The organism is Sulfitobacter aquimarinus (genome assembly GCF_040149565.1).
GTDB lineage: Bacteria > Pseudomonadota > Alphaproteobacteria > Rhodobacterales > Rhodobacteraceae > Sulfitobacter > Sulfitobacter aquimarinus.
The window spans coordinates 1-56,953 of record NZ_JBEFLO010000004.1 but is presented as its reverse complement, the minus strand read 5'-3'; the positions used below and the strand labels follow the sequence as shown (position 1 = coordinate 56,953).

General features: G+C 57.5%; 50 protein-coding genes, 2 tRNA genes, 1 other RNA gene and 1 pseudogene (1 of these 54 cut by a window edge). 26 read left to right on the top strand and 28 right to left on the bottom strand.

Annotated features, from left to right (window positions below; translation table 11 throughout):
- Positions 1–723, bottom strand: partial view of a DUF2182 domain-containing protein gene (locus ABMC88_RS09705; RefSeq protein ID WP_349576681.1) — the 5' portion only. Its footprint begins 60 nt before the window's first position; 723 of the gene's 783 nt are visible here — the first part of the coding sequence; the start codon lies at positions 721–723; its stop codon lies off the left edge, out of view.
- Between the two features lie 88 nt (positions 724–811).
- Between ABMC88_RS09705 and ABMC88_RS09700 the strand changes: the two genes are divergently transcribed.
- The gene (locus tag ABMC88_RS09700) at positions 812–1,534 is read left to right on the top strand and encodes a FadR/GntR family transcriptional regulator (RefSeq protein ID WP_349576680.1); all 723 of its coding nucleotides are present in this window, start codon (positions 812–814) and stop codon (positions 1,532–1,534) included.
- 273 nt (positions 1,535–1,807) lie between these two features.
- Here ABMC88_RS09700 and ABMC88_RS09695 read toward each other — a convergent pair whose 3' ends face one another.
- On the bottom strand, positions 1,808–2,236 hold the full coding sequence (locus tag ABMC88_RS09695; RefSeq protein ID WP_349576679.1) for a L,D-transpeptidase: 429 nt from the start codon (positions 2,234–2,236) through the stop codon (positions 1,808–1,810).
- A gap of 259 nt (positions 2,237–2,495) precedes the next feature.
- On the opposite strand from ABMC88_RS09695, the gene ssrA reads away from it, so the two are divergent.
- The 8 genes from ssrA (at position 2,496) to ABMC88_RS09655 (ending at position 7,704) form a co-directional block, all read left to right on the top strand.
- Positions 2,496–2,846, top strand: a transfer-messenger RNA (tmRNA) gene (gene ssrA / locus ABMC88_RS09690).
- A gap of 128 nt (positions 2,847–2,974) precedes the next feature.
- Positions 2,975–3,790 carry a chromate resistance protein ChrB domain-containing protein gene (locus ABMC88_RS09685; protein ID WP_349576678.1) on the top strand — a complete coding sequence of 272 codons (816 nt, stop codon included), beginning with the start codon at positions 2,975–2,977 and terminating at the stop codon, positions 3,788–3,790.
- The gene (gene chrA, locus ABMC88_RS09680; protein ID WP_349576677.1) at positions 3,787–5,031 is read left to right on the top strand and encodes a chromate efflux transporter; all 1,245 of its coding nucleotides are present in this window, start codon (positions 3,787–3,789) and stop codon (positions 5,029–5,031) included. The genes ABMC88_RS09685 and chrA overlap by 4 nt, the downstream gene beginning before the upstream one ends.
- A gap of 69 nt (positions 5,032–5,100) precedes the next feature.
- Entirely contained in the window at positions 5,101–5,607 is a 507-nt protein-coding gene (locus tag ABMC88_RS09675) for an SspB family protein (RefSeq protein ID WP_349576676.1), read from the top strand.
- Positions 5,608–5,672: 65 nt separating this feature from the next.
- Entirely contained in the window at positions 5,673–7,064 is a 1,392-nt protein-coding gene (gene fumC, locus ABMC88_RS09670) for a class II fumarate hydratase (protein WP_349576675.1), read from the top strand.
- The gene (locus ABMC88_RS09665; protein ID WP_349576674.1) at positions 7,061–7,237 is read left to right on the top strand and encodes a DUF4169 family protein; all 177 of its coding nucleotides are present in this window, start codon (positions 7,061–7,063) and stop codon (positions 7,235–7,237) included. Before fumC ends, ABMC88_RS09665 begins: the two co-directional genes overlap by 4 nt.
- A complete protein-coding gene (locus tag ABMC88_RS09660) occupies positions 7,234–7,458 on the top strand; it encodes a ribbon-helix-helix domain-containing protein (RefSeq protein ID WP_349576673.1) in 225 nt (74 codons plus the stop codon). Before ABMC88_RS09665 ends, ABMC88_RS09660 begins: the two co-directional genes overlap by 4 nt.
- Positions 7,459–7,476: 18 nt before the next feature.
- Positions 7,477–7,704 (top strand): N-(5'-phosphoribosyl)anthranilate isomerase, encoded by a 228-nt coding sequence (locus tag ABMC88_RS09655; RefSeq protein ID WP_349576672.1) that lies wholly within the window; start codon positions 7,477–7,479, stop codon positions 7,702–7,704.
- A 50-nt stretch (positions 7,705–7,754) separates the two neighbouring features.
- Here the strand turns inward: ABMC88_RS09655 and ABMC88_RS09650 are convergent, their stop codons facing one another.
- The 4 genes from ABMC88_RS09650 to ABMC88_RS09635 form a co-directional block, all read right to left on the bottom strand.
- Positions 7,755–8,648: a fructose bisphosphate aldolase gene (locus ABMC88_RS09650; protein WP_349576671.1), complete on the bottom strand. Its 894-nt coding sequence runs from the start codon at positions 8,646–8,648 to the stop codon at positions 7,755–7,757.
- Between the two features lie 101 nt (positions 8,649–8,749).
- Positions 8,750–10,102, bottom strand: coding sequence for a cytochrome P450 (locus ABMC88_RS09645; RefSeq protein ID WP_349576670.1), 1,353 nt, complete (start codon positions 10,100–10,102; stop codon positions 8,750–8,752).
- Positions 10,099–11,331 (bottom strand): hypothetical protein, encoded by a 1,233-nt coding sequence (locus ABMC88_RS09640; protein WP_349576669.1) that lies wholly within the window; start codon positions 11,329–11,331, stop codon positions 10,099–10,101. The genes ABMC88_RS09645 and ABMC88_RS09640 overlap by 4 nt, the downstream gene beginning before the upstream one ends.
- Before the next feature lie 71 nt (positions 11,332–11,402).
- On the bottom strand, positions 11,403–12,155 hold the full coding sequence (locus ABMC88_RS09635; RefSeq protein ID WP_349576668.1) for a cytochrome c biogenesis CcdA family protein: 753 nt from the start codon (positions 12,153–12,155) through the stop codon (positions 11,403–11,405).
- Positions 12,156–12,227: 72 nt separating this feature from the next.
- Between ABMC88_RS09635 and ABMC88_RS09630 the strand changes: the two genes are divergently transcribed.
- The gene (locus tag ABMC88_RS09630) at positions 12,228–12,473 is read left to right on the top strand and encodes a sulfurtransferase TusA family protein (RefSeq protein WP_349576667.1); all 246 of its coding nucleotides are present in this window, start codon (positions 12,228–12,230) and stop codon (positions 12,471–12,473) included.
- Positions 12,474–12,544: 71 nt separating this feature from the next.
- Here ABMC88_RS09630 and ABMC88_RS09625 read toward each other — a convergent pair whose 3' ends face one another.
- Positions 12,545–15,340 carry an Rne/Rng family ribonuclease gene (locus tag ABMC88_RS09625; protein ID WP_349576666.1) on the bottom strand — a complete coding sequence of 932 codons (2,796 nt, stop codon included), beginning with the start codon at positions 15,338–15,340 and terminating at the stop codon, positions 12,545–12,547.
- Between the two features lie 575 nt (positions 15,341–15,915).
- On the opposite strand from ABMC88_RS09625, the gene ABMC88_RS09620 reads away from it, so the two are divergent.
- Entirely contained in the window at positions 15,916–16,209 is a 294-nt protein-coding gene (locus tag ABMC88_RS09620; protein WP_349576665.1) for a hypothetical protein, read from the top strand.
- Between the two features lie 56 nt (positions 16,210–16,265).
- Here the strand turns inward: ABMC88_RS09620 and ABMC88_RS09615 are convergent, their stop codons facing one another.
- From ABMC88_RS09615 to purC, 5 genes are read right to left on the bottom strand one after another with little or no spacing between them, the layout of a single operon-like run.
- The gene (locus ABMC88_RS09615; RefSeq protein ID WP_349576664.1) at positions 16,266–17,600 is read right to left on the bottom strand and encodes a sigma-54-dependent transcriptional regulator; all 1,335 of its coding nucleotides are present in this window, start codon (positions 17,598–17,600) and stop codon (positions 16,266–16,268) included.
- A gap of 4 nt (positions 17,601–17,604) precedes the next feature.
- Positions 17,605–19,374 carry a sensor histidine kinase gene (locus tag ABMC88_RS09610; RefSeq protein WP_349576663.1) on the bottom strand — a complete coding sequence of 590 codons (1,770 nt, stop codon included), beginning with the start codon at positions 19,372–19,374 and terminating at the stop codon, positions 17,605–17,607.
- A gap of 35 nt (positions 19,375–19,409) precedes the next feature.
- Positions 19,410–20,078, bottom strand: coding sequence for a phosphoribosylformylglycinamidine synthase subunit PurQ (purQ, locus tag ABMC88_RS09605; RefSeq protein WP_349576662.1), 669 nt, complete (start codon positions 20,076–20,078; stop codon positions 19,410–19,412).
- Entirely contained in the window at positions 20,078–20,308 is a 231-nt protein-coding gene (gene purS, locus ABMC88_RS09600; protein ID WP_349576661.1) for a phosphoribosylformylglycinamidine synthase subunit PurS, read from the bottom strand. The genes purQ and purS overlap by 1 nt, the downstream gene beginning before the upstream one ends.
- 52 nt (positions 20,309–20,360) lie before the next feature.
- Positions 20,361–21,122, bottom strand: coding sequence for a phosphoribosylaminoimidazolesuccinocarboxamide synthase (gene purC, locus ABMC88_RS09595; protein ID WP_349576660.1), 762 nt, complete (start codon positions 21,120–21,122; stop codon positions 20,361–20,363).
- A 210-nt stretch (positions 21,123–21,332) separates the two neighbouring features.
- On the opposite strand from purC, the gene bmt reads away from it, so the two are divergent.
- The 4 genes from bmt to ABMC88_RS09575 all read left to right on the top strand — a co-directional run bounded on the left by bmt (position 21,333) and on the right by ABMC88_RS09575 (position 24,113).
- On the top strand, positions 21,333–22,343 hold the full coding sequence (gene bmt, locus ABMC88_RS09590; RefSeq protein WP_349576659.1) for a betaine--homocysteine S-methyltransferase: 1,011 nt from the start codon (positions 21,333–21,335) through the stop codon (positions 22,341–22,343).
- Between the two features lie 182 nt (positions 22,344–22,525).
- Complete coding sequence (locus tag ABMC88_RS09585) at positions 22,526–23,224, top strand: corrinoid protein (RefSeq protein ID WP_349576658.1); 699 nt, start codon at positions 22,526–22,528, stop codon at positions 23,222–23,224.
- A 101-nt stretch (positions 23,225–23,325) separates the two neighbouring features.
- Positions 23,326–23,481 carry a hypothetical protein gene (locus ABMC88_RS09580; protein WP_349576657.1) on the top strand — a complete coding sequence of 52 codons (156 nt, stop codon included), beginning with the start codon at positions 23,326–23,328 and terminating at the stop codon, positions 23,479–23,481.
- Entirely contained in the window at positions 23,478–24,113 is a 636-nt protein-coding gene (locus ABMC88_RS09575) for a DUF1638 domain-containing protein (RefSeq protein ID WP_349576656.1), read from the top strand. The genes ABMC88_RS09580 and ABMC88_RS09575 overlap by 4 nt, the downstream gene beginning before the upstream one ends.
- 58 nt (positions 24,114–24,171) lie before the next feature.
- Here the strand turns inward: ABMC88_RS09575 and ABMC88_RS09570 are convergent, their stop codons facing one another.
- Positions 24,172–24,582, bottom strand: coding sequence for a SufE family protein (locus tag ABMC88_RS09570; RefSeq protein WP_349576655.1), 411 nt, complete (start codon positions 24,580–24,582; stop codon positions 24,172–24,174).
- Between the two features lie 133 nt (positions 24,583–24,715).
- Here ABMC88_RS09570 and ABMC88_RS09565 point away from each other — a divergent pair, with 133 nt between their 5' ends.
- Complete coding sequence (locus ABMC88_RS09565; protein ID WP_349576654.1) at positions 24,716–25,240, top strand: hypothetical protein; 525 nt, start codon at positions 24,716–24,718, stop codon at positions 25,238–25,240.
- A gap of 52 nt (positions 25,241–25,292) precedes the next feature.
- Here ABMC88_RS09565 and rnd read toward each other — a convergent pair whose 3' ends face one another.
- From rnd to purM, 3 genes are read right to left on the bottom strand one after another with little or no spacing between them, the layout of a single operon-like run.
- On the bottom strand, positions 25,293–26,450 hold the full coding sequence (gene rnd, locus ABMC88_RS09560) for a ribonuclease D (RefSeq protein ID WP_349576653.1): 1,158 nt from the start codon (positions 26,448–26,450) through the stop codon (positions 25,293–25,295).
- 56 nt (positions 26,451–26,506) lie between these two features.
- Positions 26,507–27,103: a phosphoribosylglycinamide formyltransferase gene (purN, locus tag ABMC88_RS09555; protein ID WP_349576652.1), complete on the bottom strand. Its 597-nt coding sequence runs from the start codon at positions 27,101–27,103 to the stop codon at positions 26,507–26,509.
- A complete protein-coding gene (gene purM / locus ABMC88_RS09550; RefSeq protein ID WP_349576651.1) occupies positions 27,103–28,149 on the bottom strand; it encodes a phosphoribosylformylglycinamidine cyclo-ligase in 1,047 nt (348 codons plus the stop codon). Before purM ends, purN begins: the two co-directional genes overlap by 1 nt.
- 177 nt (positions 28,150–28,326) lie before the next feature.
- Here purM and ABMC88_RS09545 point away from each other — a divergent pair.
- Positions 28,327–28,403: transfer RNA gene (locus ABMC88_RS09545), tRNA-Ile, on the top strand.
- A gap of 138 nt (positions 28,404–28,541) precedes the next feature.
- On the opposite strand, the gene ABMC88_RS09540 is transcribed toward ABMC88_RS09545, so the two are convergent.
- From ABMC88_RS09540 to ABMC88_RS09530, 3 genes are all read right to left on the bottom strand, one after another.
- On the bottom strand, positions 28,542–29,780 hold the full coding sequence (locus ABMC88_RS09540; RefSeq protein ID WP_349576650.1) for an OmpA family protein: 1,239 nt from the start codon (positions 29,778–29,780) through the stop codon (positions 28,542–28,544).
- Positions 29,781–30,059: 279 nt separating this feature from the next.
- Complete coding sequence (locus tag ABMC88_RS09535; RefSeq protein ID WP_349576649.1) at positions 30,060–30,542, bottom strand: PaaI family thioesterase; 483 nt, start codon at positions 30,540–30,542, stop codon at positions 30,060–30,062.
- A gap of 49 nt (positions 30,543–30,591) precedes the next feature.
- Positions 30,592–31,914, bottom strand: a complete 1,323-nt coding sequence (locus ABMC88_RS09530; protein ID WP_349576648.1) for an ATP-binding protein — start codon at positions 31,912–31,914, stop codon at positions 30,592–30,594.
- Positions 31,915–31,957: 43 nt separating this feature from the next.
- Here ABMC88_RS09530 and ABMC88_RS09525 point away from each other — a divergent pair, with 43 nt between their 5' ends.
- The 6 genes from ABMC88_RS09525 to ABMC88_RS09500 all read left to right on the top strand — a co-directional run bounded on the left by ABMC88_RS09525 (position 31,958) and on the right by ABMC88_RS09500 (position 41,427).
- Complete coding sequence (locus tag ABMC88_RS09525; RefSeq protein WP_349576647.1) at positions 31,958–32,878, top strand: MBL fold metallo-hydrolase; 921 nt, start codon at positions 31,958–31,960, stop codon at positions 32,876–32,878.
- A gap of 69 nt (positions 32,879–32,947) precedes the next feature.
- A tRNA-Asn gene (locus ABMC88_RS09520) sits at positions 32,948–33,022 on the top strand.
- 116 nt (positions 33,023–33,138) lie between these two features.
- Positions 33,139–34,836: a tyrosine-type recombinase/integrase gene (locus ABMC88_RS09515; protein WP_349576646.1), complete on the top strand. Its 1,698-nt coding sequence runs from the start codon at positions 33,139–33,141 to the stop codon at positions 34,834–34,836.
- Between the two features lie 271 nt (positions 34,837–35,107).
- Positions 35,108–37,663, top strand: coding sequence for an NB-ARC domain-containing protein (locus ABMC88_RS09510; protein ID WP_349576645.1), 2,556 nt, complete (start codon positions 35,108–35,110; stop codon positions 37,661–37,663).
- A 307-nt stretch (positions 37,664–37,970) separates the two neighbouring features.
- Positions 37,971–39,092, top strand: a complete 1,122-nt coding sequence (locus ABMC88_RS09505; protein WP_349576644.1) for a plasmid recombination protein — start codon at positions 37,971–37,973, stop codon at positions 39,090–39,092.
- Positions 39,093–39,429: 337 nt separating this feature from the next.
- On the top strand, positions 39,430–41,427 hold the full coding sequence (locus ABMC88_RS09500) for a hypothetical protein (RefSeq protein ID WP_349576643.1): 1,998 nt from the start codon (positions 39,430–39,432) through the stop codon (positions 41,425–41,427).
- Between the two features lie 164 nt (positions 41,428–41,591).
- Here the strand turns inward: ABMC88_RS09500 and ABMC88_RS09495 are convergent, their stop codons facing one another.
- The 9 genes from ABMC88_RS09495 to ABMC88_RS09455 all read right to left on the bottom strand — a co-directional run bounded on the left by ABMC88_RS09495 (position 41,592) and on the right by ABMC88_RS09455 (position 53,880).
- Positions 41,592–43,370, bottom strand: coding sequence for an ABC transporter ATP-binding protein (locus tag ABMC88_RS09495; RefSeq protein WP_349576642.1), 1,779 nt, complete (start codon positions 43,368–43,370; stop codon positions 41,592–41,594).
- Positions 43,367–44,314: an acetamidase/formamidase family protein gene (locus ABMC88_RS09490; RefSeq protein WP_349576641.1), complete on the bottom strand. Its 948-nt coding sequence runs from the start codon at positions 44,312–44,314 to the stop codon at positions 43,367–43,369. The genes ABMC88_RS09495 and ABMC88_RS09490 overlap by 4 nt, the downstream gene beginning before the upstream one ends.
- Complete coding sequence (locus ABMC88_RS09485) at positions 44,304–45,944, bottom strand: ABC transporter substrate-binding protein (protein ID WP_349576640.1); 1,641 nt, start codon at positions 45,942–45,944, stop codon at positions 44,304–44,306. Before ABMC88_RS09485 ends, ABMC88_RS09490 begins: the two co-directional genes overlap by 11 nt.
- A 29-nt stretch (positions 45,945–45,973) precedes the next feature.
- Positions 45,974–46,894, bottom strand: a complete 921-nt coding sequence (locus ABMC88_RS09480) for an ABC transporter permease (RefSeq protein WP_349576639.1) — start codon at positions 46,892–46,894, stop codon at positions 45,974–45,976.
- Positions 46,894–47,778 carry an ABC transporter permease gene (locus tag ABMC88_RS09475; RefSeq protein ID WP_349576638.1) on the bottom strand — a complete coding sequence of 295 codons (885 nt, stop codon included), beginning with the start codon at positions 47,776–47,778 and terminating at the stop codon, positions 46,894–46,896. The genes ABMC88_RS09480 and ABMC88_RS09475 overlap by 1 nt, the downstream gene beginning before the upstream one ends.
- Positions 47,765–48,364, bottom strand: a complete 600-nt coding sequence (locus ABMC88_RS09470; RefSeq protein WP_349576637.1) for an ANTAR domain-containing response regulator — start codon at positions 48,362–48,364, stop codon at positions 47,765–47,767. Before ABMC88_RS09470 ends, ABMC88_RS09475 begins: the two co-directional genes overlap by 14 nt.
- Positions 48,361–49,440, bottom strand: coding sequence for a transporter substrate-binding protein (locus tag ABMC88_RS09465; RefSeq protein ID WP_349576636.1), 1,080 nt, complete (start codon positions 49,438–49,440; stop codon positions 48,361–48,363). Before ABMC88_RS09465 ends, ABMC88_RS09470 begins: the two co-directional genes overlap by 4 nt.
- A 676-nt stretch (positions 49,441–50,116) precedes the next feature.
- Complete coding sequence (locus tag ABMC88_RS09460; protein WP_349576635.1) at positions 50,117–52,423, bottom strand: hypothetical protein; 2,307 nt, start codon at positions 52,421–52,423, stop codon at positions 50,117–50,119.
- Positions 52,420–53,880, bottom strand: coding sequence for a hypothetical protein (locus ABMC88_RS09455; RefSeq protein ID WP_349576634.1), 1,461 nt, complete (start codon positions 53,878–53,880; stop codon positions 52,420–52,422). The genes ABMC88_RS09460 and ABMC88_RS09455 overlap by 4 nt, the downstream gene beginning before the upstream one ends.
- A 944-nt stretch (positions 53,881–54,824) precedes the next feature.
- Between ABMC88_RS09455 and ABMC88_RS09450 the strand changes: the two genes are divergently transcribed.
- The 3 genes and pseudogenes from ABMC88_RS09450 to ABMC88_RS09440 form a co-directional block, all read left to right on the top strand.
- Positions 54,825–55,697, top strand: coding sequence for a hypothetical protein (locus tag ABMC88_RS09450; protein ID WP_349576633.1), 873 nt, complete (start codon positions 54,825–54,827; stop codon positions 55,695–55,697).
- Positions 55,684–56,061, top strand: coding sequence for a site-specific integrase (locus ABMC88_RS09445; RefSeq protein WP_349576632.1), 378 nt, complete (start codon positions 55,684–55,686; stop codon positions 56,059–56,061). The genes ABMC88_RS09450 and ABMC88_RS09445 overlap by 14 nt, the downstream gene beginning before the upstream one ends.
- 59 nt (positions 56,062–56,120) lie before the next feature.
- Positions 56,121–56,953: pseudogene (locus ABMC88_RS09440) on the top strand (IS3 family transposase); the annotation flags it as partial.

The window sequence follows — 56,953 nt, the reverse complement described above, 5'->3', positions numbered from 1 at the left end:
TGGTTTGGTCAGGTAATGTCCGATCTGCGGCAGTTTTTCCAAGACCATAAAGAATGTCGCCAGCCCCATCCACGCAAGGTTCATCACCCCGCCTGCAAATCCCAGCGCCATAAATGCCCAGCAACAGCCCACGCAAAACGTGCCAAGGCCCAGCCCCATACGGAACCCGCCGCCAAAGCCGGTTTTCCAATGACCAAGGAAATACATGCTTGGACTGTGGCAAACGCCGTGGCACACTTCCTTGGCGCGGGTGAATTGATAAAGGCCCGCCGCCAGCAAAAGCGCCACCGCAAACCAGCGCGAAACGGCTATGCCCAGCATGTCGATCACGCCGCCAAACAACAGCGCCAGTTGCGCGCCCGCCAAAACAAGGGCAAAGCCCACCCAGACGGCGAAATACCCCAAGATCACGCCGATGAAACCTGCCCGCGTGCCATTGGCCGATGCAATCAGGTCCTCATAGGCGCGCAGCGTCGGCACCAGCGTCGGCAGCATCATCGCGGCCATCATCGCCGCCCACATCCACGCCAGCGGCCAGAATTCCGCCATCGGCATCTTCATATCCATGCGCGGATCCATCCGGCGCATCGCCTCTCCCATGGCATCGGGGCGGCCCAATACGTCCAATCCCATCGACGTGCTCATGGTGATCATCATCCACCACGACACAAGGATCAGGCCGAAAAAGCCAAGCCACAGGGATGAGCGGAGCAGATGGGGCATGAAGCGGGACTCACTGATCGTATAGATGTCGCGTTGCAAAAGCATTGTCAGACAATTACTGTTTTGCCAAATGGTAAATGTAAGACATATGCAAATTGATCCAAAAAGCGCCGCTGACCTTTCCGCGCAAATCGCCAGTGCGATCCGTGACGAGATTATCGAAGGTCGGCTTATTGTCGATGCCCGCCTGCCGTCCGAGGCAGAGCTGGCCGATCATTTCGACGTCTCCCGCCCCACTGTGCGCGAGGCGCTGAAACGGCTTGCGGCGCAATCGCTGATCCGCACACAGCGTGGCTCATCGGGCGGTGCCTTCGTCAACCGCCTCAGCTTTGCGCAGGCTTACGCGCAGCATATCACCACTTCTACGCTGTTGTTGTCGATGAACGATGTAAGCTTCGAGACAGCCTGCGAGGCGCGGTTCGCGCTGGAGCGGTCTTGCGCGCAGATGAGCGCCGAGCGGTGCAGTGCCGACAATCTGGCCGCCATGCGGGCGGAAATTCATCGCCAAAGCCAACCCGGCCTCACGGATGAGGCGTTCTGCGCCTCGGATGTGACCTTTCACCGTGCGCTGGTGGACGGGGCGGAAAACCCCGTGCTGTCCTATCAGCTTGCCGGCGCTGTCGAGGCGATGCAGCCCTTGATGAACATGATCACCTTCACCGCCCGCGACCGTGCGCGGATTGTGGCGCTGCACACGCAGATTGCCGAAGCGGTCGAGGCACGCGACGGTATGGCCGTCAGTGAAGGACTGACCGCACTTGAGGTCGAGACGCAGACATTGGGGCGCAGCCTGTTTCAGTCTAAAAAGTAATCTAATTCAACGCTCTGTGGTCCGATCTTGCAGTGATTTTCTGTAAGGACCGGAGCGTATTCAAAAGCAGGATACAGTAGCGCAGGACCAGCTAGACCGCCGTCCGCGGTAAATCTCTTTCGCCATGCTACACCCGATCTGAGGCACCCTGATGATGCGCGGGCCCTGTGTTGGGGCCGTGAAACCGCGACGGATCGCGTTTATGAAAATCGGGCAGCTTGCTCCTAGGGCAGTCGTGCGCAGGCGGGCTTGGATGCCGCCCGCGCAAAAGGATCAGTTTTGAACGATAACCTTCAGGTTCCGCGTGCCCACCTGCTGTGTCATTGCAAACAGTTTGCGCGCGTTGGAGGTGTGCAAGCGGATGCACCCTGCCGAGGCCGGACGGCCAAGACGGCTGGTCTGGTTGGTGCCGTGGATCGCGAAATTGCCGCTGTAAAAGATCGAATAAGGCATCGGCGCGTTGTTATACAGGCTCGATTTATGGTTCTTGGACAGATGTTTGCCCCGCCACTGGCCCCGTGGCGTATATTTGCCCTTGCGTGCTGTGGACACGCGCCATTTATGGATTTGCTTGCCGTCTTTATAGACCCGCATCACCTGTTCCGACACGTCAACCTTGGCAATCAGGCGGCCTGCCTCGACGGCGGCTGGTGTTGTAAATACAAATGAAAGGCAAAGCGCCGCTGCTGAAAGAATTTTCATGTTAAGTCGTCCCGCATTTTATTTTTCATTAAGCGGATAGTCGCCGGACTGCGCGTATTCTGTCAAAGGCTATGTTGCCGAAAATCGCAAAACTTAAGGTTTTCCATACCTTTGTGGCCTCCAGACCCTGCTTTGCACTCCTGTCGGCGCCTCGCACCTGCGCGAAATGGCGCCCAACTGCGGGTTGTCCTGTTTTCAACCGCGGGTCGTTCGGGAAGATTCGCGCACCGCGCAGTGCAACGTGATGAGTTGGACGCCAGCCCTTGAAATCCCGCCACGCGGCGTCTATCTGTGTGTAGTCCTTCGGGACTATGAACATAAACGCGCTCGTAATAAGCGGTTCGGACCCGGGGGCGGTACCCGGCGACTCCACCACCACATCCGTCATTTGCGGACCATGGGGTCGAAACAGGATCGACGAACGTCTAAAGGGGTTAGCTTTGTTTCGGCTGTCTGCCACCGTTATCGGCGAAAACTGTACAATTGCAAATGACAATCGTGCTCCAATGGCGATGGCCGCGTAAGCGACCGGAACTATTGAAACTTTAAGTCCTTGCGTTTAGCGACCCAAGGCGGGGTTCGCAGGTACCTGGCAACAGAAACCTGCACCTATTCCCCCTGTCCGATTGACCCGCGCTGCGTCATGTGGCACCCCTGAGTGATGGGGAGTATCCGCGAACGCCCCGTGAGGCGCCAGCCAGAGGTTCGCATGTTTTCCCTGTCCAAAGGATGCATGCCATGGCTGCCCTGAATGAAATCACTGTCCCCCAACTTTTGCGCCGCATCGGATTGCCCGACGCGCCCATGATCGTCGACATCTCGATTGATGCGGATTTTGAGGCTGATCCCTTTTTGATTCCCGGCGCGTTTCGCCACCCCCACACCGATCTTGCGGGCTTGCGCCAGCGTTTGGGCGGGCGGGCCTGCGTGATCGTGTGCCAGCGCGGCGTTAAGCTGAGCCAGGGCATGGCCGCGATGCTGCGCAATGACGGCGTGCAGGCCGAGTATTTACAGGGCGGCAACTTTGGCTGGCGCGATCACGCAGGCGCGCCGCGCGTTCCGGTAGCCGCGATGCCTTCGATAACCGACGGAGCCACCCTGTGGGTCACCCGCCACCGCCCCAAGATTGACCGCATTGCCTGCCCGTGGCTGATCCGTCGCTTTGTAGACCGCGATGCACGCGTCTTGTTCGTTTCGCCCGCCGAAGTGGCAGGTGTGGCTGATCGCTATGGCGCGACGCCTTTTGATGTCGAAGGCGTGTTCTGGTCGCATCGCAACGACCGCTGCACCTTTGATACGATGCTGGCGGAATTCGGCCTGTCGACCCCCGCGCTTGAGACGTTGGCCACTGTGGTGCGTGCCGCCGATACCAACCGTCACGACCTTGCCCCGCAAGCGGCGGGCTTGCTTGCGCTCTCGGTTGGTTTGTCGCGTCAGTACCGCTCGGACGAGGCGCAGTTGGAGGCGGGGCTGGCGATCTATGATGCGCTGTACCGCTGGGCGCGGGACGGTCAGGGTGAGGGCCACGACTGGCCTGCGGGGCGCGGGACATGAGCGCGCCTGACTGGTCGCAAATGACCCGTGTGTTCGGGCGCATTGGCCTGTTGTCCTTTGGTGGACCTGCCGCGCAGATCGCGCTGATGCACCGCGAATTGGTCGAAACCCGCGACTGGCTGAGCGAGCAGTCCTATTTGCGGGCGCTGAGCCTGTGTATGCTGCTGCCCGGGCCCGAGGCGATGCAGTTGGCCACCTATGCAGGCTGGCGGTTGCGCGGTGTGGCAGGCGGTGTGCTGGCGGGGCTTTTGTTTGTTGTCCCCGGTGCGATTGTGATTGCAGTGCTGGCCTTGCTCTATGCCAGCTATGGCCAGCTGCCCGCCGTGCAGGACGCCTTTGTCGGGATCAAGGCGGCGGTGATTGTGGTGGTCTTTCAGGCGCTGCGCAAAGTGGCGGGAAAAGCGCTCATCGGTGTCTCGGGCGCTGTGTTGGCGACGCTCGCGTTTGTGGCCCTCTTCGCTTTTGCCGTGCCGTTTCCGTTTATTATCATCGCTGCGGGGATGTTCGGGATGTGGCATGCGCCCGCGCAGGCGGACCTGTTGGAGACCACACCCGTGCAGGCGCACCCTGTGCGGACCGCTGTGGTCTGGGGCGCGCTTTGGGTGGCGCCTTTGGCGGTTGTCTGGCTGTTGGATGCGTCATTCCTGTTGGCGCTGGGGCTGTTCTTTTCAAAGCTTGCGGTTGTGACCTTTGGCGGTGCCTACGCCGTGTTGGGCTATATGACGCAAACCGTGGTCAGCGATTTGGGCTGGATCACCGCCGATCAGATGATCGACGCGCTGGGGCTGGCCGAAACCACGCCGGGGCCTTTGATCCTTGTGACTGAATTTGTGGCCCTGTTGGCGGGCCATGCGCAATCGGGGGTCGAGGGGGCGTTGCTGGCAGGGCTGATGGCGCTGTGGGTGACCTTCTGCCCGTGTTTCTTGTGGATATTCCTTGCGGGGCCGTATCTGGAGCGGCTGAGTGCGCAGCCCCGCCTTGCAGGGGCGTTGCAAGCAATCACGGCAGCCGTTGTCGGTGTGATCGCGAACCTGACCCTGTGGTTTGCGCTGCATGTCTGGTTTGCGCAGGTAGGCCATGCGGGGGGCATCGCCCTGCCCCTGCCCGTCTGGTCCAGCATTGATCCGCTGGCCCTTGCGCTGACGGCGCTGGCGGCGGTTCTTATGTTGGGCCTGCGGATGGGATTTGTCGCCGCAATGGGCATATTGGCCGTTTGTGCGCTGGTGGCTGGCATGATCTGACCGGTGGCCCTTTCATCCCGACCGGAATCACCTATGATGGCCTCAACAGTCCGAGCCAGAGGGTAAGAGATGAGCCGCACGATTGATTATGGCAACCTCATGCATGACGCCATGCGCAGCCTGATCCGCAACGTCTTGCTGGACGTGGCCGACAACGGCTTGCCCGGTGCGCACCATTTTTTCATCACCTTCGACACCGCCCACCCCGATGCCGAGCTGGCTGATTGGCTGTCGGACCGCTATCCCGACGAGATGACGGTGGTCATGCAACATTGGTATGACGGGCTCGAGGTGACAGAGGACGGGTTTTCCATCACGCTCAACTTTGGCGACGCGCCAGAGCCGCTGTATGTGCCCTATGACGCGATCCGCACCTTTGTGGACCCGTCGGTTGAATTCGGCCTGCGGTTCGAGCAGCAGGATGAAGACAGCGCTGAAGAGGCAAGCGAAGACGAGGCGACCTCCGAGGCGGATGTTGAAACGCTGCCCCAGACCCGCGAATCCGAGCTTGAAGTCGACGAAGCGCCGCCACAGGCCGCTGAAATCGTATCTCTGGACAGTTTTCGCAAAACATAAGCTGGCGCGGCGGGGTTGCAGCCGCTAAACACCCCCCGACATTATGACAGATCAGGAGCGCCCTCATGGCCGATACCCGTACCGAGACCGACAGCTTTGGCCCGTTGGAGGTCCCCTCTGACAAGTACTGGGGCGCGCAAACGCAGCGATCCATCATCAACTTCCCCATCGGCTGGGAAAAACAGCCCGTCGCGATCGTGCGCGCTTTGGGTGTGATCAAACAGGCTTGCGCCGAGGCGAATATCGCCCAAGGCGGCCTTGATGCAGAGCGCGGCAAAGCGATTGTGCAAGCGGCCTCCGAGGTCGTGGCGGGCAAGTTTGACGACAACTTCCCGCTGGTGGTCTGGCAGACGGGATCGGGCACACAGTCCAACATGAACGCAAACGAGGTCATCGCTAACCGCGCGATCGAAATCATGGGCGGCGTCATCGGCTCCAAAGACCCTGTTCACCCCAATGACCACTGCAATATGGGGCAATCATCCAACGATACCTTCCCCACGGCGATGCACATCGCCACCGCAACCACGGCGCACGAAGTCCTGCTGCCCGGTCTGCGCAAACTGCATGCGGCGCTGCAAGCGAAGGTCGAAGAATTTGACGGCATTATCAAAATCGGCCGGACCCATACCCAAGACGCGACACCGCTGACCCTGTCGCAAGAATTTTCCGGCTACACCCATCAGGTTGCCATGGGCATCAAACGGGTCGAGGACGGCCTTGGCCGTATTTACGAGCTGGCCCAAGGCGGCACAGCCGTGGGCACGGGCCTCAACACCAAGGTCGGCTGGGCCGAAACCGTGGCCGCCAACATGGCCCGCATTTCCGGCCTGCCTTTTGTTACAGCGCCCAACAAGTTCGAAGCCTTGGCGGCGCATGATGCGATGGTGGAAATTTCAGGTCATCTGAAGACTGTCGCAGCGTCCCTGTTCAAGATCGCCAATGACATCCGCCTGCTCGGCTCTGGCCCGCGCTGCGGCTTGGGCGAATTGATCCTGCCCGAGAACGAGCCAGGCTCGTCCATCATGCCGGGCAAAGTGAACCCCACGCAATGCGAAGCACTGACCCAAGTCTGCGCGCATGTGTTCGGCAATGACGCCGCTGTTGGCTTTGCCGGATCGCAAGGCCACTTCGAGTTGAACGTATATAAGCCGATGATGGCCTATAATGTGTTGCAATCCATGCAGCTTTTGGGCGATGCGGCCTCGGCCTTTACCGATAACCTTGTCGTCGACCTGAAGGCAGATGCCGACCGGATCGAGAAATTGATGCGCGAGTCGCTGATGCTGGTGACTGCACTGGCCCCCGAAATCGGCTATGACAATGCAACGAAGGTTGCAAAGACGGCGCATAAAAACGGGACCACGCTGAAGGAAGAAGCGATTGCCTTGGGCTTTGTGGATGCGGAAACCTTTGACCGTGTCGTGCGCCCTGAAAACATGATCGGGCCAAAGTGAGCACACCGATAAACCTCAACAAGGTCCGCAAGGACCGTGCGCGGGCTGATGCAAAGGCCCGCGCAGATGAGAATGCGGTGAAGTTCGGCCTGACGAAGGTACAGAAAAAGGCGGCGCAACAACAACGCGACACAGATACGCGCAGCCTCGATGGTCACAAGCGCGAGCCATGAGCGCGCGGCCCGTCAAACACTCCGTTACCCTGCACGGCCACCGCACGTCGATCTCGCTGGAGGCGCCGTTCTGGGAGGAGTTGCAGCGGATTGCACAAGAAAAATCAATGCCAATCAACGCGTTGGTGGCGCAGGTTGATGCGGAACGCGGCATGGACGCAGGGCTGGCGTCTGCGATCCGTGTCTATGTGCTGATGTCGTTAAAGGATCGTTTAACATAGTCGACCCAGGGTTCGGGGATGAGCATACCAGCCCCCCTTTCCCCCGACGCGTGGATGACACATCTGTTTAGCGCAAAAACCGCACGGCAAGGCGGTGTTGTCCGCCGCAAGCTGCGCGATGTCGAACGCTATGTTGGACGCGACGTTTTTGAGAATGAATTAAAGCGCCGCGGCTATCACGCCGTAGAGAACGCAGGGCAACTGATTGTCTTTTGCAATCAAGAGCCCATACGTGTGATTTTGTAGCCGATTTTTTCAAAAAAAATCGGAACGGAATTTTCTAAAATTCCGCCGCCTTACGCGATAGAGGCATCATAGATTTTACCGATGTTCGCGCCCAGTGCGGCCGTGAACTCATCATCGCTCATCTTCACGCTCAGACCTTCGGCCAAGGCACGGCTGAAGCTGGCGATCATCTTGTGGTTCTGGCCCAGCAGGCTGCAAGCTTCGTCTGTTGAATAGCCCCCCGACAAGGCCACAACACGCAGCACGCGCGGATGATCCGCAGCTGCGTCATACAGACCCGCGTTCGTCGGGATCGTGAGCTTGAGGATCACGTCACACCCCTCGTCCAGCTTGTCCAGATGTGTCATGATCTCTGCGGCCAGCATGTCTTCGGCCTCGGCTTTGGTGGCGCTTTTGATGTGGACCTCGGGTTCGATGATCGGAACCATACCCGCTGCAATCACTTGTTTTGCCACGTCAAACTGCTGCGCAACCACGTCGGCGATGCCTTTTGCATTCGCTTCATGCACGAGCGAGCGTTCCTTGGTGCCAAAAATACCCGCCGCATTGCCCTTGGCCAGCAGCGCGTCCAGCTCTGGCATAGGTTTGAGCATTTGCACGCCGTTTTCCATATCGGCGAGGCCCTTGTCGATCTTCAGGAACGGCACCACACCGCGATCTTCCCACAACACTTTCGCCGAAGGCTTGCCGTTGATTTCGCTGTCCATTGTCCGCTCGAACAGGATCGCGCCCAGCACTTTGTCGTCCGAAAAGGCTTCGTTTGTGATGATCCGGCTGCGCATGGCATGAACGGCGGCGTACATTTCGGCGTCGCCGTTGTAATCCGAAGGCTCAACCCCGTATGCTGCCAAGGCTGTCGGTGTGGATCCGCCAGATTGGTCCAATGCCGCGATAAAGCCGGGTGCGGTTGCGATACGGGTACGTTGTGCGTCTTTTGCGGACATATGGCTGCCTTTGTTATTCAATTCAGGGGTTACGAATGTCCTAAAGCGTTCGGCCCTATGATGCCAGTTGTTTGGAGTATGTTAACGCAAACGGCCTGAAATTAGGGATTGCGGCGTGTCAGGGTAAGACGAATGCCGTCTTTCGCCCGCACGGTCAGGTGTGCCACGGGCACGGGCGTTGGCCCTGCTGTGACGCGGAAATCTCGCAAGATCCGGCTCAGGATCAGGGGGCCTTCGATCATGGCAAAGCCTGCACCGGGGCAGACACGCGCCCCCGCGCTGAAGGGGATAAAAGCCTCGCGCGCGCAGGTTTTGCCGTTTTCGGTGTGCCAGCGGTCGGGGTCGAAGCCGTCGGGATTGTCCCACAGCCGTTCGTGTCGGTGCAGGTGCCACGGGCTGATTACCATCTGTGCGCCTTTGGCCACAGTGCGGTCGCGCATCCGCTGCGGACAGGTGTTTTCGCGCACCATCATCGGCACGGGGGGATACAGGCGCAATGTCTCACGGAACACATCACGGCTCAGCCGCAGTTTGCCCATCACGCTGAAATCGCAGGTCTGGATCGCCTGCGCCTCGGTGGCCAGCCTGTCCTGCCAGTCAGGATAGAGCGCCATCAGATAGAGCGCCCATGCAAGGGTCGAGGCACTTGTCTCATGCCCCGCCAGAAAAAAGATCGCAACCTGATCGACCATCTCCTGGGTGCTGAAGGTCTTGCCTGTTTCAGGGTCGGGGGTTGTCATGATCTTGGTCGCAAGATCGTCGGGCGCTGTGCCATCGGCAATCTGCGCGGCGCGGGTTTCGGTCAGTTGCGTGATCAGGTCGCGGATGCGGGCCGCGCTGCGCGTGGTGTCGCGACGAAACAGGCGCGGCATCCAGCGCGGCAGCGGTACAAGCGCTGCGAGGTTCAGGATAGGCTGGCTGCGCTGGTAGGTCTTGAACTCCTCGAACACATCGCGGGCCAGATGATGCTCGATCGGGAGGGAGAACAGCGTGCGAAAGATGACGTCGGCTGCGGCGTGGCTTGTCTCGGCCTCGATCTCGATCTCTTGGCCGATGTTGTGTTCCAGCCGTGCGGCCGCAGCCTCCGAGGCGTCCCACATGGCGGGAAATGTCTCGCGCAGGCGGCCCCCTTCGAAGGCGGGGTCAATGATGCGGCGCTGGCGCTTCCATGTCTCTCCGTTGGTGACAAAGACCGAGTTGCCAAGCAGCGGTTTCAGCCCTTCGTTCACGCGGGTGGATTTGGGGAAATCATCGGGCCGTTCGCGCAGCACACGCGCCACCAGATCGGGTTGGTTCAACAGATAACTGCGAAAGAATGGCGTCTTGAATTCGGCCATCCATGCGCGGTACAGGCGTGCGGGCTGCGCCGACAGGATGTCGCTGCGAAAGAGCTTGGCATACTGCCAGAGCGAGACTTTGTCAGGGCGGCTGGGGGGCTTGGGCGGCAGGGTCATGGGGCGACACCGGTGAATTTATTGACCGCTGCCGTGATCCGCGATTTGGACGCAGGGCGGTTGCGGTAACGGTCGGCCAAAGTCACAGGCCCGCCTGTGATCTGAAAATAGTCATAGTCCTTGGGCGCATCAAAGGCGCACATATACTGGAAATGCAGGCGGAAGAACCGCCAGCGCAGCGCCTGCCAGCGTGCGGGCGTCAGGCTTTGGGTGAAGGCGGCAGAGAACACCAGCGGCCAGCGTTGCCCCTCAGGCGCGACACCGCTCACGGCGACAGGATCACAGAGCGCAAAGGCGCAGCCGTCCCCCGGCGCTGTGACATCTACCCACGTCAGCGCATCCGATGTGCTAAGGTAGGCCAGATCGGCGCGCAAGCGGTGGGCATTTTCGAGAAACGAGACCATCGGCACCACCTGCCCCAAGCTGAGAAACGCCAGCGCAGGACCGCCCGCCGCGACACGCCCGTCGCGGATCAGATCGGCCAGCACAGACACGCCCAGATGCGCGCCAGACGAATGGCCGACGACCAGCACTTCATCCACATCCGCCTGCAACGCCTCGGCGATAGCATTGGCAAAATCCGAAAGACGGGCCTCCATCTGCGGGGTGTTGGCGCCCTGCGTGGCCGCGCCGTAGGCATAGTCGTGCATCAGGTAATAGGCGAAGAACTTGGCGTCCTTGGCTTTGAACCAGCGCATGAGTGCGATGAATGCGCCGATCCCCGCGGCAAAGGCTGCCAGATGTCCCGCCGTTCCGAACAGCGGGAGCAACAGCGCTTTGCCTGCCCACAAGGTGAGCGCGGCAGCCAGACAGGCAACCAGCAATTGCGCCAGCAACATCGCAACCGGATAGAGCGCCGCAATCACAGGTCCTTTGCGCAGCCGCATCAACCGCCACAGTGCGCCACTGCCGATATAGACCCAAGCCGTGCGCACAAGCTGCGCGTAAGTCCCAAGGATCGAGGTATCCATACTGTCGCGCACAATGTCGGACCAGACGAGGACCTCGACCTGCGCCGCGACCTGAGCGCCCTCTATCGTGGCATCTACATCCCAGCCATAACGCGCACCGCCCTGCCGTGCCGATAAAGCGATCTCATAGCCCGAGACCTCAGCCTGCGTGGCGGATTCCGTTCGGTAAAGCTCGCGATAGCGGCGCGGGTGGATGGGGTCATAACCGGGAATGTAGAACACGCGGCGGCGTTTTACGGTATGCTCGGGGGCAGCCATGGGTCTGCGCGGGGCCTCATTGTTGTTTGGCCCATGCTAGCGCGGGAGATGGGCCAAAGTAAGGCTTTTCCCTAGCCAAGGTTCCCTAAGGCGGGAAAGCTTTCGAGCAGCCAGAAGCTGAAGGTGGAAAACGCGCCGGTCAGCATCGCGATGCCCACAATCAACAGCAGCACGCCCATGCACCGCTCAATCGTTTTCATGTGGCGTTTCAGGCGGTTCATCACGCCTACGGCGCGGGTCATGAACATCGCGGCCAGCAAGAAGGGGATACCCAGACCCAGCGCATAGATGCCCAGCAACAGCGTCCCGCGTGTCACCGATGCCTCGGACGCGGCAAGCGACAGGATCGCGCCAAGTTGCGGGCCGATGCAGGGCGTCCAGCCAAAGGCGAAGGCAAGGCCAAGAAGGTAGGCACCAAACGACGAGCCGCCCTTGTCGCCCGCGTCCATCCGCGCTTCGCGGTCAAGGAAAGGGATGCGAAAGATACCAAGGAAGTGGATACCGAAGATGATGACCACCAAGCCCGAAATCTGGCTGAACAATATCTGGTTTTGCAGGAAAAACGCGCCGAACGCCGACGCCGTGAATCCGAGGATCAGAAAGACCGTGCTGAGCCCCATAACAAAGAACAGCGCCGCGATGATCGCACGCCGACGCGCCGAGGCTTGCGACCCCATGTCGTTCAGGCTGACCCCGCTCATATACGCGAGATAGGGCGGCACGATGGGCAGCACACAAGGCGACAGAAAGCTGACGATCCCCGCGACAAGGGCGATGGTCATGGCGGGCAGAAGGCTCGCGTCGATAAGGTCGATTCCAATCATGGGACTTGGTTATACCCTGCGTGCAGGCGCGTCACCTGCCATAGGGTCACAAGGTTGTGGACAGGCTGTAACATGCGGCCTACATCGCAGGGCATGATACATGATCTTGATGCCACGGGGCTGCTGTGCCCCCTGCCCGTTCTCAAAGCCCGCAAACGTCTGGCGGGGTTGGAGGTAGGTGCGCAATTGCGTCTGCGGGCCGATGATCCTGCGGCGGTGATTGATGTGCCGCATTTTTGTGCGCAGGCGGGGCATGTCCTGCTCGAAAGCAGTCAGGACGGCGATGTGCAAATCTATCTGATTGAAAAGACCGCGTAATCCTACCGTCAGGCAAGAAAAAAGGCAGGCGTTGCGGCCTGCCTTTTTGCGTTTTATGCGTCAGAGCCGCGTTAGCCGCGTCCCAGTGACCACCAGCCTTTTCGGCGCGGCTTGGCCGGTTCCTCGGCCACAGGCTCTGGTGCCGGTTCGGGCGTAGGTTCCGGTGCCGGCTCAGGAGCTGGCGCCTCGGCTTTTACCTCTGGTGTTGGCGTTTCTGCCTTTACCTCTGGTGCTGGTGCTTCGGCTTTTACTTCTGGCGCTGGCGTCTCGGCCTCTAGCGCGGGAGCAGGCGTTTCTGCTTCTACCTCGGCCGCCTTTTTGGTCGTGGCACGCGGTTTGCGCGGCGCACGTGGCTTGGGCGCGGCTTTTGCTTTGGTTGCGGGCTTTGCCTCGGGGTCCGCTTCCGCCTCGGCGGGGGCTTCACCCGCGGCCTCGGCTGCTGCCGCCGCTTTTTCCGCTTCGATCACCGCCTTTGTCTTGCGCGGCGCACGGGTGCGCTTTGGCTTGGGCTTTTCTTCAACTGCTTCAGTTTCAGCCGCGACTGGCGCGTCTGTCTTGGGATCGGCTGCTACAGCCTCCTCTGCCACGGCCTCTTCTTTAGGCTTGCGGCTGCGCGAGCGGCTGCGGGTCTTGGGCTTTGCGGTCTCTTCCGTCGCCTCGGCAGCGGGTGCGTCATCGGACGCGGCGGCTGTATCCGGTGCCTCGGTGGCAGCAGTCTCATCAGTCGTTGCTGCTTCCGCGCCGTTGTCGTCTGTGCTGTTCTCATCCGTGGAGGACCGACCGCCACGGCTGCGACGCCGACGACGACGCTTGCGCTTTGGCTTGGCCTCCCCGTCATCCGTGGCGGGATGCTCGGGGTTGGCCGTTTGCGCCTCGGAAGCGCGGTCGGCGGCTTCTTGAGCTTCGGCTGCGGCGGCGTCTGCCTCGTCGATTTCATCCATCAGGGACGTGTCGACGGACACGACATGCGCAGAGGTACTGACAACACGGGTGGCCGTCTTGAACTTCTCCATCGAGAAGTCGGGGCTGATAAGATGCGGGTCCCCTTCGACGCGGACGCTCATGCCATAGCGGGCTTCGATATGGGCGATATGTTCGCGTTTCTGGTTCATCAGGAAGTTGGCGATCCCGATTGGCGCTTTGATCAGCACCTCCCGCGAGCGGCGGCGGGTGCCTTCTTCCTCGATTGTGCGCAGGATCGACAGCGCAAGGTTGTCGTCCGAACGGATCAGGCCGGTGCCGTGGCACGCGTGACACGGCTGTGTCGTTGCCTCGATCATGCCGGGGCGCAGACGCTGGCGCGACATTTCCATCAAGCCAAAGCCCGAGATGCGGCCCACCTGAATGCGTGCGCGGTCGGTCTTGAGCTTGTCTTTCATCATCTTTTCAACGGCGGTGTTGTTGCGCCGCTCGTCCATGTCGATGAAGTCGATGACAATCAGGCCCGCAAGGTCGCGCAGGCGCAGCTGGCGGGCCACTTCGGCGGCGGCCTCAAGGTTGGTCTTGGTCGCGGTCTGCTCGATGCTGCCTTCTTTGGTGGCGCGGCCCGAGTTGACGTCGACGGCGACCAAAGCCTCGGTCGCGTCAATCACGATGTACCCACCCGAGGGCAGCTGTACCGTCGGGTTGAACATGCCTGCCAGATACCCTTCGACCTGATAGCGGGCGAAAAGCGGCAGTGTTTCCTCATAGCGTTTCACGTTTTTCGCATGGGACGGCATGATCATCTTCATGAAGTCCTTGGCAATGCGGTAGCCGCGCTCACCCTCGACAAAGACTTCGTCAATCTCGCGGTTATACAGGTCGCGGATCGAGCGTTTGATCAGGTCGCCTTCCTCATAAATCTTCGCGGGTGCTATGGATTTCAGCGTCAGCTCGCGGATTTGTTCCCACATGCGTTGCAGATATTCATAGTCGCGCTTGATCTCGGCTTTGGTGCGTTTGGCACCCGCCGTGCGCACGATGAGGCCGGCGCCTTGCGGAACTTCGATCTCTTGCGCGATCTCTTTCAACTTTTTGCGGTCGGCGGCGTTGGTGATCTTGCGGCTGATGCCACCGCCACGCGCGGTGTTGGGCATCAAGACACAGTAGCGGCCCGCCAGCGACAGATAGGTGGTCAGGGCAGCACCCTTGTTGCCGCGCTCTTCCTTGACGACCTGCACCAACAGGATCTGGCGCACTTTGACGACTTCTTGAATCTTATAGCGTTTTGGACGTGGCTTGCGCACGGGGCGAATGTCGTCGCTATCGTCCTCGTCTGCGACGGATTCGATCGAATCGTCCTTGGCAGAGGCGTCCGCACCGTTCTCTTCGGCCTCGTCCTCATCCGCGCTGTCGTCAGCGGTGCTGTCGTCATTGGCGTCTGGCGTCTCGACAGGTGTTTCCGGCACACGCTCCATGGGAGAGCTGGCCTCCCCTTCGGGCACTTCTGCCTCGTCGAGGTCAACAGTCTCCATCCCGTCAATCTCGGAGGAGGTCTTTGCGTCCTCGGTGACGGCCTCTTCGGCTTTTGGCTTGCGTGACCGCGAGCGGCGCTTTGGCTTTGGCTCTTCGTCGTCCTTGGCGGCCTGGGCCTTGGCATAGGCACGCTCTTCTTCCAGCAGCGCCTCACGGTCGGCTACGGGGATCTGGTAGTAGTCAGGGTGGATTTCCGAGAACGCAAGGAAGCCGTGGCGGTTTCCGCCATAATCTACAAACGCCGCCTGCAACGACGGTTCAACCCGTGTCACTTTGGCGAGGTAGATATTGCCGGCTAGCTGGCGGCGGTTCTCTGATTCAAAATCGAATTCCTCGACCTTGTTTCCGTCAACCACAACAACGCGGGTTTCCTCCGCGTGGGTGGCATCGATAAGCATCTTCTTAGGCATATTACTCTTTTGCACGGGCGCAGTCGCACGCGCCCCCCGGGGGGAGCGGCACGATGGGCCATGTGTCTTGTCAGGGCGATGGGTGACGGCGCAGCGGCGTGGCCCCAAAGGCCATCTTCCGAACTGGTATCAGTCTGTGCGCGCGTCATCGCGGTTCTTCTCCGACACGGGGTGCGCGTCCTGCATGTGCAGTGCGCGCCGCGTATCCATTAAAAGCCGAGGAAAGCTGGGCGGTTAGCCGTCCCATTCCATCAGCATCTCACTGCCGTTTCCGGCATTATCGGTCTGATCCAAACGGGCTGTTGGCCCTGTGGTGTCAGCGAAACTCATCTCATGGCCCGAACTCACACGCGGATTGCGCGGCGGGCACATCCCTACAGATAAATGCACGGAGGGGCCGAACACAATGGGCAATCACACCCAATTGCCCTTAAACGCAAATTTAGGGTGAAAAGACCTTGTAAATTGCCCGCTATTTGGGGATTGGCATGTGTTGCTGTTGCGGTATTTTATGGTTAGGGTTTCCCGAAACAATAAGGTGCACGCGCACCAATTGCTGCACTTTAGGAGACAATATGCGATTCCTCACGCGCCCTGCCCTGCTTGCTTGCATGGCCACCCTTGCCCTTGCCGCCTGTGATCCGGCTGAATTTGATCCCGACCCCGATGTGCGCCGTGATGCGCGTGCCAACCGGACCTGTGTAAAAGCGGTCAAGGATCAGGTCGGCGCCCCTGCACAGCAGAACGCCACGCTGCCCGTGGTAGAAGTGAACCAGTATATCATTGATGTCATCGGTGCGTCCGACCGCTGGATGTGCCGCACCGATGATGACGGCAAGGCAACGCAGCTGTACCAAATGGACAGCTGATCTGCCGCAGGCGATTTACGGATTAGGGGCGCATCATCTGCGCCCCTTTTTTGTCTCTAAAGGTAGTCTGACCGCGACAGCGTGTATTTCGCCATCTTCTCGTTCAGGGTCCTGCGCGGCAGGCACAGCTCTTCCATCACGCTCGCGATCGAGCCTTTGTGACGGCGCATGGTGTTGTCGATCAACATCCGCTCGAAGGCTTCGACGTATTCCTTGAGCGGCTTGCCCTCGGTGGTCATGACCGGCTGCATCTCGTCATGTTCGGACATAAGCAGCGAGGCGATAGTGCCGGATCCGCGGCGCGATTGCAGGACGGCACGTTCAGCCACGTTGATGAGCTGTCGCACATTGCCGGGCCACGGCGCTTGCAGCAATTGCGCGGCCTCTTGTGCAGTCACTTGTGGCGCGTCACAGCCATATTCATCCGCAAACTGGTCGCTGAGGCGGGTGAACAGGGTCAGGATGTCCTCACCGCGCTGGCGCAATGGTGGCACAGTGATGCGCAAGGCGGCCAGACGGTAGAACAGATCGGACCGCAGCACGTCTTCCGAGGTGCGCCCCGCCTCTTGCAGGTTCGAAATGGCGACGATGCGCGTCTCGGCGGGCGTGCCTTGTTCGTTGATGACCGACAGCAGACGCGCTTGCAGCGGCTCTGACAGGGCCTCGATATCTTCCAGCACCAGCGTACCGCCGCGGGCTTCTTCCATCGCGGGCAGTTGCGCATCCTCGGGCTGCATCGGGCCGAACAGACGTTTCGCCAGCGCGTCCTCCTCAAAAGCCGATGCGCTGACCAGCACGAATTTCTTGCCCGCACGGCTGCCGACTGCATGCAGCGCATGGGCCACCAGCGTTTTGCCCGTGCCCGTTTCGCCGTCGATCAGCACGTGACCGTCGGCTTGACCGAGGTCGAGTATGTCCTCGCGCAGACGCTCCATCACAGGGCTTTGCCCGATCAGTTTTTTCATCAACTGACTGCCATCCGACAGCTCGCGGCGCAGCAAACGGTTGTCCATGACCAATCGGCGCGAGGCGGTGGCCTTTTTAGCAAGCTCGCTCATGCGGTCGGGATTGAACGGCTTTTCCAGAAAATCAAACGCGCCCACGCGCATCGCCTCGACGGCCATGGGCACATCGCCGTGGCCCGTGATCATGATCACGGGAAGCGCGCTGTCGCTGCCCATCAGCTTTTTCAGGAATTGCATCCCGTCCATGCCCGGCATCTTGATGTCCGATATCACAATGCCCGGGTAATCCGGCCCCAACACCTTCAGCGCGTCTTCGGCGCTGGGGAAGGTTTCGGTGTCATAGCCCGACAAGGCCAGCCACTGGCTGATGGACTGACGCATGTCCTTCTCGTCATCGACAATCGCGATCTTCATTGCCTGTGCCATATCTTTACTCCGCCGCCTGTGTATCTGCCGATCCGTTGTAGATGGGCAGTTGCATTTCAAATACCGCGCCGCCCCCCTGACCGTTACGCGCCGTTAGACGCCCGCCAAGATCGCTCACGATCCCCGATGAGATGGCAAGGCCAAGCCCCACCCCGTCGCCGGGTAGTTTCGTAGTGTAGAACGGCTCAAAGAGCGCGTCCAAGTCCTCAATCCCCGGGCCGTTGTCGCGCACGGTCAATGTGGCCGTCTCTCCTGCGCTCAGCAGGATGTCCACACGGGGGTTCCTTTCAGACTTGGTGGCATCAAGCGCGTTGCGCAAGAGGTTGACCAAAACCTGTTCGATCCGCATCTGGTCGCCAAGGGTATAAACAGGCGTGTCAGGCAGGATCTGTGCGATCTGCACCTGACGCTGGCGCAGCTGCGGCTCCATCATGCTGAGGCTCGCAGCCAAAGCATCCGCCATGTTCACGGGCGAAAACACCTCTTGGCCCTTGCGGGCATAGGATTTCAGCTGCCGCGTGATCGCGCCCATCCGCTCGATCAGGTCGTCAATCCGCCCGAACGAGCTGAGTGCCTCGTCGGGGCGGTTGCGGTTCAGCAACAGCCGCGCCCCCGCCAGATAGGTCTTCATCGCCGCAAGCGGTTGGTTCAACTCATGGCTGACAGCGGCGGACATTTCGCCCAAAGCGGCCAGTTTGTTGGATTGTTCAAGCGTCTGTTCGGCCACGGCCAGCGTCTCTTGCATGCGCACGCGTTCAGCGATTTCCCGCTGCAAGGCTACGTTAAGTGCGCGAAGTTCTGCCGACTCGCGTTGGAAAATCGCAGCGCGGCCCGCGGTGCGGCGGCTCAAAAAGTAAAACGCCAGCGCCAGAAGGATCGCGAATCCCATAACCTCAAGCGCCAGCACGCCATTCACGCGCTCGCGCACGCTCGCATAGGTGGTGTAGCTGGCGATTTGCCACCCGCGAAAGTTGATTTTGGCATCCAGCCGCATCACCGCTTCACCTTGCAAATAGGCATCGGGCGGTAAGGCCCCCCAATCCGAGGTGGCCTGAATCGCCCGCTCGATCGCGTTCTGCGGAGTTTGCATCGCCAGCGCTTGCTTCTCGGTCTGGCCCCGCCAGCGCGGCTCGGTCGAGAGGAGGATCTGGTTGTCGCTGCCCGTCACAATCACGGCTTCCGAAATGCCCGCCCACGATCTCTCGAACTTTTTAAGGTCCACCTCAACGGCGATCACCCCAAGGGTGTTGCCTCCGTTCTGGATACGGCGCGAATAGTAAAACCGGTAATCGCCTGTTTCGCGCTGCATGACACTAAAGATCGTTGAGCTGGCGCGGATGGCATCCACAAAATATGGCTCGGAGCGGAAGTTTGTCCCAAGCCAGTTGCGGTCCGTCGCCGCAACTGTGCGCCCGTCGGTGTCCAGCAAGATCAGCGATGCGGCCCCGATTTCGTCCACGAATGAGATCAGCCGCTGGGTCGACAGGGTATAATCCGCACTTTCCAAGGCCGCGATCAGGGTCGGGTCACGGCCCAACAGCTGCGGAACAATGGCGTTCTGGCGCAACTCGGCCAGAAGGTTGCCGCCATAAAGAGCAAGCCGCACTTCGGCACGGTTGCGCGTCGTCTCGGTGAACTGTTCGGTTAGGACACGGTTGGTGACGGACACCACAACAATGGCAAGCACCAGCAGCGCCACAAGGGCGACCCTCACCCGCCAGCTGATCGCGGCGGGTTGCCATGTCGGTGTCGTCAGGGATTGATTACGGCTCATGCCGGCACCCTATCACAGGGTGCCGTGCGCTCAAGTCACGCGGTGGTCAAAGCACCCGCCAATGCGCGGAAGAGCGCCACCCCGTCGGTGCCGCCGTGCCCGGCATCCGCTGCCCGCTCGGGGTGAGGCATCATGCCCAGCACGCGGCGGTTGTCCGACAGAATGCCCGCGATGTCAGCCTGCGCCCCGTTGGGGTTGTCGGTATAGGTAAAGGCCACGCGGTCATCGTCTTGCAACTGCTTGATCGTCGCCTCGTCAGCGAAATAATTGCCATCATGGTGCGCAATCGGAATATCAATCACGTCGCCCGCGTTATATCCGGCCGTATAGTCCGATGCCGAAGTCTCGACCTTCAAACCGACCGTCTTGCAAATGTACTTCAACCCCGCATTGCGCAGCAAAGCACCGGGCAACAAACCTGTCTCGGTCAACACCTGAAAGCCGTTACAGACCCCCAGCACATAGCCGCCACGCGCGGCATGTGCCGCCACCGATTTGCACACAGGCGACTGCGCCGCAATCGCCCCGCAACGCAAATAGTCACCATAAGAAAATCCGCCCGGAACACCGACAACATCAATGCCATCGGGCAAATCGCTGTCCTTGTGCCAGACCATCGTGACATCCGCGCCCGCTTGCTCAAACGCCACCGCAAGGTCGCGGTCACAGTTTGAACCGGGGAATACGACGACCGCAGCGCGCATCACACCACCTCGACCGAGTAGCTCTCGATCACCGTGTTGGCCAACAGCTTCTCGCACATCTGTGTCACATCAGCCTCGGTCGCGCCCTCGGCCAGGTCCAGCTCGATCACCTTGCCCTGCCGCACGCCTTGCACACCGTCAAAGCCCATCGCCCCCAGCGCGTGGCGCACGGCCTCGCCCTGCGGGTCCAACACACCATTCTTCAACATTACATGCACCCGAGCTTTCATAGCGCGACACCTTCTTCTTTATTTTGCCTTTAAACTCAATCCGACAGCAGCGTCAGTTGATCAGCGTTGGTTTTGTAATCGGCGTAGAGCTTTTGGGCATCACGCCCAACCGCTTGGCCACTTCAGTATAGGCATCCGTGAGCGAGCCAAGATCGCGGCGGAACACGTCCTTGTCCAGCTTCTCACCCGTCTCGATGTCCCACAAACGACAGCTGTCGGGCGAGATTTCGTCGGCAACGATCAAACGCTGGAAATCGCCGTCAAACACCCGGCCGACTTCAATCTTGAAGTCCACCAGCTTGATGCCAACGCCGTACATAACACCTGACATGAAATCATTGACCCGCAGCGCGAGGCTCAGAATATCGTCCATGTCTTGCTGGCTGGCCCAGCCAAACGCGGCAATGTGTTCTTCGCTGACCAAAGGATCACCCAGCGCGTCGTCTTTATAGCTGTATTCAACAACGGGGCGCGGCAGCTGTGTGCCTTCTTCCAGCCCCAAACGCTTTGCGATGCTGCCAGCGGCATAATTGCGCACGATCACTTCAAGCGGCACAATCTCGACCTGGCGTACCAGCTGCTCGCGCATGTTGAGCCTTTTGATGAAATGCGTCGGCACCCCGATCTGGTTCAGGCCGGTCATGAAATATTCGGACAGGCGGTTGTTCAACACACCCTTCCCATCAATCACGGCTTTCTTCTCGGCATTGAATGCTGTCGCGTCATCCTTGAAGTATTGCACAATGGTGCCCGGCTCCGGGCCTTCATAGAGAATCTTTGCTTTGCCTTCGTAGATTTTCTTGCGGCGGGCCATGGGCGTCCCCTGTTTGAGGATGGGCGCGGGGCAGTCCCGCATCCCTGTTATCGCGTCTCATAGTGTACCGCGTCCAGTGCTGCAAGCATCCAGCGACGCCTGCGTGCGCAAGAAACCATGACCCACATTCATAATTGTGATGAAGATTATGAATTTGCCAACATGCGGCGCCTATGAAAACAGCACTTAACCCTTATCCGGAGACTTCATATGTCCAATCCCCTGATCGATCTGCTGGCCGAAAAATCCTTTTTGCTGGCCGATGGCGCCACAGGCACCAACCTGTTCAACATGGGGTTGGAATCAGGTGAGCCGCCGGAATTCTGGAACACCGACAAACCCGAGAATATCACAAAGCTTTACCGCGGCGCTGTAAATGCGGGATCCGATCTGTTCCTCACCAACAGTTTCGGGGCCAATGCCTCGCGCCTTAAATTGCACAACGCGCAAAACCGCGCGCATGAGCTAAGCCGCGTCGCCGCCGAGATTGCCCGCGAGGTTGCCGATACCGCAGGACGCAAAGTCATCGTCGCAGGCTCGGTCGGCCCCACGGGCGAAATTATGGAGCCTGTCGGCACGCTCAGCCACGCGACCGCCGTCGAGATGTTCCACGAGACAGCCGATGGCCTGAAGGCAGGCGGTGCCGACGTCGGATGGTTAGAGACGATCTCGGCCCCCGAAGAATATGCGGCCGCCGCCGAAGGGTTCGCGCTGGCAGGTCTGCCGTGGGTCGGCACGATGAGCTTTGACACCGCAGGGCGCACGATGATGGGCATGACCTCCGAAGGTATGGCGGAAATGGTCGCGGGTATGGATAACGCGCCGCTGGCGTTCGGGGCCAACTGCGGCACAGGGGCGTCTGATCTGTTGCGCACGGTCTTGGGCTTTGCGGGCAAAACCGACACGCCGATTGTCGCCAAAGGCAACGCAGGCATCCCCAAATACGTCGAAGGCCACATCCACTATGACGGCACGCCCGAACTGATGGCGACCTATGCGCTGATGGCGCGCAACTGCGGCGCGCAAATCATCGGCGGCTGTTGTGGCACCATGCCGGGCCACCTTGAGAAGATGCGCGAAGCCCTTGATTCCACGCCGAAAGGATCGGCCCCCGATCTGGAAGAAATTGTCGCAGCGCTTGGCGCGTTTTCATCCGCCAGTGACGGCACGGACGGTGCAGGCCCTACCCGCGCCCCGCGCCGCAGCCGCCGCCGCTCCTAGGCAAGTCGGTCTTGCACCCGATTTCGCACGCATATGCGCCCCAACACGTCGCGCCACGGCATTTTGAGGTCGCAATTGGTTTAGTATTTGGGCCGCAGTCTGACAAAACTTGACGCAGTACGGCCTCAGGGTTCTTTAACAAAGGCCCCTTAAACAAAAAGCCCATAAGCAAAGGGAATGCCATGTCTGACGAAGACGAAATCATCCTGTCGGAACTCGACGATGAAGAGCTGGTCCAGCAAATGTTCGATGACCTTTATGATGGCCTCAAAGAGGAAATCGAAGAAGGTGTGAACATCTTGCTAGAGCGTAAATGGGCGCCCTACGATATTCTGACAAAGGCACTTGTCGGTGGGATGACCATCGTCGGCGCCGACTTCCGCGACGGTATCCTGTTTGTGCCCGAAGTACTGCTGGCCGCCAACGCCATGAAGGGCGGGATGCATATTCTCAAGCCGCTGCTGGCCGAAACAGGTGCGCCCCGTGTGGGCAAAATGGTCATCGGCACCGTCAAAGGCGACATTCACGACATCGGCAAAAACCTCGTCGGGATGATGATGGAAGGCGCGGGTTTCGAGGTCGTCGACCTTGGCATCAATAACTCGGTCGAGGCATACCTCGAAGCGATGGAGGCCGAAGGCCCCGACATCCTTGGCATGTCCGCTCTGCTGACCACAACCATGCCCTATATGAAAGTCGTGATCGACACGATGGTCGAACAAGGCATCCGCGACGACTATATCGTTCTCGTCGGCGGCGCGCCATTGAACGAAGAGTTCGGCAAAGCCATCGGCGCAGACGCCTATTGCCGCGACGCGGCCGTTGCAGTCGAGACAGCCAAAGAATGGGTTGGCCGCAAACACAACAGCCAGAATGCCTAAGGCCGAAGCGCCAAAGTCAAGAAAACCCAAGGCCCTGCATCTGCGGGGCCTTTTTTCCAAGGCGCGCCGCACCTAGGTTAAGTCTAACCAAAGGAAGACAAATGCCCATGCCCCTCTTCGCGCTGATCGCCGCCGTTATCCTCGCCGCTGGAGTTACCATCTGGCTGGCCACGCCCCTCATTGGCACCTCCGGTTTGGCCTTCGTCCTTCCCGTTACCTGTCTCGCGGCACTGCTGATCCGGTCGCGCCGAAAATGAGCCTTTCCGACGATGCCCTGACCAACCACGGCCTGCCGCTGGACCATACAACAGGCAAGGTGCTGATCATCGCCTGCGGTGCCTTGGCCCGCGAAATCATCGACCTGAAACAGGCAAGCGGCTGGACCCATCTGGACCTGACCTGCCTGCCCGCAAACTATCACCTCTATCCGGACAAAATCACCGACGCTGTGCGCACGGCCGTCACAAAACACCGTCCTGACTATGACAACATCTTCATCGCCTACGCCGATTGCGGCACAGGCGGCCTGCTGCAATCCGCCTGTGCCGAGCTGGGCGTGGAAATGATTGCAGGCCCGCACTGCTACAGCTTCTTCGAGGGCAATGACAGCTTCACCCAAACCGCCGAGACGGAGATCACCACCTTCTACCTCACCGATTTTCTGGTCCGCCAGTTCGAGGCCTTCATCATCAAGCCCATGGGCCTCGACCGCCACCCCGAACTGCGCGACATGTATTTTGGAAACTACGAAAAACTGGTCTACCAGTCCCAAACCGACAACGCGGACCTCATCGCAAAAGCGCAGACCTGCGCCTCCCGCCTTGGCCTGCGGTTCGAGCACCGCCATACAGGCTACGGCGATCTGCAAACCGCGCTCGCCCGCCTGTAATTTTTATTTTTTCTGGCCCCAAATATTCCAGGGGAATTGGCCCCCTAACCCGCTGCGATTAAACCGCTTGCGCCGCTGTCTCGCGCACCCGCTCGATCATGGCCCGCAATCCGTTTGACCGCTGCGCCGACAAATGATCGTTCAATCCCAGTCGCCCCATCTGCGCCCGCGCATCCACCTCCATCACCTGCGCAGGCGTCAGCCCGTTATAGAGTGTGCGCAACACCGCAATCAGCCCCGAGACAATCATCGCATCCGACGCGCCGTCGAAATGCAGACGCCCGTCTTTCATCTCGGCATGCAGCCAGACCTGACTGGCACAACCGTCCACTTTTGTCGCGGGCACGCGCAGGGCTTCGGGCAAGGCTTCCATCGCTTTGCCTTGATCAATTACATGGCGATACCGATCTTCCCAGTCGTCCAGAAACTCGAAATCCTCAACCAGTTCTTCAAATGCCTCGGTGCTCATTGCTCATTCTCCGTATGCGCGTGTCAAAGGCACAGGTAGGGCCAAGTTGCGCCTGCGTCCAGCCCTGCCTCTTTCCATGGGCGCAGGGATGCGGTAGGCACTAGGCTAACGGCACTATTACTCGGCAGGTCCCATGCGCATTTCTCTCTCATTCCTTCTGGTCGCCACCCTTAGCGTAGGCGGCTGCGGCTATCTCCGCGACAGCGCATTGAACCCTTCCAACTGGTTCGGCAACAGCACCTCCCAACCGATCGAGGCAGGTGACGCCACGCCTGTAAACCCGCTCATCCCGCAAAAATCGGGCTTGTTTGCAGGCCGCCGTGAAGCTGCGGGACTGTACATCGGCAAACCCATCGACGAAATCGTCGAGCTCAAGATCGAGCGCGTTCAAGGCGGTGCCATCATCCGCGCCACAGGCCGCGCCGACCGTCAGGGCATCTATGAGGTTCAGCTGACCCCCGTGAACGAGGAAGAGCTGCCGGTCAAAGGTGTGCTGACCTACCGTCTTGAGGGGGTAAAGCCCAGCCGCGGCACGGCTGTGGGCGGTCCTGCCACCCGCGAAGTAACGGCGGCACGCCAGCGCACAGATCAGGAACTGCGCGGCGTGCGCAGCATTCGGGTCGAAGGGGTGCGCAACGCCCGCGTCGCCCGCCGCTAACCCCGTAGAGTGACGGCGCGGCAGCACGCCAATAAGCGATGAGCGCCGTCTATTAAACGTTTACGACTTTTACGTTATTCCCGACAGCTGTCAGCGCGATCTTGCCTTCGCACAGCGCCAGCGCATCCGAGCCAAACACCTCCATGCGCCACCCGCGGAGTGCTGCAACATCGCGCGATCCCGCCGCGATCGCATCCAGATCGGAGGCCGTCGCGATCAGCTTGGCCGCGACGCCCGCACTTTCGGTCTTTGCCTTCAAAAGCACGCGCAACAGATCAGCCAGCGCAGGGTTCACCTGCAATTTCTCGCGGCTGCGATCGGGTTGCGGCAGCTTGTCATTAGGGCATGCCACACCTGCCGCGACGGCCTTCAGGATACCTTCGGCAATGTCGCCCTTGCGTGCATCGCGCAATAACAGCCGTGCACGGCTCAGCTCTTCGTGATTCTTGGGCTTGTTCGAGGCCAGCTCAACCATCGCATCGTCTTTATACACACGGTTGCGCGGGATATTGCGTTCTTGCGCAAAGGCTTCGCGGAACGCTGCCAATTCACGCACCACGGCCAGAAACTTGCCCGAGTTTGTGCGCGTCTTCACCCGCTTCCACGCATCTTGCGGGGCGGTGATATAGGTGTCGGGGTTGGTCAGAATCTGCAGCTCTTCCTCAACCCATTTGTGACGGCCTGTCTCCTCCAGCTTGGCAGCGAGGAATTCGTAAATCTGGCGCAGGTGCGTCACATCTGCCAGCGCATAGGTCTTTTGCGCATCCGTCAGCGGACGGCGCGACCAATCGGTAAACCGCGAGGTCTTGTCCACGCCTTCTTTGGCAATCTTGCGCACCAGCGTCTCGTAGCCGACCTGCTCGCCAAAGCCGCAGACCATGGCGGCGACCTGCGTGTCAAACAGCGGCTCGGGGAAAACCTGCGCATCTACGTAAAAGATTTCCAAGTCCTGACGCGCTGCATGAAAGACTTTGACCACAGAGGTGTCGCGAAACAGCTCGTACAGCGGCTCAAGCGACAGGCCCTCGGCCAGCGGGTCCACCAAAACCGCACCTTCGTCATCGGTGCCAGGCATCGCCAGCTGCACCAGACACAGTTTCGAATAATAGGTCCGTTCGCGCAGAAACTCTGTATCTACTGTGACAAAGTCATGCGTTGCAGCCTGCGCGCAATAGCTGGCCAGCTCGTCGGTGGTGGTAATCGTCCGCATAGTCAAAATCCTCAAACTTGTCCCAATCGGTACAGGCTTGGCCAAGGATTTACCAGTCAGCTTTGCAAAATCACAGGTGTATGGTCTCCGGCGGCGAAACGGCGCAGCACAGCGGGGTACAAAAGGTGTTCTTGGACCAATACCCGTGCGGCCAGCGCCTCGGCTGTGTCATCTTTCAAGACGGGCACCTGTGCTTGGCCAAGGATGGGGCCATCGTCCAGCTCGGCTGTGACCTCGTGAACGGTGCAGCCATGCACGGTGTCGCCAGCCTCCAAGGCCCGCGCATGGGTGTGCAAGCCTTTGTATTTGGGCAACAAAGACGGGTGGATGTTCAGCATCCGACCCCGCCATTGGTCCGTGAACCCGCCCGTCAGGATGCGCATGAACCCCGCCAGACAGATCATATCGGGCGCATAGGGTTTCAACGCTTCGGTAATTGCGGATTCGAACGCGGGCCGATCGCCTTTAAACGGGCGCTGATCCACCGCGACGGTCGGCACGCCGCGCTCTGCCGCGCGGGCCAGCCCGCCTGCATCCGCGCTGTTGGCCAGCACGACACAAGGCATCGCTGCATGGCCGCCCTTCGCCATGTCATCCAGCAGCGCCACCATGTTGGAGCCGCCACCAGACAAAAACACCGCCACCCGTTTCATTACAGAAGGCTACCCGTGTAGGCGACACCATCCGTGTCTGTCACAGTGCCGATCTTAAAGACAGTCTCGCCCGCGTCGCGCAGCATCTTTGCCGCGGCCTCGGCCTTGTCCGCAGGGACCACGGCGATCATGCCCAGCCCTGAGTTAAAGGTCTTGAGCAGCTCAGCCTCGTCCATACCGCCGTGTGCTGTGAGCCAGCGGAAAACAGGCGGCAGATCCCAAGCGCCCAGATCAATTTGCGCGCCCATGCCCTCGGGCAGAACGCGAGGCAGGTTTTCTGTCAGGCCACCGCCCGTGATATGGGCCAGCGCGTTGACATGCCCTGCCCGTGCAACCTCGAGCGTGGATTTCACATAAAGACGCGTTGGCGTCAGCAGCACCTCGCCCAATGTGCCCGCATCCCACGGGCACGGATCGTCCCAGTTCATGCCCGAATGCTCGACAATCACGCGCACAAGGCTGTAGCCGTTGGAATGCACACCGTCACTGGCAAGCCCCAACAACACGTCGCCCGCCGCCACACCCGAAGGCAGCGTGCCACCGCGCTCCATCGCGCCAACGCTAAAGCCCGCAAGGTCGAAATCGCCTTCGGGGTACATGCCGGGCATCTCTGCCGTCTCGCCGCCGATCAGCGCACAGCCGGACTGCTCACAGCCTTTGGCGATGCCCTCGATAATGCGGGCAGCGATGTCCAGCTCCAGCTTGCCTGTGGCGAAATAATCAAGGAAAAACAGCGGCTCTGCCCCTTGGCAAACCAGATCGTTGACGCACATGGCCACCAGATCAATGCCGACACCGTCGACATTGCCTGTGTCAATCGCGATGCGCAGTTTGGTGCCGACACCGTCGGTGGCCGCAACCAGAACAGGATCGGTATAGCCAGCCGCCTTGAGATCAAATAGCGCGCCAAACCCGCCAAGCCCCGACATCACGCCCGACCGCGTCGTGCGCTTTGCCGCCGGTTTAATCCGCTCGACCAATGCGTTGCCTGCATCAATGTCCACACCCGCATCCGCATAGGTGATCCCGTTTTTCGCATCCGTCATGTGCTTTGCTTGCCTTCGTCAGTTTTCTTTGCCCCCCCGATAGCGCAGTTGGCCCAATACGGCAATGCGGCCACGGTATGTTGCGGCCGCCCTTTTGCGCCCAAAGCCCAGTTTTTCACCAATCATGGGCCGCCCCCCTTGACGCGGAAAAGCCATAGCCCTACCCACATCCTTGGCGGGCCTGTAGCTCAACTGGTTAGAGCAGAGCGCTCATAACGCTTTGGTTGCGGGTTCAAGTCCTGCCGGGCCTACCAATTCCTCCGCCACTTTCAACAAAGATAAAGCGTTCGGGCGCAGCGGCTTGTGGGCCGTTTCTAATGTAACGGTTCGGGCATGAAAAAGGGCGGAAACGCTTGTGCGTCCCGCCCTTGAGTGTGTGATCCTGTCAGACCTCAGTTGGTGATGATCTGGAAATCAATACGGCTGCGTACCGCGTCGGGCTGGCCTTCAACCGCGACGGAATATGACGGCGCACCGATCAGCATTTGATCCGAGCTGTGCCCCTCGCCGATCAAAGCCCCTGTCAGTGCAAGCGCACGCAGGCGCCCTGTTGTATAGCTTTCGCGCAGGCCGGGCACATCAGAGTGATGGCCGACCATGCGAACCCGCGTCCCGGGGCAGGCTTTTGCATCCTTCACCAGATCGGCCACCGGCCCCAACAGCTCTTTGTCGAGGATGATCGCGCGCGGCTCGAACGTGACTTTGGTTGCGGCGGCTTTCTGCTTCAGTTGGGATACGCAGGCGGCCGTGCTGGGTTGGTTCCAGCTAAAGCTCGGCTCGCTGATGCTTGCGGTTTCGATGTCCTCGACCAGCTTCACAAGGCGGAATTCCACGCGGCGGTCATAGTAGGCAGCGCTTTCGGGCCCCGTGACGTCCGACGGTGTCTGATCCCCCATGCCGACGGCCACAAAGCGCGATGTGTTGATCCCCGCAGACGTCAGGCGCGCAATGACGGAGTCGGCGCGTTTCTGGCTGAGTTGCAGGTTCACCTGACTGTTGCCCGACGGGTCCGAATGGCCTTCGACGTTGACGGCATAACCGGGGCATTCGTTCAGGATTTGCCCCATCAGGCGCGCTTTGATCAGGCCCGTAGGGTCAGCCGCAGTGCCGCCCTCGGGAAAGTAGATGCGCGTAGTCGCGGCCAGCGCGTTCAGGTCCTCGCCGCAAAATGTATTCGCGGTCAGCGCCTCTTTCTGGATGTCGAAAAAGGCAGCGGCCTGCCGTTCGGTGGTCGCTTTTTCGGTCGCGATTTCAAGCAGGTCCACAGGCTCGGCGCGGGTTACGACATCGTTTTGTTCACTGGCCTGTGGCGCACTGGCTTCATCCTTGGTCGCGGCGGTCGCCACCAGGGCGTTGAACTTGTCCCAACGGCTTTCGCCTTCGGTTGCAACCTGTGGTGTTGTGGCCTCTGCTACGGGCGCTGTGGCTTGCGCGACCACGGCCTCGATCGGCGCGATCAGCGGCGCCTGAGAAGGCGTTTGTACCTGTACCGAGGGCGTTGTTTCCGGTGCGATCTGGACGGCGTTGCTGAACGTCGCTGGGGCAGCCGCTTGCTGCCCTTTGCTGAATACCCCTGACGAGATCAGCGCGATTGTCGATACTGCGATCGCGAAAGTTGGCGCAATCCACACCAAATTTGCCTTAAACGATTCCATACTGCTTACTTAGCCCCCACTAAATATTGATAGTTACACTGCCTGTTTGGCATTATACTGCGTTACGCACCAGTTATAGTGGTAAACGCACAGCTGCCGTCAACCTAAACAGTATAAAATCTTCGCAAACCAACATTTTTTAGTGGGAAAAACGCCAACTGGTCGGTGTGAACCGCGCTGTGTTCCACACGCAGCACCAGCGCTTGAATACGTTTCCGCCTGATAAACCGCTGCGCGATTCGAGGTTAACGCCTGTCAGGTGCGCATCGGGCTGACATACCAGTTCACCTTCATTTCGACGACCGTTTGATCCTCGGCATCGCGGATGTCGATCGTAACGTCAAAGGCGGTTTTTCCTGCCTCTTCAATCTCGGCCATCAGGTCCGCCCCTTTGCGCGATGTGGTCGCCGTAGCGATCAGCGTGCCTTGGGCGAATCTCTTGTAGGTGATCTCGGCCACGGCGGCGACGGGGCGCATTTGCAGAATGACGGGAGCCAAAGCGCCCGCGACTGCGGCGCCCGATGCGGCCTCGCCCAAGGTGAACATCGCGCCTGCGTGCTGCCCCTTGATATGGTTTTCCGTCTCGCGCCGCTGGTCCAGCTTGGCTGTCGCGGTCCCGTCGGTAATGTCGAGCAATTCGACGCCGGTGTGCGTGGCATAAGGGACGGCTTGGCCCAGATGGGCTTTGATCATCTCGTAAGGGTCCATTGTGTCCTCCTGCGCGGTTTCGGGGATCATGCACCGCACAAGGGCGCAGATCAATATTGCCGATGCGTAAAGTCGCGGCCTATCGGGCGATGACGATGTCGGCGCGCAAACCGCCCAAGGCGTCCGAGTGGCCCAAACGCAAGACCCCGCCGTGGCTGCGGGCAATATCAACCGCAATGGCAAGCCCAAGGCCCACGCCGCCGCCTTTGTCCTGATTGCGCGAAGGGTCCAGACGGGTGAAGGGGCGTGTCGCCTCCTCGCGCTGGGATTGGGGGATGCCGGGGCCGTCGTCTTCGACGCGGATGCGCAGGGTCTTGTCCGTCAGCATCACCGACACCTCGGCCCGCGCTCCATAGCGCACCCCGTTCGAGATCAGGTTATCCACCGCCCGCCGCATCGCCACACTGCGCAGCATGACGGTGCCCTGCCCTTCGCCCTCACGCGGATGCAGCGTCACATCGCGCCCTGCCCGCTGGGCGTTTGCCACGATGTCCTGGACCATCGCCATCGGATCTACGGCCTCCGGCTCCCCCTCGGCAGCGCCTTTGGCAAAGCTGAGGAACTCATCCAGCATCCCCTGCATATCCGCGACATCCGCCAACAGCGGCTCTGCCTCCTCGTCCTCTAACATGGCAAGGCCCAGTCGCAAGCGGGTCAGCGGCGTGCGCAGGTCGTGGCTGACGCCAGACAGCATCAGCGTGCGCTGCTCTATATGGCGCTCAATCCGCTGGCGCATGTCGAGGAAGGCATTGCCTGCGGCACGCAGCTCGACCGCACCGGCGGGGGTGAAATGCAGGTTGCGCCCGCGGCCAAAGGCTTCGGCGGCGCGGGCAAGGCGTTTGATCGGACGCAACTGGTTGCGCAAATAGATAATGGCGATGATGGTCATCAACAGGCCAAACGCGATGGTATAGACAAACATCTGGTGCGGGTTCGAGGCCGAGATGCGGCGGCGGTCGAATGTGATGGCCAGCGGGCCAAGATCACTTTGCACAAAGACCCGCACCGCTTTGTTATCCGAGGTCAGATCAAGACCTGCAAACCCCTCCAGACGCTGCGCCAGCCGCTGTGTCATCACCCGACCTGAATAGTCATACCACTCCCGCGTTGTGACGATCTGGTCGGGGGTTACGGGGGCAAGTGTGATTTCCAGCGCGGCCAGATCACGCGCCACGGCATCGGCGGCGGCCTGCGGCGTGGATTGCATCTGCGCCACTTGCATCGCAAGTGTCAGTTCGCGCACGACAGTGTCGGTCATCTGATGGGTAACGCCTTCAAAATGGCGCTGCGCAAAGATCACGGTAACAACCAGCTGCAAAAAAACCACCGGCAGCAACAAGATCAGCGCCGCACGCCCATAGATGCCGCGTGGCATATAGTGTTTGAGAAACTCGAAGGACATGGCATACCGTAAATCTTCAGACGTCCGAGCGAAAGGCAAAACCATGCAAGCACCCGATGACTTTGATCCGCCGATTGGTGTGGCCCAAACGCTGGAGCCGGGGCTGCGGCGGATCGTGGCGCCGAACCCCTCGCCCATGACCTATCGCGGGACGAATACCTACCTGTTGGGCACCCGTGCGCTGGCTGTGATCGACCCGGGCCCGAATGACCCCGCACATCTGGAGGCGATTCTGAACGCGCTCACGCCAGAGCAGCACGTCAGCCACATTATTGTGACGCATACGCACCTTGACCACTCTCCGCTGGCGCGGGATCTGGCGGCGCGTACAGGCGCGCCTGTTCTGGCGTTCGGCCGCGCAGATGCGGGCCGTTCTGCCGCGATGCAGGCGCTGGCTGCCGCAGGCACCGTGGGCGGCGGCGAAGGCATTGATGCCGCGTTCATTCCCGACCAGACTGTGGCAGACGGCCAGATCATCTCTGGCGACGGTTGGGCGTTGGAAGTCCTGCACACCCCCGGCCATATCGGCAACCACATCGCGTTGGGCTGGGGCGATGCCTGCCTGACGGCGGATCACGTGATGGGCTGGGCCTCGTCGCTCGTCTCGCCCCCTGACGGAGACCTCACGGATTTCATGGCCTCCTGTGCGCGCCTGCAAGCCCGCGACTGGCGCGTGTTCTACCCCGGCCACGGCGCGCAAGTCGACGACCCCGCCGCCCGGTTGCAGTGGCTGGTGACCCACCGCCGCACCCGCGAATCCGCGATCCTTGCGCTGTTGGCAAAAGCCCCCGCAGCCGCCCCCGATCTGGCCCGCACCATCTACACCGAGACCCCCGCAGCCCTTCTGGGCGCGGCCACCCGAAACGTACTTGCCCATCTGATCGACCTGCACGGACGTGGCATTGTGACCAGCACGGAGCCCCTGCACGAGGAAGCAATTTTCACCTGTATTCCGCGCGAATAATTTTTTTCACAAAACCGCACAAAACCCTCTGGACGCGCCAAAATACCGCCGCTATACGATGCAGACCGTTCCGACGTAGCTCAGCGGTAGAGCAGTTGACTGTTAATCAATTGGTCGTAGGTTCGATCCCTACCGTCGGAGCCATTTCCCTCATAAGCACTTGTTATATAAGCCCTTATGAGGGAAATGGTCTTTAACTGCGGCACCGCAGTGTACCACCACCTCAGCCATTTGCGTTCCATCCGTTTTTAGAGAACGGAATGATGATGAACACACAGCCCCACCTGTCGAAACGCGGCGATGTTTACCAATGGCGGCGTAAAACCAGACGCTTTTCCACAGGAAACATCGATATCAAGCTCTCCTTAGGGACGACAGATCGTCAGCATGCGCTTATCTTGGCTCGGAAAGTCAGCGCAGAGAGTGATATGGTCATGGAGCAAATTTCTGGAAGTCGGATCACGCCCGAACAGGGTCGGGCGTTTCTGTCCGAAGTGATCCGCAAAGAACGGGCCAAGATCGCTCAACTCAGCATGTTCAGTCGTGTAGACAGCCTCGATCCGGCAGATGAAGCCTGCCACGATGCCGCAATGGCCGAGGCATGGCAGCGGGTCTCGTCGCATGGCATTAATCACATCGTTTCGGAGGAAGCGTCCGATCTGGTGCGTAGTAATATCGATTTGATCCGCAGCGACCTGAGCAGCCATCCTCGCAAGCAGGCCCTCCAGCGGGTTTTCCAAGAACAAACAGGGCAGGATCAGTTGTCAGCGCTGGAGTACATGCAGGTTATGGACCTGTTTGTGTCCGGAAAAGCCAAAGCGTGGGCCGAAGACGACCCCACAGAGGCCCTGACAGCCAAGGTTTCGCCCAATCCGCCCAGTAGCGACCCTGCCCTGCCCTCTTCCACCCTGCGGACCATCGTTGAGCGTATGAACGCCATCAAACGCACTGAAGGCATCGAGGAAAAGACATTGCGCCAATACTTTAGCTTTGCCGCGCTCTTCACGATGCTGACGGGACAGGATGACATCACCCAAATTCGCCAACCTGATGTGAAGGCCTTCCGCGCTGATCTCGCCCAGATGCCGAAAAGCTGGGGCAAAAGCCCCAAGGATCAGACCTCAACTCGCGAAGAGGTCATGGCGAAGTCCGCTTCTCTTCCTCTTGATAAGGTTGGCCTGTCAGTCGGGACCATCAACCGTCACCTTGATCACCTCAATCAGATTGCGGATTGGGCACGGGATGAAGGCTTGGCTGTTGACCTCAATCTCAAGCCATCGAAGCTGCGCCGCAAAGAAACCGTCCGCGCGCGCGACAAACGCGCCGCCTTCTCTGTTGAGCAACTGCATGTCGTGTTTCAAAACCCAGTCTGGACCGGCTCACATTCGGAGCATCACCAGACGAAAGCCGGACAAGAAATTTTCAAGAACGGCATCTACTGGTGTCCTTTGATTGGCGCATATACTGGTGCTCGCAGAGAAGAAATCGCGGGCCTTGCCCCATCTGACATTGTCGAAAGTGATGGCGTTGCCTGCTTCTCAATCGAAGATTCAGAGCTGCGCCGGATCAAAAACCTGTCTTCACGCCGTTTGATCCCCATCCATTCCCACCTGATTGATCTTGGCTTTTTGGATCATGTGCAGGGAACTAAAAGTAAAAAACAAAACAGCCTCTTCCCAGACCTCTATGAAGCTGGGAATGACGCGTTCGGCCGTAAGGTAGGTCGCCGCATGCGTCAGGTCATTGATCAGCAACTCGGCGCGGAGGGCGAAAAGCTCTCCTTCCACAGTCTCCGGCACTATGTGCAAAACCAACTCGATCATGAAGGCGTGGATGACAAAATTGTTCGCGATATCACGGGACACGAGGGCAAGGACGTCCACGACAAGGTTTATCGAAAAGCAACACCGACGCAGTTTCTTGTTGATGCCCTCGAAATGCTGCCCAAAATTATCTGACAGCGCCGACATCATCTATCATGGAGGCGTGCCGAAGGGCGGGAAGCGGAAGTTCGCTGCGGCTGTAAATACGGACGATGGTCTCTTATTGCGAGAAGGCCCCGATCTTTCAGCATCAAAGAAACTCGATACGACTTGCGCTTTCCAGCCGAGCGTTGAATACTAAATTTCTGGAACAAAACAGTGACTTCTAGCGGCTGCCAGAGCACAAATTGGCAATCTGAAGTCGGACTGTTCTGTCGCGGCTGAATAGAGAAAAGGTACATGAAACTTGGCTAGTCTACAAAAGATTGCGTTGTTCATTTTTTTTGACTCGATTGAATCTGACTTGATTTGGAATATCAGAAAATTTTTACCTGCCCAGCATTATCAAATGTTCACGTCACAAGAAGCAATAAAAGCAACGGATAATCTGTCCAGGAGGAATAGTTCACACAATCTGGATGATCCATTTGAGCTCCTTTCAGCCTTAGATTTAGGTGAAAAGTACGATATCCTAATGCGTCTAAAAAAGTGGATGGACAATTCTTCTTATCAACACTTTTCGACGATGAAGAAACACTTCGACAAATGTATATCTGTTCGAAATACAGTTATGCACGGTCGCCCGTTAACCATTGACGAATACGCGGTTGCTTTTGCACTAACAAGCGAATTGATTAAATTCCCAACGTATTGGCCTACCTTAAATCAGGCCTACAAGCAGTATTCAAAGGATCCAAACTCAATCGCTGAAACAGCAATTAAATATCTTGATGAATTTACAACTTCAGAAACTTTTAATAATCTTCCATATCCTGACTATGACGACACCGGTTTTTTTCCAAGGCGTCGTTTGGAGGCTGATTTAAAAAAGAAAATACTCGGTAGGCACCCAGTCATAACGGTACTCGGTGACGGTGGTGATGGAAAAACGGCAGTTACATTGCAAACTGTTTACGGATTATTGTCCAGTAACGATCATGATTTTGATGCAATCATTTGGGTATCGGCGAAATCATCGAAATTGACAGGTCCAGAGATTGAGCGAATTGAAACAAAAATCACAAACTCTATGGCAGCCTTTGAAGGCGTTTCAGATATCTTTGAAGACGGGGCAAGTGATCCAATGGATAAAGTTCTGTCTCTAATGAAAGATAACAAAATACTCTTAGTCATCGATAATTTAGAAACCATTATTGACAAGAGACTTCGGAAATTTGCCGAGGATGTTCCAGGTGAAAGCAAGCTAGTGCTTACTTCTCGGGTACCTTTAGGCTCTGACCTTACTGTACATGTTGAACCATTCACCGAATCCGAAGCGCTTTCTTTTCTTAGAGTTTTAATTTCGTCTTTTAACGTTAGAGCTTTAAGGAATGAGACTGAAGCACGCCTCATTCATTTTGCAGCAAGACTGCACAATAAGCCACTTTTACTTAAGTGGTTTGCTTTGGGCGTTTTGTCTGGGCTGTCGCCATCGAACATCGTTAGCGATCCTAAGCAAGCATTGCGCTTCTGTTTGGAGAACGTATTCGACAAACTGGCACCTGTTACTAAAAGACATCTTGCTGCATTAGCATCATTACCAAGCGCGGCGTCGCTTGCTGTTCTCGCACACGTTACGGAAGATGATGTCCTTCTCCTTGAAGCGAGCGTTGCGGAATTACTGCGATATGCGATAGTTGAACAAGTGCAAGAGAATGGGTATGAAACGTCATTTCAAGTCAAACCGCTTGCGAAATCCTATTTAGTTCGCGTGTTGAAAATGAGCGCTAATGATTCAAAAGAATCAATGAAAAGGTTTAGGCAAATTGATGGTCTGTATCAAAATGAACGGGCAGCTAATGCTCACAATAAATTCAACCCTTCAAATTATACAATAAGATCAAAATCAGAGGCGCTAGCCGTAAAGAAACTAAAGATCGCAGTAAGCTTGGCGAAGGATGAGGATTATTTATCCGCGTTTTCCCTAATTGATGAACTGAAGGTTACTAACTCGGACTACTTCGAAGTTTACAGGGTTGAAGCATACGTTGCCTCGCTGAGCGGGGACAATCCCCGTGCGCAAGACGCCTATATTTCGGCTACAGAAATTGGTATAGATCAACCTCAAGTCCATATTATGTATGGTGGATTTCTTCTCAGGACTTTTAACGATCCCGAAACTGCTCTGGAACAGTTCGAAGCGGCCATCATACTGGATAAGAAGGCGTCCTTCGCTCATATAGAAGCCAGTCGCGCATCGCTTTACTTGTCACGGTTTGATATTGCACAGGAGCATTTAGATAATGCGATTACGGTCGCATCGAACGATATCAAGACACAAAATATCTTAAGTGATCTACAGGTTCAGATTTTTTGGAGAAAGATAGATCTGCTCATGAAGCAGAGCGACGAAGTTGAAATTAGTGGGGCTTTAGCCAACTTTGCCTCCTTCCTAAGCGGCTTCAGTGTAAGTGATATCGACATCCTTCTAGTTCGTCGTTTCAAAGGTTATTTGCGCTCCATAAATTCGTTCAAAAATGAATGCAAAGGATCAACACTAAATGGTCTCTTAGGGTTAGAAACGCAGATATCTGAACTTTTGTTTATTGCCGGAATACCGCAACTTAATGATAGAACTCCAAATGCCCAGACATCGAAAACAAGAGTTGGAACACTTAAACAAGCTGGGAAAAAGCCAACTTTTGGATTTATTATCGACCTTGAGGGCACAGAAGTCTTTGTGTTCAAAGGTGATACCAAACCGGAAGTTTGGAAAGCAATGCTGACTGGTTCCAAGGTCAGATTTGACATCACAGGAGATGGCACCGACCGAACCAAGGCAGAGAACGTAACTTTAGCTTGAGAAAAGCGAAGTCAGGATGCTGCGCTGCCGGTTTGAAAGTCTGCGTGAACGACAGCTAAGGGCCGAATAACACCAATCAGATGCAGCATAGCGCAAGTAGAATAGCGGCATGCCGGATCTGGGTTTCCAAAGGGTCGAAGCCCCTTGGCTTGGGGTTTCAAAAGGGGGCAGCGCGCCCCTTTGCCGGAAAGCGCTAACCTCCCCATCGGGGTGGTTAGCGCTAGTAGGTTACAAATCAAAGAAACTGATTTTGTACTTTCGCGGACTTGGCGGATCATGGGGGTAACCCACCCCAAGGAACCCGATTATGTCCGATCAAGAACAATCATATGCCATCTCCGTTCGTGTAAAACATACGCATCGATCCAAGTACAAGAACCAGCGTCGCCATGATCTGCGCATCGGACTTCCACCGAGTTACGTTCAGGATGAACGCTCTGAACTGAACCGTGTGCTGGTTGAGCTGCCAATGCCTGCCGTAATCACAGCACGGGCAAAAGAACTGCGTGAAAAGACCAACCCAAGCCGTGCAATGCGGGCAGATGCAGCCGTGGCCACCATCGGCATCATTACCTTTGGCCATGCCGCTCAACCGATCTTTGAGGCTCTGACAACGGCGCAGCAAGATGATGCGTACCTTGAGGTCGCCCAGTGCATCGCAGACGAGTACGGCACAACCATTCGCGGTCTGGTCGTTCATGCAGACGAAACTGCTCATCATGCGCATGTCGTATGGGACTGTCGTGATCATGAAGGCGTGCCAATGTCGCGGGTGATGAAGGGATCAAGGCTCCAAGATATCGCAGCCGAAGTCATTCAAAGACATGCCGCTGGCATCGAACGAGCGGTTCGTAAATCCGTGCGCATCGCCCGTGGTGATAAACCAAGCCAAATCTACAACCGCTCAGTACAGCAACTGCACCAAGACCTGCCTCTTGAACTGGAAGCCAAGCGCCAAGAGGTCAAGCAATTCAGTGATCGGGTCGACGAAATGCGCGCGCGTGTCGAAAAGCTGGAAGCGAAGGAGGAGCTGAACGAGAAGGAAGCCAAACGATTGGAAACATACCGCAATCGCCTTGCAGTAAGATTGAAGGAATACACCGAGGCGAAGACAGTACTGGAAGCGAAAGTTGAAGCTACTAACCAGCGGGAGGTCGCCCTGAACATCAAAGAGCGCGTTCTGGATACGGCAGAAGAAAGGCTGGATGAGCGTGAAACCACAATTAATCAACGCGACACCGAATTGTTGGTACGCGAAGAAACTGTGGTTCGCCGTGAAGGCATCTTGGATCGCCTCACGAATGAACTCAGCAAGCTGATCACCGATGTAGCTGACCGCCTTGGTGCTGGTCGTTCACTCCGTGCCATTCTTGGTCGCCTGAAGTCCGCCAGCGATGAGCTAAAAGAAGACGGGCCATCACTTGGGTGAGGAAGCGTTGGTTTACCCTGCCCCGCTCCCAGATCATCTTGTCATCAGCGCCGTTTTTTCCTAACAGTGTCCCACCAGACTGCGGCACCGCCGCCGGATGGGCGCTTTGATAAGCCTTGTAATGCAAGGGCTTATGAGAACCCGTGACATGGCTTCGATCCCTACCGTCGGAGCCATTTTTACCCTAAGCGCATGAATTCATTGAAGCTATTAACTTAGCTCCGATGGTATTCGGCTGATATGTGCAAAAGTTGCACACGAGGTTACACGGGAAGTTACACAAAGGCACCTGCCCTCAGTTTTCCAGCGATGATCGTCCCCAACCCAAGGACGTCTCATGAGCCATCCAAAATATCTGTTTAAGAAGGGCGAAAACTTCTACTTCAGACGCCGCATTCCGGGTTTATCCACAATTCTTTCACCCGTTTTCCTATCTTTAGGGACGAAAAGCGAATTCTTTGCGCATACATGCTTGTCGAAGCTGACCATGGAATTCGACGATATGCTTGAAGCCTTTTTATTTGCCGTAGATGAACTGCCTGAAGATTTGATCGCACGGTACATGACCGTTCGGTTACAACATGCTGTTACCGACATCCGCCGTCAGCACAGGATGGAACGCCACCCAGGACGTGGCACTGCGACAAATCCGACGTCAATTGAGGCAAAGAAGATCGTCCTGGAAATTTTGCTTTCGGACGGGATTCGGAAGTCTTTTCCGTTGCACCTTGTCCAGCAAGACTGGGGCCTTCATCAGCTTGGGGCCGTCATGGACGCTTACCGTGCCGAGGCGGACCTTGCTGCTTCCCCTGCCCTGAAAGGCCAGCTTGCGGCCGAATTCACATCAGCTACGGGAGTTGTGCCTGCTTCCCTCGAGCATCATGCCCAAATTCTCGAAATCTATTTTCATGCAAAAATCGCAAGCCTTGAAACCTCTGACGATCAACGCCTTCAACGATTAAAAGCCTTTCGCGATATGTCTACGAAGCTCATCGAGCAGGCTGCCCCGGCCATCGGTGATGGCAAGTTTGGGAAAACAGTCGACGGAACGAGTGGTGGAGCGCACGGGAAAGCAAAGGCCACCAAACGGCCAAACACTCAAAAAACAACGACGACAAGGCCTGATCAAACGCTTATCCTGACGCCAGGAGTCGAAATCATTACAGAACCTTTGACAATGGCTCTCTTGAACGCACAGTTCGCAGCTGCCGCAAGATGCGAGGAGGCGCTTCACCGAAGTCACAGCGATGAACCTTTTGGCGTGGACATCGCAGGAGTATGTGATCGCTCAATCAAGGTTCCACTTGAGGCCGGCGATATCGACCAGAAAACTGCCGCTGGGCGCCGCGCAAAAACAAAGCTGTTCTGCCTCATGACTGGCGTTCAAACGGTGACAGAGATCGAGCAGTATCACCTTCGCGTATTCGAGGAGAGACTGGCTAATACCCCGTTGAACTTCAACCGATCTTACAAAGATGCAGAACTTACGCTGACAGAGATCAACATCCGAGCTGACGGGATGGCGGATGAGGAGCTGGGCCGCTCTATCTCAACCTTTAATTCCCACATCGATACGATCGGAGCAGTCCTGCGCCATGCAAAAGCGGTCGACAATAGTGCGGTCCATCCTGAAATCGACACAAGGCTGGTGAGACGCCGCGAAAAAACACGCGGGCGTAAGAAACGCAATGCTTTCAAACCTGTGGAAGTCGAAAAGCTGTTTCAGCATCCTGTCTGGCACGGATGCAAGTCGCCTGACCGCCGGCATGAGCCTGGGGACTATATTAAAAAGGACGGCCTCTATTTCGTGCCACTGATCGTTGCCTACACGGGAAGCCGGATGGAAGAGATCGCTGGTCTGACCACAGATGCTATCCTCCCTACTGATGGAGGCTTCGGTTTTGATATCTGCTCACATGATCAACGGCGCCTCAAGAACTTGCAAAGCGAGCGTCTGGTACCGGTCCACGAACACCTCATCGAACTTGGAATTCTTGAACATCAGGCAATGATGAAAAAGCGAGGCCATAAGTACCTATTCCCAGAGCTGATTCCGAAAAGCGCAAAGAAGAAATTTCACTCGGCTTTGAGGTACAACTGGCAGAAGCTGAGAGAAATTCAGCTTGACGGTAACCCGCGCGATCTGGATGCACATAGCCTGCGTCATTCGTTTAATCAGGCATTAAAGCTTGAGAAATCCGTGACCCGCGAGGTTCGCCTCGATATCCTTGGACATGCAGGTATCGACATCAATGAGGAAGTATACGGGGACGAGGATGGAATGCCCTTTGATCTGAAAATGAAGGCCATTAATTTGCTGCCAAGGGTATTCTAAGAGACAGTGGGATAACGCTTTCGGAGAAAGCGACTGCATTAGGGAAAGCTTGAAAACTGGTATATTGTAGATTTTCCAAACGCAAGGCTGGGCGCTCGATTTAGAGACCGTCAGATCATCTGGACCGACCGTCCTGCAAACGAAGGCCGCGATCAACAACTTCCTTAAACTGCCACTAAATGCCCATCGCCCAATGAGCGATACTTCAGAAGGTCAGGAGATTGACCAATTGCCACAACCGGGCTCCGCAATTCTTCCTCAAGCTTTTCGCGCGGTGGTAGCACGCGATCTGGATCTGGAAATGGTGCCGCAGCAAGGAGTCGCCGCGTGTACTGATGCTGTGGGTTCCCAAAGACTTGTGCACTGGATCCCATTTCGACGATCTGACCCAAATACATAACTGCCACACGGTCAGCGAAATTCTCTACGACAGCCATGTCGTGTGATATGAATAGATAGGATATACCAAGCTCGGCCTTCAACTCTTGTAAAAGCTCCAAGACCGTTGCCTGTACAGATACATCCAGAGCCGAGACACTTTCGTCGGCAATTATCAGTTTTGGGTTCAGAGCTAAGGCTCGCGCGATGCATATCCGCTGCCGTTGCCCTCCGGAGAACTCATGTGGATACCGGTCAAGTGCTTCTGCGCCAAGGCCAACACGCTCAAAAAGCTCGGTGGCACGTTTTGTGCGGCTTTCGGCCGTGCCTATCTCGTGGATTACCAAAGGCTCTCGCACCAAATCCCCTACTGTCATACGGCCGTTCAACGCGGCCATGGGGTCTTGGAAAACCATTTGCATGGCGCGGGTATTTGCCAATTGAGATGCGCGGTCGCGCAAAACGGGTTTACCCTCTAATTTTATGATGCCTTGATGAGGCACAAGACCCGTTAAGGCACGCGCTACAGTGGATTTTCCGCAACCACTTTCACCGACCACTGCGAAGGTTTCACTTGGAAAAATGTCGAAATTGATCTTTTCGACCGCGTGAACACGGGCTTGTACCCTGTCGAGGACCCCACCACGTAGATCATAGGTGACTTTCAGATCTCTGGCTGAAATCAACGGCTGCAAGGATATGTCCACCACGCTCTCACGCCCTTTTCCCATTCGCGGCACGCTTGAGAGCAGTTGCTGCGTATAGGGCATCTTTGGCGCGGCGAACAATGTACGCACGTCTGCTTCTTCAACGAATTGCCCTTTTTGCATGACAAGGACCCGGTCAGCCATTTCTGCAACAACCCCCATGTCATGGGTGATGAGGATCAATGCCATGCCCATTTCGGCAGTCAGTACACGCAACAGATCTAAAACCTCGCGCTGAACCGTCACATCCAGCGCGGTCGTCGGCTCATCTGCGATCATCACATCAGGGCGCAGTGCGATAGCCATCGCAATGACAACACGTTGACGCATGCCGCCTGAAAGTTCGTGCGGATATTGTTTGAGCCTACGCTCAGGTTCGGTCAAGCGGACAGCCTTCAGGGCCTCTAAAGCGCGGATGCGCGCGGCGCGGCCAGACATCGGCTCATGGGCGCAGATAGCTTCCGTCAACTGATCCCCAATCCGCATCACAGGATTCAACGCGGTCATTGGTTCTTGGAATATCATCGCGATGCGGTCACCGCGTAGGCGTTGAATCTTGCTCTCTGGGAGCTTCGTCAGATCTGCGCCATCAAACATAATCTCACCGCCAGCGACATGCACTGCAGGCGGTGGCAGCAGCCCCATGATTGCCAATGAAGTAAGGGACTTTCCCGATCCGCTCTCGCCAGCAATCGCCAATGTCTCTCCCCGCTTCAAATCGAAACTGAGGCTTTGGACGAGTGGCGCGATCCCCGCTTCGGTACGTACCGAAATATCAAGTTTCTGCACGGACAGAACCGTTGGCTTTTCATCGGCGGCCACTGAGGCCGCCGAATTTGTTTTAACACTCATGCTCATTCGAACACGCAGCGCGGGAAGTAGAAGGACACAATCCAGTTCGGCATATCAACAATCTCGGAAATGCGTAGATCGCCGCAGGTGGACACCAGCATATAAGCGTCAACAGCCGACAGCCCTTGGGTTTTGCAAAGCAACTCAACCATCTGACTAACCGCTTCCTGCGCGCCTGTCATCAAGTCGGGACCAATACCTGTCGTGACCTCGTACCCTTTTGCATCCAGGTGGTTTGTCACGGGCCCAGGTGTGGTGAAACGTGGCATCTTCAGCCCCGCATCCTTGATCAGATCAAGGGTCACTGTGGCGTCCATCGGGCTTTCGATTGCGGTGCCACAGACCTCACCGTCACCTTGGGCGGCATGCGTATCGCCGATAGAGAACAACGCGCCCGCGACTTCAACAGGTAGGTACAATGTTGTTCCTGCTGCCAAATCACGAATATCGAGGTTCCCGCCCACGCGACGTGGAGGCACAACCGAATGTAGACCCGGTTCAGCCAAAGCACAGCCAATGGTTCCTGCAAAGGGCTTGAGCGGGACGCGCCCGTTTTTGCCAAACAATGCCGGTTCCAACGTATCAGGATCATACTTCCAGATTGTCAGCGCTGGATCTTCGAATTGATCGGCCAAAAGACCAAAGCCAGGAATATTCGCGGTCCAACCAAAGCCGGACGGAGCAAAACCCTCAATCGTGATCTTCAGGGCATCACCCGGTTCGGCGCCCTCCACATAGACGGGGCCAGACACAGGATTGATCTTACCAAAATCCATCGCCGCAACGTCAGCAACTGCGCTGTCAGCCGTGAGCTGGCCAGCGGAGCTATCGTGGCATTTGAACTCGATTGTGTCACCCGGTGCTACCGTGATGGCCGGGACAAACGAGTTGTCCCAGCCAAAATGATGGCTTGCGCCGTGAATGGTGTAGTCAGGACATTTATTGCACATCGTTTACATACACATAGTCATAGTTAACAGGAATCGAGACCGGATCGACATAGAGCTTGTCGTCGCCGCCCATACGCTCGGATTTCATGGTGTAGCGCTGCTCATTGAACACAGGCACCCAAGGCGCGTCTTCCATGATCTTCATATAGATATCTGACCACATTTTCAGGCGCTCATCTACTTTCGAAGGATCTGTCATGCTGTCGGCCTCAACCGCCATCGCATCCGCATCAGCGTTGCAATACCACGACCAGTTCCAGCCGCCCTGCACTGCCCCGTCACAGCCCAAGATCGGGCCATAAAAGTTTGATGCGTCGGGGAAATCAGCGATCCATGCCATGCCGCCAGACCAGATCATCGGCGCTTGATCCGCCTCTCCGCCTGCCGCAATCACACTGGCTTGCGCAAGGGACTGGATGGACGCTTTAATCCCTATCTTGGACAAATCCTGCTGGATTGCTTGAGCGATGCGCGGGTTGGGATCAGTATTCATCACAAACAGCTCGGTCTCGAACCCATCCGCAAAACCGGCTTCCGCCAACAAGGCCTTGGCCGCGTCGGGATCATAGGCATAGCCTGCATAACCCTCAGTGTACCCAGGCATGGAGGGTGGCAGCGGCTGGGTCGCTGGCACGGCACGGCCATTGATGACTTGGGTAATGCGCTCCTTGTTGATCGCCATGTTGACCGCTTTACGCACATCTACATTGTCAAAAGGAGGCATTTTCACATTCAACGTGATGTAGCCCGTATGTAGCTGACCGCCTTCGATCACGCGAGCGGCTTGTTCTGGATCTCCCATCACTTCTTGAAATTTGGCAGGGGGAATGCCGTCGCCAGGAACATCCACTTCACCATTTTGAAGACGCAGCAAAGCGACGATAGGCTCCTGCCCCACTTCGAATGTTACGCTGTCGAGATACGGCAGACCATCGCGCCAGTAATCTTCGTTCTTGGCAAAGACCAGCTTCTGGCCAATGGTCCAATCTGCCAGCTTGAATGCGCCTGTGCCCATTGCGGTCTTGCCAAAATCGGCACCAGCCGCTTCAACCGCTTCTTTTGCGACAACGGATGCAAAGTTCAGCCCCATCACGTGCAGGAAGGTCGCGTCAGGGCGCGATAGCGTGATTTCTACCGTTTGGTCATCAACCACCTTGACGCCGGAAAGGCCTGTTGCCTCACCAGAAGATACAGCATCATAACCCGCGATGGAGCCAAAGAAGCCTGCGCCGGGGCTTTGTGTTTTGGGATCAGTCACACGGTCCAGCGAGTATTTAACATCCTCTGCCGTCATCACGCGACCGTTGTGGAACTTCACGCCCTCACGCAGCTTGAAGGTAAACACCATGCCGTCATCTGAAATATCATAACTTTCGGCAAGACCGGGGCGTAACTCGGTTGTGCCGGGTTCATAGTCCATCAGACCGTCATAGAGCGATTTGATCATGGACCAGTTCTGCCAATCATAACCGATCGCGGGGTCCAAGGTGGCGACGTCATCTTTGTACGTTACCGTGATATTTCCACCTGACTTCGCATTCGGGTCAAGCGTGGAGTGGCTTTCAGAGGCCGCCAATTGAGGCAGTCCGAGTGCAGCTACGAGAGCCGAGGTTGTAAGCAGTTTCTTCATTCTGATTTACTCCTGTTGGGTTGGTATTTTTAGCGGACCTTGATCCGCGGGTCGGCAAACAAAGACGCGATATCCGCGACCAGATTGCCAATTACGATGGCGCAAGCTGAAACCAGCGTGACGCCCATGATGATCGGGATATCCACGCGCTGAATGGCCTGCCACGCGAGCTGACCGATACCGGGCCAGCCAAAGACAGATTCAACAACGACGATTCCGCCCATAAAGATGCCCACATCAATCCCGATCATCGCAATAATCGGCAGGATCGCGTTAGGCAGCGCATGGCGCATGAGGACGCGCATACGGCCAAGCCCTTTGGCCCGCGCAGTACGGATGAAATCCTGGCGAAGCACATCAATCATCGAAGAGCGCATCATGCGGCTGTACCAGCCTGATCCGAGGATCCCCAAAGTGATGGACGGCAAGACCAGATGCGCAAAAGTCCCATAGCCGCCGATGGGGAACCAACGCAGCTGTACGGCGAATACATAAAGCATCAGGAGGCCCACAACGAATTGCGGTGCCGACACACCGATGAAGCTGGCCATCATCAGACTGTTATCGGTCGCCGTCCCACGGCGCAGCGCAGCCACCACACCCATTGTGATGCCCAAGATCAGCTCACAAACAATTGCGCCCAACATCAGCAACAACGATGCTGGCAATCGAGAGGCGATCAAGGTGCTGACTTCCGTCTTTTGCAGATATGAACGTCCAAGGTCACCCTGGACAAGGCTTCCGAAGTACCGCGCATACTGAACGATGAAGGGCTTATCGAGACCAAGCTGAGCTCGAATGTTCGCGACGGTTTCGGGGGTGGCTGAACGGCCAGCGATTTGGCGCACAGGGTCCGCAGGAAACAAATACAGCAGCGCGAATGTGATGAACGAGACACCCAGCAGAATGAATACAGACTGGATCAGACGTTTGACAATAAATGCGAGCATTACACGCGCCCCCGCTGCGTAGGGTCAAGCACATCGCGCAGAGCATCCCCCACAAGGTTGAACGCCAGAGCCAATGTGACAATCGCCAGCCCCGGAAAGAACACCAACCACGGAGCCGCTTGGAAATAGGTCTGGTTTTCGAAGATGATATTGCCCCAACTCGGCGTCGGAGGCTGGACCCCTACCCCCAAAAAGCTAAGTGTTGCTTCGAGCAGTACGGTGGTTGAAATACCCAGCGTTCCCCAAACGATGATTGTCGGTGTGAGGTGTGGGAGAATATGGCGAAACAGAATGCGGATATTGCCCGCACCCAAAGTGCGTTCGGCTGCAATGAATTCACGCTCTGACAGACTGGCGGTCTCTGCATAAAGGACACGGGCGGTTTGCACCCAGTTCACTGTCGCTATGACCATAGCCACAATCCAGAGTGAGGGTTGGAATATCGCAGCCAGACAAATCGCCAAAAGCAAGGCCGGAAAGGCCATCATCAAGTCGGTGAAGCGCATCAAGACACTGCCCCAGAGACCGCCGAAATAACCGGCTGTAACGCCCACAAAAGTACCGATGATAAGAGCGACGCCATTGGCTACCAAGCCGATGATCAATGACGTGCGCGCGCCGTATAAAATGCGCGTCAACAGATCACGCCCCAACAAGTCCGTTCCCAATGCGAATTGCGCGCCAGGTGCCATAGGCGCACCCTGCATCGTCAGCCCGTCAAACATCTGATCGTTCGGCTCATAGGGTGTCAGGTAAGGCGCGCAGATTGCGCCAAACAAGGTAAGAAAAATCAACGCCATCCCGAACAAGGCCAGTTTGCGCTTCTTCAGCCGTCGCCAGACTGAGGGTGGCAACAGCGCAGGGGTGGTCTCAGCTAATGCCACGGTTTTCTCCTGTCGCCTCTTTGTGTTTCACGATCTGCACTGCGGCGTCTTCCATTGTCATTTTCCAAGCCATCGCAAGCTGGCGTAAATCGTCATATGCCGTCTCTTCCGAGCCGGTCTTTTTCGCCAGCATCGATACCGCCTGAACGATGGTTTGACGCGCAGACAATCGGTCCCGTAGAGCATCAACTTCTGCCAACAGGGCTCTTCTGCGCTCAAAAGACTGGCGTGCCATCAGCAAGGAGGCAAACACGCCGCTGGCCGCCAAGGGTTTGACCAGCAGCGCGTCCGCTCCGGTTCTGGAGGCCCATTCAATGCGCCCCGGTGCTTCCGATCCGACAAGAGCAATCATCGGCATTGGCGATTGGCCCGCAGGCCATGGAAACTGCTCATCATGGCCCGTATCTGTGTCATACAGAATAAAATCGGCTGTGATTGCAGAGGTAGGCAACAGAGGCCAAGCAACCTCAACCTCCAAACCGATCGCACGCAACTGACGCAGCAAAACAAACAAACGGTCATGCTCGGGATGCAAGACAATCGCCCGCGCGCCCTCCAATCCCGCGATGTCGATACGCTTGCTCATGCCTGCACCACAGACAAGGTGGGACTATCAAATTGCGGGTGGCGCGAAGGCCGCGTGAGATATGGATCAGGCGCGATATCTGACCAACTATGTAAAATTTCAAACGCACCATTGCGGACCTGTGCGATGTGCACATCCAGCGTTTTGTGCTGCGTCACAGGGTCGATCCCATGCCGGGTGCCGTGCGCGGCCAGATAGCTATCGAACGGCCCTTCGACACCCTGCGCCAGGGCCATTGCAAGTGTCAGCACCGATTTATACGCCGTGCGCTCTAATGACGATCCCCGCCCGTCCTCGGTACGGGCGGTACAGAAGGAAGGTCCGACCGATATAAGCCCCTCCGCAGCCTCGGCCAGAATTGGCAACTCGGCCTCGGTGAGGTTACATGACAGCAATGGGCAATTGTCAGGTGCAAAATGGGGGTCGCGGCGCCCCAGCTCCGCATAAGCCCTGATGAATGCATATGAGGAGGCCCCGACAAGTGAGTTCAGGACGAAACTTGGGCGGTTTTGCTCGATTTCCGCAATGAGGCTGTCAACGGATGTATCCCCCAAAGGCAGATAACGCTCGCCAAACACTGCACCGCCTGATGCCTCAAGCCGCGTGCGCATCACCCTGCAGGTTTCCCATCCCCAAATATAATTAGAGCCAACAAGATAGGCTGACATGCCAAAATGGCGCATGGCCCACCCCAACAGAGGCAAAATATTCTGATTGGTCGCAGCGTGCGAATAAACAACCCGCGCTGATGTCTCAAACCCTTCGTATGGCACATTGTACCACAACGTCGCCTGAGACCGGTCCAGCTCAGGGATAACCTCTTTTCTACTTGAAGAGGTAACACAGCCCACCACATGTTTCGCATGCGACGACAAAATTATGTCCGCACACATAGGGGCATATTTTGTCAGATCACCTGCCGGATCGCGGATAATCGGATTAAAGGAAACCGGAAGTGCCTTGTCAGCGTTCACATATTCGATCGCGGACATCGCGCCAACGAAGAGTGGCTCAGAGAGCAGTTGATACGTCCCGGAGCGGGAGTAAAGAATACCGAGGTCGAAGATCTTGGACATGGATTCCCCATAAAAAAAGCCCCGACGCAGCAACTAAAAGTTACTTTTGTCGAGGCCCGGATGCCTGATTGGCGATTGCCAATGCGTGATCTGATTTAAGAACACACTTCAGCGTTGAGACAAAATTGGATCAATCGCAATTTGTAATTTTAGTTTTTTGCGAAAAAGGCTGAACCATAAGTTGTATTGCCCGATATTTAGGCGCGATGCAGGAGCTGTAGAGCCCCCCAAAACACCAATCTGCCCCTTATCAATTGTTAAGGTAGCATCCCTCGGAAGAACGATTCCGAAAGTTCACGTCGCAAATCCCATTCTGTTGACCAAGTTCAGGGAGACACAAGCGTTTTCGGAGTTAATGGCATGGTTCATCTCCAGCATCGAACGAACGGGCTATGCCATCCTTGCCACTACTTCAGTGCATTTGGCACACAACGGTCTGCCTAACCCTCGACAAAGCATGAAATACTTGGATCCAGTCTCCTGCACGTTTCAAAAGCCGCGGAGAGGTTCGGGGTTCGTCAAACAAGACGACGAGGCTCATTCCGCCTGCTCATGGAACAAAGCACTGTCCAGAATAGATCGTGACCTCCCCGATACGCACCGACGAGAGCTTCAGGCCAGCAAGATAGCGGGTATCGACGGGCACTTACTGCACAAGATAAAATGGCGGTGTCGATTAGTCGATCAATCCGGCATGCGCCGCCGACAGCACGGGCATCGCTCGCCGCACGAAAGCGTCCGCTGCCGGGCGCGTGCGCACGAGACTCATGACGCTCCTCGCGAGGCCAGCATTCACAGCCTCGAGTTGAGCAATCATGGCTCGCGACATCTCGACCTGGCGCGCGGCGTCGAGCACAAGCCCTGCCGTGAACAGGATCGTCGCGAGCGCGTCGATGCACTCCTCTTCGAGCGCGTTGTCCTCCATTGCGGCCACTTGGCGCTCCAACGGTGCCTCGAGTTCCTGGAGCAATCGGCCGAGAAGCCGGATCCAACTGCGTGCCGGTTCCGTAGCAGAGATCGGATGAGTCTCGTCGTGCCTTGCGCCTACGGCTGCGCTCGACTTGAGCACCACGTTAATTAGGATGTGCAGCCGGACGGCATTCAGAAAACTAAGAGGTTCGACGTCGGGATGCGCCAGGGCGTCGCAGGTCTGGCGAACGCGGAGGGCGAGCCGGTCTGCGCGCTCATTGACCTGGGTCCACGAGGCTTTTTTCCTGAGCACCTTGGGCATTTGGGGGGAATCCTGACCACCATTTCGGCCACCTCCGGCACCATTACCGGAGAGGGCTTTCGTCAGCGCACCGTCATCATCCTCATCGACCTCCTCGGCGCTCAGGCCAAGGCAGCTGTTAACAAAGCGACGCATCTCGGCAACCGGACCCGACCTCATCGCTTGCTCTTCTTCCCGAGTCGGGGCCAGCTCGCGATACTCGTCGTCAGTCAGGCGCTCGCCCTGACCTTCGTCATCATAATCTTGATGATCATCGCCGCCGCTTGTGCGATCACGTTGCACGTCCCGCTTGACGGTGATCTCCTGCCGGCTCGCCATGATGATCTTCAGCGCGCGTTCATAATCCTCCTCGTCGAGGTCACTGCGTCCTTCGAGGTCGGCGAGCAGGCGCGCGGCACGCCCAGAGCTCGCGGGCTCAGAGCTCCTCCGCAGCCGGCCAAGTGACGCGATCGGGATCGGCGCGCTTGCCGTCTCATTGTCGAATATCACGTGCCCGACGCGAGGGACCGGCCCGTCGGTGTCGAACTCGCAAGACCACTGGCCATGCACCAAGGACGGCGCGAAAACCCCGATGACGCTGTTCGCGCTGTCGGTGAGTTCAAGGCGGCATCCGTCGGGTTTGTCGACCCCGGAAGGCGGTTGCCAGAAAAGCATTCCGTGATCGATCCAGAGCGCACCGCCATCTGGGACCACAGGTGGCTCGTTCTCGGCCATGACCGCTGCCGACATGCGCGGTCGCAGATGTGAAAGGGGGATCTCTTCAGAAAGACAGATAGAAAGTTCAAGCCGGTCAATCACTGCACCAGCAGGCTCCGTGCGCATGATGCAGGCCTCTGCATTTCCGGTACCATCGAAGCGACTGAAGAGACCAGCTTCAGAAATATTGGCTGACCCAGAAAGGACGTAATCGACCTCCTGGCCGCAGGCGATGATTAACTTCGCATGGAGTCGCCTCGTTCCGCCTGCGGCATGCGCGCTGGTCGAATGGAGCGTCAGCCCCGTCTTCGACATGAATGTGGTTGCGCTGAAGTCATGCTCCCCGCTTTCGACCACCAAAGCGCTTTCCGGAGCTCCGAGGCTTTCTCGCATCTGTTCAAGACCGCGTAGGTCGTGGTCCCAATACGGAGACACAGCAACCAGTCGATCGATCACATCATCCCCGATGAAGGAGACGAATGCCTCGCCTACCCCGGCCCCTTCAACTTCCGAAACGAATGATACCCGTTGGCCGTCGATCTCCACCTCTGTGGCTGCAGTTACAGCCGAAAGCCACGGCGTCTTTGCCCGAGCTCTGCCAAGAACGTCCCTCATCGCCCTGTCCCGAGGGTCTGCGTGGCGCTCGAAGTATTCCAGCGCGGCGGCCAGTAGCGGTGCCGCGCGCATATCTTGCAATGTGACGAGGATCTCGCTCACCGCTTCCATGTTCCCCACCAGGCCGGCCCCAGTGAGGTTAGCCGAGCCGACCATTAGCGAGCCGCCTTCCGGTCCCAGTCTCAGGGCAATCTTAGGGTGGAACGCGCCTGACACTTTTCTTTTTGCCAGGTGATAGGCGGTGCCGGCGCGGGGTGCCAATGCCGCCTCGGATAGCGTCCTGTTCAGCATATTCTGGTCGACGATGATCCCAATGTTCCGGCACCCGCGGCTGCGCATCCCGATTAGGATCACGTTCTCGAAGACAGTCGGGTCGAAGCTAAACGTCGTCAACAACGCCGAGTGATATCCCTCGGCGCGGAATGCCTGATCATACCTCATAGGGCCTCAAGATAATCACGGCCGCGGTCAGCCAATCGCCCCTTGACCAGCAGGCCAACGTCGTCGAGGAATTTGATGGCAGTGGAGAGCCTTGGTCCGCTGGGGTTCGCGTCGATGAGGGAACGCGCCCTGAGACGCGCATGCTCGAGCTCCACGAGGTAGGTATAGCTCCCCTGGAGGCGGAACTTGCGGGCAGTGACCTCGAGGTGCCGGCGCAACACTCGCTTGTATATGAGCTGACCCATGGCTTTTGGGGCCGGCTCGTGGCGCCTGTGATCGATCCAAGTCAGTTCCGTTACACAGGTCTGATGGCCTGGCTTAGTGGGCAGGCTGCCCTCGAGTTCATCAATACGGTCTCGCCACTCCGCCCAGAGGCGTGCTATCGGCGCCATGATCGCACCCAGCGGTGCACCCTCGGCGCGGCCGGCGTCTTGAAGGTCATACAGGCGATGATCTAAGGCAGATAGCTGATCGAGCCATTCTCCGAAGGGCATATCCGGAACATCGCTAATGATGCCTCCTATGAGTTCTGGCACGAGAAGGCCTTCAGACGCATCCTCGAGGCCAAGAATGGCATGGTTCATCAGGTTCTCATAGGAGACGCGCAGCAAGTCGCCGACCTGGTAGTGCTGCCAGGCCGCATGGGCCTCTGCGTTGTCTCCCTCCGGAGGGTGATCCATCCACCACCACCGCAACATGTTTTCACTGACTGGCTGACTGTCTGTCTTTCTGGCGATCTCCAGGATGGCCAAAAGAGAGGCTCTTCGGGCACGGCCGGTTTCCGATCCATCTTCTCCCATAAGGATTTCTCTTAGCAAGCTCGCTTCCTCCCCGTCTTGATCAATCGCGCTGGGCGCCATCGGGAGCATCATGGCAAGTTCAACGCGACTCACTTGCCCAGTCTTCGTGATCTCGAAGAACCGTTCCGGCGAAATGGGGAGTGCCGCCGCGTATGCATCGGCGAGACGCTCACCGTCCTTGGTTGGCACCGGCATGTCGTGCCGGGCAGCTCGGGCCAGGAGTCCGATCTCGCGCATCTGGCCGAAGTAGGTGCCCTGGAAATCCCCGGCCCGCGGGCTGAGGTAGCGCAGCTCGGCCGGCGTCTCGAGGTTTGTCTCGAACCTGAAGTCGAGGATGTCATCCTCCTCGGCCAGCTTGTTTAAGGCAAAGCGAGCGCCGGCTATGCCGGTTTCCCTTTCCCACTGTGCCGACGCCAGGGCGTAAAGGGCTTCCACTCGCCGAGTGTGCGCATGGAAGGCCTTCTTCAAGGTGATCTTCGTCTTGCGCGCGTTTTGCGTGATCCACCACGCATGAAAGGCATAGTTCCGCATCCTGGTGGTGATCGAACTGAAGCCCGGAAGCAGTGACTGATAAAGGGCCTCGACCGGAGCAAGCATAGCCAAGTGATCCAGTCCCGACGATGCACCAATCTCGGTCCACTCTACCTGCCCGTCCATGGTCCCTCCTCGCCCCATTTCTGGTTGTCAGCCTACTGACAGGATCCCCCTCTTGGAATAGCTGATAAGACAATCTGAAAGGATTTTAATTAGGTGCCAATTCTCTGCGTAGGTCACAGGAAAATTTGCCATCTCATGTTTTATATTTTTCGAAGTGCTCCAATTGGGTGGTCCGGTCAGATTCTTAATGCAAGGTCGGCATGGAATTGCCCCGCCATTTGAATTTTCGCATAAGTGCGATGATTTCATTATGTTCGTTCTTCATGCGGCAGATCGATGGGCAACTTACGCCGCATGGAGCGTAGCTGAACCAATGTACGGCAGACCCGACGCTCAGATTCGCTAAAGCTCTACCGCACATGATCGATATATCCACGACGTTAGCAGGTGCTTAACAGTTTCCCCGAGCGGCCTCGGTCCGGTCCTGATGGCCGTGCGTCACGGCGTGTACTGCATCTAAAGCCGTCGCCTTTTCCCGAGCAGCGGCCGTTGCCTCGGTCCCAGCGCGCAAACGGTAGAGCTTACATCGACGTCGCCCCTTTAGCACCCCACCGTGGCCCATGCCACGCAAGCAAACTCCAAGTATGCGCTCGATCACTGTCTGAGACATCGCCGCTATGGGCTCATGGCAGACCTGGCTCCTGGCAACCGTGCTATCCAGCCTGAGGTTGCGGATGTCGGCACATAGGCATGTGCACCTGTTGACTTGGCGCACAAATTACGGCCCGTGTGCTTACACACTGCCGGATTCGGTCCGGACTCGAAGCTAATTTTCCTTTGTTTACAGAGGCTTTTGCTGGCTGGCACCCGCCCCTACCGTCGGAGCCATTTTACTCATAAGCACTTGTTATATAAGCCCTTATGAGGGAAATAGTCTTTAACTGCGGCACCGCAGTGTACCACCACCTCAGCCATTTGCGTTCCATCCGTTTTTAAAGAACGGAATGATGATGAACACACGTCCCCACCTGTCGAAACGCGGCGATGTTTACCAATGGCGGCGCAAGACCAGACGCTTTTCCACAGGAAACATTGATATCAAGCTCTCCTTAGGGACGACAGATCGCCAGCAAGCTCATATCCTCGCTCGGAAAGTCAGCGCAGAGAGTGATATGGTTATGGAGCAAATCGTTGGGAGTCGGATTACTCCAGAACAGGGCCGAGCGTTTCTGTCTGAAGTGATCCGCAAAGAACGGGCAAAGATTGCCCAGCTGGGCATGTTCAGTCGCGTGGACAGCCTTGATCCAGATGACGACGCCCGCCACGATGCCGCTATGGCCGAGGCATGGCAGCGTATCTCGTTGCATGGCATCAATCACCACGTTTCAGAGGAAGCGTCCGATCTGGTGCGCGACAATATCGATTTGATCCGCAGAGACCTGAACAGCCATCCTCGCAAGCAGGCAATCCAGCGTGCTATCCAAGAACAAACAGGGAAAGGTCAGTTGTCTGCGCTGGAATACATGCAGGTTATGGACCTGTTTGTGTCCGGAAAAGCAAAAGCGTGGGCCGGAGACGCCCTTACAGAGGCCCTGACGGCCAATGCAAAGCCCAGTACGCCCAGTAGCAACCCTTCCCTGCCCCCTTCCACCCTGCGGGCCATCGTTGAGCGTATGAACGCCATCAAGCGCACTGAAGGCATTGAGGAAAAGACACTGGGCCAATACCTGAGCTTTGCGGCGTTATTCACGATGCTGACCGGACATGACGACATTACCCAAATCCGCCAATCTGATGTGAAGGCCTTCCGCGCCGACCTCGCCAAGATGCCGAAAAGCTGGGGGAAGCCCCAAGGATCAAACCATGTCACGCGATGAAGTTATGGCGAAAGCAGCGGCGCTTCCCCTTGATAGGGTTGGCCTCTCGATCGGAACCATCAATCGCCACCTTGATCACCTCAATCAGATTGCAGATTGGGCGCGCGATGAAGGCTTGGCCGTGGACCTCAATCTCAAGCCATCGAAACTGCGCCGCAAAGAAACCGTCCGCGACCGCGATAAACGCGACGCCTTCTCTGTCGAGCAACTGCATGCGGTCTTTCAAAACCCAGTCTGGACCGGCTCACATTCGGAGCATCACCAGACGAAAGCCGGACAGGAAGTCTTCAAGAACGGCATCTACTGGTGTCCCTTGATTGGCGCATATACTGGCGCTCGCAGAGAAGAAATCGCGGGCCTTTGAGGTGCTCCTAGATTTGTAGACGCTTTGCTTGGTAATTTTGGAACCAAGGAGAGACGGATATGAACAAGGGAATACGGTTTACAGACGAGTTCAAGCAGGACGCTGTGGCGCAGGTTGTTGAGCGTGGTTATGCGGTCAGCGAAGTGGCTGGGCGGTTGGGCATCAGCACCAAATCCCTGTACACTTGGAAGGCGCAATTTGCGACGTCACCACGCGTTCGATCGGGGGTGGCTGAACAGGCTGCCGAGATCAAGCGGTTGAAGCGAGAGCTGGCCCGCGTGACCGAGGAGCGGACCATTCTAAAAAAGGCGACCGCGTAGTTCGTGCGCGAGCCTCAGTGAAGTACGCGCTCATCGAGGCTCACCGCGCGGAGTTTTCTGTACGTTCGATGAGTCGTGTGCTGGCTGTGCATTTCAGCAGGTTCTACGCCTGGGTTAAGGAACCGTTAAGCCAGCGTGCGCTGGAAAATGCCCGGCAGACAGAGCTGATCCATCAGGCCTGGACTGACAGCGGCAAGGTCTATGGATATCGCAAGTTGCACGATGATCTTCTGGATCAGGGTGAGACCTGTTCAGAGAACAGTGTCGCACGATTGGCCAGCCTGGCAGGCATTGCAGCACAGATTGGGTACAACCGCCGCCCTGGTCGCTATGGTGACAAGCCTGCCGTAGTTGCTGACAACACATTGGATCGTCAGTTTGAGATTGATGCGCCTGATCGGATCTGGGTGACCGACATCACCTACATCAGGACGCATGAAGGTTGATCCTATCTAGCTGTTGTGATTGATTTGTTCTCACGGCGTGTCGTGGGTTGGTCGATGCAATCTCGCATGACTACTGACCGGGCCTTGCAAGCGCTGTTGAGTGCTGTTTGGCGGCGCAAACCAAAG

Coding starts and splice junctions, on each gene's coding strand:
- ABMC88_RS09505 (WP_349576644.1), top strand. CDS start 37,971: ATGTCCGATCAAGAACAATCATATGCCATCTCCGTTCGTGTAAAACAT.
- ABMC88_RS09575 (WP_349576656.1), top strand. CDS start 23,478: ATGAGCCTTTCCGACGATGCCCTGACCAACCACGGCCTGCCGCTGGAC.
- ABMC88_RS09460 (WP_349576635.1), bottom strand. CDS start 52,423: ATGAGGTATGATCAGGCATTCCGCGCCGAGGGATATCACTCGGCGTTG.
- ABMC88_RS09610 (WP_349576663.1), bottom strand. CDS start 19,374: ATGAGCCGTAATCAATCCCTGACGACACCGACATGGCAACCCGCCGCG.
- ABMC88_RS09515 (WP_349576646.1), top strand. CDS start 33,139: ATGATGATGAACACACAGCCCCACCTGTCGAAACGCGGCGATGTTTAC.
- ABMC88_RS09585 (WP_349576658.1), top strand. CDS start 22,526: ATGTCTGACGAAGACGAAATCATCCTGTCGGAACTCGACGATGAAGAG.
- ABMC88_RS09650 (WP_349576671.1), bottom strand. CDS start 8,648: ATGTCCGCAAAAGACGCACAACGTACCCGTATCGCAACCGCACCCGGC.
- ABMC88_RS09500 (WP_349576643.1), top strand. CDS start 39,430: ATGAGCCATCCAAAATATCTGTTTAAGAAGGGCGAAAACTTCTACTTC.
- purQ (WP_349576662.1), bottom strand. CDS start 20,078: ATGCGCGCTGCGGTCGTCGTATTCCCCGGTTCAAACTGTGACCGCGAC.
- ABMC88_RS09640 (WP_349576669.1), bottom strand. CDS start 11,331: ATGGCTGCCCCCGAGCATACCGTAAAACGCCGCCGCGTGTTCTACATT.
- ABMC88_RS09570 (WP_349576655.1), bottom strand. CDS start 24,582: ATGAGCACCGAGGCATTTGAAGAACTGGTTGAGGATTTCGAGTTTCTG.
- ABMC88_RS09480 (WP_349576639.1), bottom strand. CDS start 46,894: ATGCTCGCATTTATTGTCAAACGTCTGATCCAGTCTGTATTCATTCTG.
- ABMC88_RS09660 (WP_349576673.1), top strand. CDS start 7,234: ATGAGCGCGCGGCCCGTCAAACACTCCGTTACCCTGCACGGCCACCGC.
- ABMC88_RS09495 (WP_349576642.1), bottom strand. CDS start 43,370: ATGAGCATGAGTGTTAAAACAAATTCGGCGGCCTCAGTGGCCGCCGAT.
- rnd (WP_349576653.1), bottom strand. CDS start 26,450: ATGCGGACGATTACCACCACCGACGAGCTGGCCAGCTATTGCGCGCAG.
- purM (WP_349576651.1), bottom strand. CDS start 28,149: ATGACGGATGCGAAAAACGGGATCACCTATGCGGATGCGGGTGTGGAC.
- ABMC88_RS09565 (WP_349576654.1), top strand. CDS start 24,716: ATGCGCATTTCTCTCTCATTCCTTCTGGTCGCCACCCTTAGCGTAGGC.
- ABMC88_RS09675 (WP_349576676.1), top strand. CDS start 5,101: ATGAGCCGCACGATTGATTATGGCAACCTCATGCATGACGCCATGCGC.
- ABMC88_RS09535 (WP_349576649.1), bottom strand. CDS start 30,542: ATGATCCCCGAAACCGCGCAGGAGGACACAATGGACCCTTACGAGATG.
- ABMC88_RS09470 (WP_349576637.1), bottom strand. CDS start 48,364: ATGAGCAAGCGTATCGACATCGCGGGATTGGAGGGCGCGCGGGCGATT.
- ABMC88_RS09625 (WP_349576666.1), bottom strand. CDS start 15,340: ATGCCTAAGAAGATGCTTATCGATGCCACCCACGCGGAGGAAACCCGC.
- ABMC88_RS09445 (WP_349576632.1), top strand. CDS start 55,684: ATGTCACGCGATGAAGTTATGGCGAAAGCAGCGGCGCTTCCCCTTGAT.
- ABMC88_RS09630 (WP_349576667.1), top strand. CDS start 12,228: ATGCGGCCTACATCGCAGGGCATGATACATGATCTTGATGCCACGGGG.
- purS (WP_349576661.1), bottom strand. CDS start 20,308: ATGAAAGCTCGGGTGCATGTAATGTTGAAGAATGGTGTGTTGGACCCG.
- chrA (WP_349576677.1), top strand. CDS start 3,787: ATGAGCGCGCCTGACTGGTCGCAAATGACCCGTGTGTTCGGGCGCATT.
- ABMC88_RS09645 (WP_349576670.1), bottom strand. CDS start 10,102: ATGACCCTGCCGCCCAAGCCCCCCAGCCGCCCTGACAAAGTCTCGCTC.
- ABMC88_RS09485 (WP_349576640.1), bottom strand. CDS start 45,944: ATGAAGAAACTGCTTACAACCTCGGCTCTCGTAGCTGCACTCGGACTG.
- ABMC88_RS09455 (WP_349576634.1), bottom strand. CDS start 53,880: ATGGACGGGCAGGTAGAGTGGACCGAGATTGGTGCATCGTCGGGACTG.
- purN (WP_349576652.1), bottom strand. CDS start 27,103: ATGAAACGGGTGGCGGTGTTTTTGTCTGGTGGCGGCTCCAACATGGTG.
- ABMC88_RS09620 (WP_349576665.1), top strand. CDS start 15,916: ATGCGATTCCTCACGCGCCCTGCCCTGCTTGCTTGCATGGCCACCCTT.
- ABMC88_RS09530 (WP_349576648.1), bottom strand. CDS start 31,914: ATGTCCTTCGAGTTTCTCAAACACTATATGCCACGCGGCATCTATGGG.
- ABMC88_RS09685 (WP_349576678.1), top strand. CDS start 2,975: ATGGCTGCCCTGAATGAAATCACTGTCCCCCAACTTTTGCGCCGCATC.
- ABMC88_RS09615 (WP_349576664.1), bottom strand. CDS start 17,600: ATGGCACAGGCAATGAAGATCGCGATTGTCGATGACGAGAAGGACATG.
- fumC (WP_349576675.1), top strand. CDS start 5,673: ATGGCCGATACCCGTACCGAGACCGACAGCTTTGGCCCGTTGGAGGTC.
- ABMC88_RS09700 (WP_349576680.1), top strand. CDS start 812: ATGCAAATTGATCCAAAAAGCGCCGCTGACCTTTCCGCGCAAATCGCC.
- ABMC88_RS09450 (WP_349576633.1), top strand. CDS start 54,825: ATGATGATGAACACACGTCCCCACCTGTCGAAACGCGGCGATGTTTAC.
- ABMC88_RS09465 (WP_349576636.1), bottom strand. CDS start 49,440: ATGTCCAAGATCTTCGACCTCGGTATTCTTTACTCCCGCTCCGGGACG.
- purC (WP_349576660.1), bottom strand. CDS start 21,122: ATGGCCCGCCGCAAGAAAATCTACGAAGGCAAAGCAAAGATTCTCTAT.
- ABMC88_RS09525 (WP_349576647.1), top strand. CDS start 31,958: ATGCAAGCACCCGATGACTTTGATCCGCCGATTGGTGTGGCCCAAACG.
- ABMC88_RS09655 (WP_349576672.1), top strand. CDS start 7,477: ATGAGCATACCAGCCCCCCTTTCCCCCGACGCGTGGATGACACATCTG.
- ABMC88_RS09695 (WP_349576679.1), bottom strand. CDS start 2,236: ATGAAAATTCTTTCAGCAGCGGCGCTTTGCCTTTCATTTGTATTTACA.
- bmt (WP_349576659.1), top strand. CDS start 21,333: ATGTCCAATCCCCTGATCGATCTGCTGGCCGAAAAATCCTTTTTGCTG.
- ABMC88_RS09580 (WP_349576657.1), top strand. CDS start 23,326: ATGCCCATGCCCCTCTTCGCGCTGATCGCCGCCGTTATCCTCGCCGCT.
- ABMC88_RS09490 (WP_349576641.1), bottom strand. CDS start 44,314: ATGTGCAATAAATGTCCTGACTACACCATTCACGGCGCAAGCCATCAT.
- ABMC88_RS09635 (WP_349576668.1), bottom strand. CDS start 12,155: ATGATTGGAATCGACCTTATCGACGCGAGCCTTCTGCCCGCCATGACC.